Annotated in this window: 56 protein-coding genes, 2 tRNA genes and 1 pseudogene (1 of these 59 only partly in view); 25 read left to right on the plus strand and 34 right to left on the minus strand. The window is 59.9% G+C overall.

From position 1 onward, the window contains the following. Positions 1–22: 22 nt before the first annotated feature. From ACLH1U_RS21665 to ACLH1U_RS21700, 8 genes are all read left to right on the plus strand, one after another. Positions 23–99 (plus strand) — tRNA-Arg (locus ACLH1U_RS21665). A 228-nt stretch (positions 100–327) separates the two neighbouring features. Next, positions 328–404 (plus strand) — tRNA-Arg (locus ACLH1U_RS21670). A gap of 257 nt (positions 405–661) precedes the next feature. Continuing rightward, the gene (locus tag ACLH1U_RS21675) at positions 662–976 is read left to right on the plus strand and encodes a BON domain-containing protein (RefSeq protein ID WP_023290762.1); all 315 of its coding nucleotides are present in this window, start codon (positions 662–664) and stop codon (positions 974–976) included. Positions 977–1,101: 125 nt separating this feature from the next. Then, complete coding sequence (gene yqaB / locus ACLH1U_RS21680) at positions 1,102–1,668, plus strand: fructose-1-phosphate/6-phosphogluconate phosphatase (RefSeq protein ID WP_004205690.1); 567 nt, start codon at positions 1,102–1,104, stop codon at positions 1,666–1,668. Then, on the plus strand, positions 1,665–2,093 hold the full coding sequence (locus ACLH1U_RS21685) for a YqaA family protein (protein WP_023290761.1): 429 nt from the start codon (positions 1,665–1,667) through the stop codon (positions 2,091–2,093). Before yqaB ends, ACLH1U_RS21685 begins: the two co-directional genes overlap by 4 nt. Before the next feature lie 66 nt (positions 2,094–2,159). Continuing rightward, positions 2,160–3,716 carry a glutamate--cysteine ligase gene (gshA, locus tag ACLH1U_RS21690; protein WP_049013824.1) on the plus strand — a complete coding sequence of 519 codons (1,557 nt, stop codon included), beginning with the start codon at positions 2,160–2,162 and terminating at the stop codon, positions 3,714–3,716. 156 nt (positions 3,717–3,872) lie between these two features. Then, positions 3,873–4,388 carry an S-ribosylhomocysteine lyase gene (gene luxS / locus ACLH1U_RS21695; RefSeq protein WP_023290759.1) on the plus strand — a complete coding sequence of 172 codons (516 nt, stop codon included), beginning with the start codon at positions 3,873–3,875 and terminating at the stop codon, positions 4,386–4,388. A gap of 52 nt (positions 4,389–4,440) precedes the next feature. Further along, positions 4,441–5,208, plus strand: coding sequence for an AraC family transcriptional regulator (locus ACLH1U_RS21700; RefSeq protein WP_032456498.1), 768 nt, complete (start codon positions 4,441–4,443; stop codon positions 5,206–5,208). On the opposite strand, the gene leuA is transcribed toward ACLH1U_RS21700, so the two are convergent. The 14 genes from leuA to ACLH1U_RS21770 all read right to left on the minus strand — a co-directional run bounded on the left by leuA (position 5,187) and on the right by ACLH1U_RS21770 (position 19,775). Next, positions 5,187–6,863: a 2-isopropylmalate synthase gene (leuA, locus tag ACLH1U_RS21705; RefSeq protein WP_023290757.1), complete on the minus strand. Its 1,677-nt coding sequence runs from the start codon at positions 6,861–6,863 to the stop codon at positions 5,187–5,189. The genes ACLH1U_RS21700 and leuA overlap by 22 nt on opposite strands. A 136-nt stretch (positions 6,864–6,999) precedes the next feature. Next, positions 7,000–8,538: a multidrug efflux MFS transporter permease subunit EmrB gene (emrB, locus tag ACLH1U_RS21710; protein WP_002914342.1), complete on the minus strand. Its 1,539-nt coding sequence runs from the start codon at positions 8,536–8,538 to the stop codon at positions 7,000–7,002. Positions 8,539–8,553: 15 nt separating this feature from the next. Beyond that, the gene (emrA, locus tag ACLH1U_RS21715) at positions 8,554–9,726 is read right to left on the minus strand and encodes a multidrug efflux MFS transporter periplasmic adaptor subunit EmrA (RefSeq protein ID WP_004205697.1); all 1,173 of its coding nucleotides are present in this window, start codon (positions 9,724–9,726) and stop codon (positions 8,554–8,556) included. 125 nt (positions 9,727–9,851) lie between these two features. Then, the gene (gene mprA, locus ACLH1U_RS21720; RefSeq protein ID WP_002914337.1) at positions 9,852–10,382 is read right to left on the minus strand and encodes a transcriptional repressor MprA; all 531 of its coding nucleotides are present in this window, start codon (positions 10,380–10,382) and stop codon (positions 9,852–9,854) included. A 90-nt stretch (positions 10,383–10,472) separates the two neighbouring features. Then, positions 10,473–10,808 (minus strand): L-valine transporter subunit YgaH, encoded by a 336-nt coding sequence (gene ygaH / locus ACLH1U_RS21725; RefSeq protein WP_004205699.1) that lies wholly within the window; start codon positions 10,806–10,808, stop codon positions 10,473–10,475. Beyond that, a complete protein-coding gene (locus ACLH1U_RS21730; RefSeq protein ID WP_023290756.1) occupies positions 10,798–11,544 on the minus strand; it encodes an AzlC family ABC transporter permease in 747 nt (248 codons plus the stop codon). The genes ygaH and ACLH1U_RS21730 overlap by 11 nt, the downstream gene beginning before the upstream one ends. A gap of 180 nt (positions 11,545–11,724) precedes the next feature. Continuing rightward, positions 11,725–12,723 carry a glycine betaine/L-proline ABC transporter substrate-binding protein ProX gene (gene proX / locus ACLH1U_RS21735; protein WP_023290755.1) on the minus strand — a complete coding sequence of 333 codons (999 nt, stop codon included), beginning with the start codon at positions 12,721–12,723 and terminating at the stop codon, positions 11,725–11,727. 78 nt (positions 12,724–12,801) lie between these two features. Next, a complete protein-coding gene (gene proW, locus ACLH1U_RS21740; protein ID WP_023290754.1) occupies positions 12,802–13,869 on the minus strand; it encodes a glycine betaine/L-proline ABC transporter permease ProW in 1,068 nt (355 codons plus the stop codon). Then, complete coding sequence (proV, locus tag ACLH1U_RS21745; protein ID WP_050533596.1) at positions 13,862–15,064, minus strand: glycine betaine/L-proline ABC transporter ATP-binding protein ProV; 1,203 nt, start codon at positions 15,062–15,064, stop codon at positions 13,862–13,864. Before proV ends, proW begins: the two co-directional genes overlap by 8 nt. Before the next feature lie 356 nt (positions 15,065–15,420). Then, positions 15,421–16,383 (minus strand): class 1b ribonucleoside-diphosphate reductase subunit beta, encoded by a 963-nt coding sequence (nrdF, locus tag ACLH1U_RS21750; protein ID WP_032453806.1) that lies wholly within the window; start codon positions 16,381–16,383, stop codon positions 15,421–15,423. A gap of 10 nt (positions 16,384–16,393) precedes the next feature. Next, entirely contained in the window at positions 16,394–18,535 is a 2,142-nt protein-coding gene (gene nrdE, locus ACLH1U_RS21755; RefSeq protein ID WP_048298087.1) for a class 1b ribonucleoside-diphosphate reductase subunit alpha, read from the minus strand. Further along, the gene (gene nrdI / locus ACLH1U_RS21760; protein WP_411299458.1) at positions 18,508–18,918 is read right to left on the minus strand and encodes a class Ib ribonucleoside-diphosphate reductase assembly flavoprotein NrdI; all 411 of its coding nucleotides are present in this window, start codon (positions 18,916–18,918) and stop codon (positions 18,508–18,510) included. The genes nrdE and nrdI overlap by 28 nt, the downstream gene beginning before the upstream one ends. Further along, positions 18,915–19,160, minus strand: coding sequence for a glutaredoxin-like protein NrdH (gene nrdH / locus ACLH1U_RS21765; RefSeq protein ID WP_048298086.1), 246 nt, complete (start codon positions 19,158–19,160; stop codon positions 18,915–18,917). Before nrdH ends, nrdI begins: the two co-directional genes overlap by 4 nt. 183 nt (positions 19,161–19,343) lie before the next feature. Further along, complete coding sequence (locus ACLH1U_RS21770; RefSeq protein ID WP_023290749.1) at positions 19,344–19,775, minus strand: carboxymuconolactone decarboxylase family protein; 432 nt, start codon at positions 19,773–19,775, stop codon at positions 19,344–19,346. Positions 19,776–19,863: 88 nt separating this feature from the next. On the opposite strand from ACLH1U_RS21770, the gene ACLH1U_RS21775 reads away from it, so the two are divergent. Beyond that, positions 19,864–21,240 carry a PLP-dependent aminotransferase family protein gene (locus ACLH1U_RS21775; protein WP_105491354.1) on the plus strand — a complete coding sequence of 459 codons (1,377 nt, stop codon included), beginning with the start codon at positions 19,864–19,866 and terminating at the stop codon, positions 21,238–21,240. A gap of 119 nt (positions 21,241–21,359) precedes the next feature. Here ACLH1U_RS21775 and ACLH1U_RS21780 read toward each other — a convergent pair whose 3' ends face one another. Beyond that, the gene (locus ACLH1U_RS21780) at positions 21,360–21,707 is read right to left on the minus strand and encodes a DUF883 family protein (RefSeq protein ID WP_032432206.1); all 348 of its coding nucleotides are present in this window, start codon (positions 21,705–21,707) and stop codon (positions 21,360–21,362) included. Positions 21,708–21,856: 149 nt separating this feature from the next. Here ACLH1U_RS21780 and ACLH1U_RS21785 point away from each other — a divergent pair, with 149 nt between their 5' ends. Further along, the gene (locus ACLH1U_RS21785) at positions 21,857–22,219 is read left to right on the plus strand and encodes a DUF2002 family protein (RefSeq protein WP_002914291.1); all 363 of its coding nucleotides are present in this window, start codon (positions 21,857–21,859) and stop codon (positions 22,217–22,219) included. Between the two features lie 78 nt (positions 22,220–22,297). On the opposite strand, the gene alaE is transcribed toward ACLH1U_RS21785, so the two are convergent. Further along, on the minus strand, positions 22,298–22,747 hold the full coding sequence (gene alaE, locus ACLH1U_RS21790) for an L-alanine exporter AlaE (protein WP_004205719.1): 450 nt from the start codon (positions 22,745–22,747) through the stop codon (positions 22,298–22,300). Positions 22,748–23,475: 728 nt separating this feature from the next. On the opposite strand from alaE, the gene stpA reads away from it, so the two are divergent. Continuing rightward, entirely contained in the window at positions 23,476–23,877 is a 402-nt protein-coding gene (gene stpA, locus ACLH1U_RS21795; protein ID WP_023290746.1) for a DNA-binding protein StpA, read from the plus strand. 75 nt (positions 23,878–23,952) lie between these two features. Here the strand turns inward: stpA and ACLH1U_RS21800 are convergent, their stop codons facing one another. Then, the gene (locus tag ACLH1U_RS21800) at positions 23,953–24,132 is read right to left on the minus strand and encodes a hypothetical protein (protein WP_023290745.1); all 180 of its coding nucleotides are present in this window, start codon (positions 24,130–24,132) and stop codon (positions 23,953–23,955) included. Positions 24,133–24,336: 204 nt separating this feature from the next. Here ACLH1U_RS21800 and lpxO point away from each other — a divergent pair, with 204 nt between their 5' ends. After that, complete coding sequence (gene lpxO, locus ACLH1U_RS21805; RefSeq protein ID WP_032453800.1) at positions 24,337–25,239, plus strand: lipid A hydroxylase LpxO; 903 nt, start codon at positions 24,337–24,339, stop codon at positions 25,237–25,239. Here the strand turns inward: lpxO and ACLH1U_RS21810 are convergent. From ACLH1U_RS21810 to ACLH1U_RS21820, 3 genes and pseudogenes are all read right to left on the minus strand, one after another. Then, a pseudogene (locus ACLH1U_RS21810) lies at positions 25,220–25,766 on the minus strand (rhodanese family protein). The gene lpxO and the pseudogene ACLH1U_RS21810 overlap by 20 nt on opposite strands. A 7-nt stretch (positions 25,767–25,773) precedes the next feature. Beyond that, positions 25,774–26,073, minus strand: coding sequence for an ArsR/SmtB family transcription factor (locus tag ACLH1U_RS21815; protein ID WP_002914277.1), 300 nt, complete (start codon positions 26,071–26,073; stop codon positions 25,774–25,776). A gap of 76 nt (positions 26,074–26,149) precedes the next feature. After that, positions 26,150–26,755 (minus strand): FMN-dependent NADH-azoreductase, encoded by a 606-nt coding sequence (locus ACLH1U_RS21820; protein ID WP_044524457.1) that lies wholly within the window; start codon positions 26,753–26,755, stop codon positions 26,150–26,152. Between the two features lie 103 nt (positions 26,756–26,858). On the opposite strand from ACLH1U_RS21820, the gene ACLH1U_RS21825 reads away from it, so the two are divergent. Beyond that, positions 26,859–27,755, plus strand: a complete 897-nt coding sequence (locus ACLH1U_RS21825) for a LysR family transcriptional regulator (RefSeq protein ID WP_048298081.1) — start codon at positions 26,859–26,861, stop codon at positions 27,753–27,755. Positions 27,756–27,787: 32 nt separating this feature from the next. Here the strand turns inward: ACLH1U_RS21825 and ACLH1U_RS21830 are convergent, their stop codons facing one another. Continuing rightward, positions 27,788–29,575: a sigma-54-dependent Fis family transcriptional regulator gene (locus ACLH1U_RS21830; protein WP_023290740.1), complete on the minus strand. Its 1,788-nt coding sequence runs from the start codon at positions 29,573–29,575 to the stop codon at positions 27,788–27,790. A 263-nt stretch (positions 29,576–29,838) separates the two neighbouring features. Between ACLH1U_RS21830 and ACLH1U_RS21835 the strand changes: the two genes are divergently transcribed. The 5 genes from ACLH1U_RS21835 (at position 29,839) to ACLH1U_RS21855 (ending at position 37,191) form a co-directional block, all read left to right on the plus strand. Beyond that, on the plus strand, positions 29,839–31,359 hold the full coding sequence (locus tag ACLH1U_RS21835; RefSeq protein WP_032453792.1) for an aldehyde dehydrogenase family protein: 1,521 nt from the start codon (positions 29,839–29,841) through the stop codon (positions 31,357–31,359). A gap of 699 nt (positions 31,360–32,058) precedes the next feature. After that, positions 32,059–32,640 carry a fimbrial protein gene (locus ACLH1U_RS21840; RefSeq protein ID WP_023290738.1) on the plus strand — a complete coding sequence of 194 codons (582 nt, stop codon included), beginning with the start codon at positions 32,059–32,061 and terminating at the stop codon, positions 32,638–32,640. Positions 32,641–32,834: 194 nt separating this feature from the next. Continuing rightward, positions 32,835–33,497 (plus strand): molecular chaperone, encoded by a 663-nt coding sequence (locus ACLH1U_RS21845; RefSeq protein WP_023290737.1) that lies wholly within the window; start codon positions 32,835–32,837, stop codon positions 33,495–33,497. A 36-nt stretch (positions 33,498–33,533) separates the two neighbouring features. Beyond that, positions 33,534–36,089 (plus strand): fimbria/pilus outer membrane usher protein, encoded by a 2,556-nt coding sequence (locus ACLH1U_RS21850; protein ID WP_101862222.1) that lies wholly within the window; start codon positions 33,534–33,536, stop codon positions 36,087–36,089. 7 nt (positions 36,090–36,096) lie between these two features. Beyond that, positions 36,097–37,191: a fimbrial protein gene (locus ACLH1U_RS21855; RefSeq protein WP_032453789.1), complete on the plus strand. Its 1,095-nt coding sequence runs from the start codon at positions 36,097–36,099 to the stop codon at positions 37,189–37,191. Here the strand turns inward: ACLH1U_RS21855 and ACLH1U_RS21860 are convergent. Then, positions 37,188–37,877 carry a molecular chaperone gene (locus ACLH1U_RS21860; RefSeq protein ID WP_032453788.1) on the minus strand — a complete coding sequence of 230 codons (690 nt, stop codon included), beginning with the start codon at positions 37,875–37,877 and terminating at the stop codon, positions 37,188–37,190. The two genes, ACLH1U_RS21855 and ACLH1U_RS21860, sit on opposite strands and share 4 nt — an antisense overlap. Before the next feature lie 36 nt (positions 37,878–37,913). Continuing rightward, on the minus strand, positions 37,914–38,465 hold the full coding sequence (locus ACLH1U_RS21865) for a fimbrial protein (protein WP_032453793.1): 552 nt from the start codon (positions 38,463–38,465) through the stop codon (positions 37,914–37,916). 492 nt (positions 38,466–38,957) lie between these two features. Here ACLH1U_RS21865 and ACLH1U_RS21870 point away from each other — a divergent pair, with 492 nt between their 5' ends. Further along, a complete protein-coding gene (locus tag ACLH1U_RS21870) occupies positions 38,958–39,782 on the plus strand; it encodes a transporter substrate-binding domain-containing protein (protein WP_247275367.1) in 825 nt (274 codons plus the stop codon). A gap of 55 nt (positions 39,783–39,837) precedes the next feature. On the opposite strand, the gene ACLH1U_RS21875 is transcribed toward ACLH1U_RS21870, so the two are convergent. The 9 genes from ACLH1U_RS21875 to speB all read right to left on the minus strand — a co-directional run bounded on the left by ACLH1U_RS21875 (position 39,838) and on the right by speB (position 48,399). Further along, positions 39,838–40,458, minus strand: coding sequence for a hypothetical protein (locus ACLH1U_RS21875; RefSeq protein ID WP_023290731.1), 621 nt, complete (start codon positions 40,456–40,458; stop codon positions 39,838–39,840). A 156-nt stretch (positions 40,459–40,614) separates the two neighbouring features. Then, positions 40,615–41,409, minus strand: coding sequence for an SDR family NAD(P)-dependent oxidoreductase (locus ACLH1U_RS21880; RefSeq protein ID WP_101862103.1), 795 nt, complete (start codon positions 41,407–41,409; stop codon positions 40,615–40,617). Between the two features lie 60 nt (positions 41,410–41,469). Next, entirely contained in the window at positions 41,470–42,402 is a 933-nt protein-coding gene (locus ACLH1U_RS21885) for a 2-hydroxyacid dehydrogenase (RefSeq protein WP_032453784.1), read from the minus strand. Between the two features lie 5 nt (positions 42,403–42,407). Then, positions 42,408–43,136, minus strand: coding sequence for a class II aldolase/adducin family protein (locus ACLH1U_RS21890; protein ID WP_101862102.1), 729 nt, complete (start codon positions 43,134–43,136; stop codon positions 42,408–42,410). Beyond that, a complete protein-coding gene (locus ACLH1U_RS21895; RefSeq protein WP_411299459.1) occupies positions 43,137–44,657 on the minus strand; it encodes an amino acid ABC transporter permease/ATP-binding protein in 1,521 nt (506 codons plus the stop codon). 30 nt (positions 44,658–44,687) lie between these two features. After that, positions 44,688–45,491, minus strand: a complete 804-nt coding sequence (locus tag ACLH1U_RS21900; protein WP_032453782.1) for an ABC transporter substrate-binding protein — start codon at positions 45,489–45,491, stop codon at positions 44,688–44,690. Positions 45,492–45,510: 19 nt separating this feature from the next. Then, positions 45,511–46,578, minus strand: a complete 1,068-nt coding sequence (locus ACLH1U_RS21905; protein ID WP_023290725.1) for an isopenicillin N synthase family dioxygenase — start codon at positions 46,576–46,578, stop codon at positions 45,511–45,513. Then, positions 46,575–47,438 carry a sugar phosphate isomerase/epimerase family protein gene (locus tag ACLH1U_RS21910; RefSeq protein WP_102003078.1) on the minus strand — a complete coding sequence of 288 codons (864 nt, stop codon included), beginning with the start codon at positions 47,436–47,438 and terminating at the stop codon, positions 46,575–46,577. The genes ACLH1U_RS21905 and ACLH1U_RS21910 overlap by 4 nt, the downstream gene beginning before the upstream one ends. A gap of 10 nt (positions 47,439–47,448) precedes the next feature. Next, a complete protein-coding gene (speB, locus tag ACLH1U_RS21915; RefSeq protein ID WP_004145693.1) occupies positions 47,449–48,399 on the minus strand; it encodes an agmatinase in 951 nt (316 codons plus the stop codon). Between the two features lie 115 nt (positions 48,400–48,514). On the opposite strand from speB, the gene ACLH1U_RS21920 reads away from it, so the two are divergent. Then, entirely contained in the window at positions 48,515–49,426 is a 912-nt protein-coding gene (locus ACLH1U_RS21920; RefSeq protein ID WP_411299460.1) for a LysR family transcriptional regulator, read from the plus strand. A 194-nt stretch (positions 49,427–49,620) separates the two neighbouring features. Here the strand turns inward: ACLH1U_RS21920 and ACLH1U_RS21925 are convergent, their stop codons facing one another. Both ACLH1U_RS21925 and ACLH1U_RS21930 read right to left on the minus strand, forming a co-directional pair. After that, a complete protein-coding gene (locus ACLH1U_RS21925) occupies positions 49,621–50,244 on the minus strand; it encodes a hypothetical protein (RefSeq protein ID WP_032453780.1) in 624 nt (207 codons plus the stop codon). A 204-nt stretch (positions 50,245–50,448) separates the two neighbouring features. Further along, the gene (locus ACLH1U_RS21930) at positions 50,449–51,570 is read right to left on the minus strand and encodes an FAD-dependent oxidoreductase (protein WP_072421401.1); all 1,122 of its coding nucleotides are present in this window, start codon (positions 51,568–51,570) and stop codon (positions 50,449–50,451) included. 185 nt (positions 51,571–51,755) lie between these two features. Between ACLH1U_RS21930 and ACLH1U_RS21935 the strand changes: the two genes are divergently transcribed. The 5 genes from ACLH1U_RS21935 to ACLH1U_RS21955 form a co-directional block, all read left to right on the plus strand. Beyond that, the gene (locus tag ACLH1U_RS21935; RefSeq protein WP_023290720.1) at positions 51,756–52,655 is read left to right on the plus strand and encodes a LysR family transcriptional regulator; all 900 of its coding nucleotides are present in this window, start codon (positions 51,756–51,758) and stop codon (positions 52,653–52,655) included. Positions 52,656–52,775: 120 nt separating this feature from the next. Next, positions 52,776–53,933: an alpha/beta hydrolase family protein gene (locus ACLH1U_RS21940; RefSeq protein ID WP_043521368.1), complete on the plus strand. Its 1,158-nt coding sequence runs from the start codon at positions 52,776–52,778 to the stop codon at positions 53,931–53,933. A gap of 22 nt (positions 53,934–53,955) precedes the next feature. Then, positions 53,956–54,876: a VOC family protein gene (locus tag ACLH1U_RS21945; protein ID WP_411299461.1), complete on the plus strand. Its 921-nt coding sequence runs from the start codon at positions 53,956–53,958 to the stop codon at positions 54,874–54,876. Continuing rightward, positions 54,876–55,235 carry a Rieske (2Fe-2S) protein gene (locus tag ACLH1U_RS21950; protein ID WP_049013840.1) on the plus strand — a complete coding sequence of 120 codons (360 nt, stop codon included), beginning with the start codon at positions 54,876–54,878 and terminating at the stop codon, positions 55,233–55,235. Before ACLH1U_RS21945 ends, ACLH1U_RS21950 begins: the two co-directional genes overlap by 1 nt. Continuing rightward, positions 55,213–55,551, plus strand: partial view of a fumarylacetoacetate hydrolase family protein gene (locus ACLH1U_RS21955; RefSeq protein ID WP_102002186.1) — the 5' end (the start) only. The gene runs 645 nt beyond the window's last position; only the first 339 of its 984 coding nucleotides appear in the window; it begins with the start codon at positions 55,213–55,215; its stop codon lies beyond the right edge, outside the window. The genes ACLH1U_RS21950 and ACLH1U_RS21955 overlap by 23 nt, the downstream gene beginning before the upstream one ends.

Genomic DNA, 55,551 nt, shown 5'->3' on the forward strand with positions numbered 1-55,551 from the left:
GTAGTAAAGCAAGTTTCCCGATGCATCCGTAGCTCAGCTGGATAGAGTACTCGGCTACGAACCGAGCGGTCGGAGGTTCGAATCCTCCCGGATGCACCATATTCTCCTTAGCAACAGCGAAAATGTTGTTTCATGGTCTGCGAAATTTTCGTCAGTACCAGGGAGGATAACGTTGCGTAAGCAACGGCCCGAAGGGCGAGGCGCAGCCGAGTAATCCTCCCGGATGCACCATATTCTCCTTAGTAACAGCGAAAACGTTGTTTCATGGTCTGCGAATTTATCGTCAGCGCCAGGAGAGTAACCCCGCAGTACAATCGCTTTCCCGATGCATCCGTAGCTCAGCTGGATAGAGTACTCGGCTACGAACCGAGCGGTCGGAGGTTCGAATCCTCCCGGATGCACCATATTCTCCTTAGCAACAGCCTTCTCCTTAGCAACAGCGAAAATGTTGTTTCATGGTCTGCGAAATTATCGCCAGCACCAGGGCGGATAACGTTGCGTAAGCAACGGCACCCTCTTCACGCTTCCCTCGCCATCCCGATAACCGCGTTTTCCATCCCAGTTTCATCCGACTTTTTTATTGGCAAGCCGCGCTTTCCACTATAATTTATCCTTGTATATCAGCGTTATCAGGCTGAGATAAATGCAAGGAGAGAAATCCATGAAATGGTTCAAAGCAATACCTGCTTTTTGCGCGACGCTGCTGGTGGCGACGGTCCTCGCTGGCTGCGCCGGTTCGTCCACCAAAGAAAGTACCGGCGGTTACATTGACGATACCGTGGTGACCACTAAGGTGAAAACGGCGCTCTTTAACGATAAAGACATCAAATCCTCTGAAATCAGCGTCCAGACCTTTAAAGGCCGCGTCCAGCTGAGTGGATTTGTCTCCTCCGCGGAAAGCGCTAAACGGGCGGTGGAAGTCACCCGTCGTGTGCAGGGCGTGCGAATGGTCGAAAACGATCTGCGTATTAAATAAGGCCGGCTATCCGGTCTGATGCCTGAAGGCGCCTGTGGGCGCCTTTGTCGTCTGCGCCGCTGGCCGCGACAACGACCGGCTTTTGCGTTACAGTAACCATTCATTAACCGGTTGGTGAGAAGACGATGTACGAAGGTTACGCAGGACTGATCTTTGATATGGATGGCACCATCCTAGATACCGAGCCGACCCACCGTCAGGCATGGAACGAGGTGCTGGGCCGCTACGGTATGCGTTTCGACGAACAGGCGATGGTCGCCCTCAATGGCTCACCGACCTGGCGGATTGCCCAGGCGATTATTGAACTCAACCAGGCGGATCTCGATCCACATCGCCTGGCGCAGGAAAAAACCCTGGCCGTTAAGGCGATGCTGCTGGATAGCGTACGCCCGTTGCCGCTGATCGAGGTGGTCAAAGCGTGGCACGGCCGTCGCCCGATGTCGGTCGGCACCGGTAGTGAAAGCGCCGTCGCCGAAGCGCTGCTGGCGCACCTGGGCCTGCGTCATTACTTCTCCGCGGTGGTGGCGGCCGATCATGTGGTCAACCATAAACCCGCGCCCGATACCTTCCTGCTGTGCGCCGAGCGCATGGGCGTCGCGCCGGAAAAATGCGTGGTCTTCGAAGATGCCGACTTTGGTCTGCAGGCGGCGAAGCGCGCGGGAATGGACGCTGTAGACGTGCGTTTGCTGTGAGCGACGCGCTGTCACTCCTCTCGCTGTTTGCCAGTAGCTTTTTAAGCGCCACGCTGCTTCCCGGCAATTCGGAGGTTGTGCTGGTTGCGATGCTCCTTACGGGGGTTAGTCATCCGTGGTGGTTAGTATTAATAGCAACAATCGGCAATAGCCTTGGAGGGGTAACTAACGTTATTCTGGGGCGCCTGTTTCCGCTGCGTAAAACCTCGCGCTGGCAGGAGCGGGCGGCCGGCTGGCTTAAGCGCTACGGCGCGGTGACGCTGTTGCTAAGCTGGGCGCCGGTTGTCGGCGATTTACTGTGTTTGCTGGCGGGATGGATGCGCATTTCCTGGGGACCGGTACTCTTTTTCTTATGCCTTGGAAAGGCGCTGCGCTATATCGTCATTGCGGCAGCGACGCTTCAGGGCATGACGTGGTGGCACTAATTGGACTGATAGTTCATCCATTACAATTATGCTTATTCAAACGATTTCGACAGGCGGGAGGTCAAATTGATCCCGGACGTATCACAGGCGCTGGCCTGGCTGGAAAAACATCCGCAGGCCCTGCAGGGTATTCAACGTGGTCTGGAGCGGGAGACGCTGCGCGTGAACGCAGACGGTACGCTGGCGACGACCGGTCACCCTCTGGCGTTAGGCTCAGCGCTGACGCATAAATGGATTACCACCGATTTTGCCGAAGCTTTACTCGAGTTTATTACGCCGGTGGACGGCGATATTGAGCATATGCTGACCTTTATGCGCGATGTCCATCGCTATACCGCGCGTCAGCTTGGTGACGAGCGGATGTGGCCGCTGAGCATGCCCTGCTATATCGCCCCCGGTCAGGATATTGAGCTGGCGCAGTACGGCACCTCTAACGTGGGACGCCTGAAAACGCTGTATCGCGAGGGGCTGAAGAACCGCTACGGCGCGCTGATGCAGACTATCTCCGGCGTGCACTATAACTTCTCGCTGCCGATGACGTTCTGGCAGGCGAAGTGCGGTGTGGAAGACGCTGAAAGCGGGAAAGAGGCCATTTCGGCAGGCTATTTCCGCACGATTCGTAACTACTATCGCTTTGGCTGGGTGATCCCGTATCTGTTCGGCGCCTCGCCGGCGATTTGCTCTTCATTCCTGCAAGGAAAGCCGACGACGCTGCCCTTTGAGGAGACGGGCAACGGCATGTACTACCTGCCGTACGCCACCTCGCTGCGCCTCAGCGACCTCGGTTATACCAATAAGTCGCAAAGCAATCTCGGAATTACGTTTAACGATCTGCACGAGTATGTGGCAGGATTGAAGCGCGCGATTAAAACGCCGTCGGAAGAGTACGCCAAAATCGGGCTGGAAAAAGACGGTAAGTATCTGCAGATCAATAGCAATATCCTGCAGATTGAAAACGAACTCTATGCGCCGATCCGCCCGAAACGCGTCACCCGTCGGGGCGAAACCCCGTCCGATGCGCTGCTGCGCGGCGGCATTGAGTACATTGAAGTGCGTTCGCTGGATATCAACCCGTTCTCGCCGATCGGCGTTGACGCCCAGCAGGTGCGTTTCCTCGATCTGTTTATGGTTTGGTGCGCGCTGGCCGACGCGCCGGAGATGAGCAGCGATGAGCTGCTGTGCACTCGCACCAACTGGAATCGGGTGATTCTGGAAGGCCGTAAGCCGGGCTTAACGTTGGGCATCGGCTGCGAAAGCGCGCAGTTCCCGCTGGCGCAGGTAGGTAAAGATCTGTTCCGCGATTTACGCCGCGTGGCGCAGACGCTGGACAGCATTCACGGCGGCGAGGCCTATCAACAGGTCTGCGATGAGCTGCTGGCCTGTTTTGACGATCCGGAATTAACCTTCTCAGCCCGCATTCTGCGTTCTATGATTGAAGAAGGGATTGGCGGAACCGGCCGTGCGCTGGCCGATCGTTACCGGACCCAGCTGCGTGAAGAGCCGCTGGAGATCCTGAGCGAAGAAGATTTCATCGCCGAGCGCGACGCGTCGGTGGCGCGACAGAAGAAAGTAGAAGCGGAAGACAGCGAGCCGTTTGAGGCTCTGTTGGCGCGGCACGCGTAGCGCTGGAAAAGAAAAAGGCCACATCACTGTGGCCAAACTTTCATCTCTGATTCAGGGATGATGATGATAATAAATGCGCGTCTTTCATATACTGAGACTCGCGGCTGAACAAAGAGTTCATTTTATTTTAAAAAAATTCACTCCCGGAGGTGACGAATGCCGTTGTTAGATAGTTTCACAGTCGACCATACCCGAATGGAAGCCCCAGCGGTGCGTGTCGCGAAGAAAATGAACACGCCGCATGGCGATGAAATCACCGTATTCGATCTGCGCTTCTGCGTGCCGAACCAGGAAGTGATGCCGGAGCGCGGTATCCATACCCTGGAGCACCTGTTCGCCGGCTTTATGCGCGATCATCTGAACGGGAATGGCGTGGAAATTATCGACATTTCGCCGATGGGCTGCCGCACCGGGTTCTATATGAGCCTGATTGGTACGCCGGACGAGCAGCGCGTCGCCGACGCCTGGAAAGCGGCGATGGCCGACGTGCTGAAGGTGCAAGATCAGAACCAGATCCCGGAGCTGAACGTCTACCAGTGCGGGACCTATACCATGCACTCGCTGGAAGAGGCGCAGGAGATCGCTCGTCATATCATTGAGCGCGATGTGCGCATCAACAGCAACGACGAACTGGCGTTGCCGAAAGAAAAACTGCAGGAACTGCACATCTAGTGCTTCCGCCGCGGCCCGACGCCTGTCGCCGGGCCGCTCTCCCGACGCCGCCATGACGACCACCACCACCTTCTCCTTTCAGCACCGCCCGCTGGTGCCCTTTGCCCATGATTACGCTCACGGTGACCAGGAAGACTGGCATCAGCATGACTGCGCCCAGCTGCTGCATATTTTAAGCGGCGTGGTGCGGGTGGCGACGCCGGCAGGCTACTGGGTGGTGCCGCCCGGGCGCGGCGTCTGGCTGCCGGCGGGAACGCCCCACGCGCTGCGCATGACCGGCAACGTCGCGGCGCGCACGTTGTTTATCGATCCGCTGGCGCGCGCCGATCTTCCGGCGGGCTGCCAGATCGTACAGATCACGCCGCTGCTGCGGGAACTGATCGTCTCTTCCCTGGCGCTGGCCGAGCGCTATGCCCCCGCCAGCCGCGACGAACGGATTTATGAGCTGATCCTCGATGAGATCCGCGGGATGGCGATCCTGCCGTTTGGCCTGCCGGAGCCGCAAAGCGAAACGCTGCGCCGGCTGTGCCAGCAGGTGCGCGAGGCGCCGGGCGACGTCTGGAGCAGCAGTCAGGCGGCGAAGGCGTGCAGCATGAGCGAGCGAACCCTGAACCGCCATTTTCAGCAGCAGACTAGCCTGACGTGGCGCGAGTGGGTGCGCCGGGCGAAGCTAATGGAAGCGTTGATTCGCCTGGCGCAGGGCCACTCCGTCCTGCGGGTGGCGCTGGAGCTGGGCTACGGCAGCCACAGCGCCTTCAGCGCCATGTTTCGTCGGGTGATGGGCGTCGCCCCCAGCGACTATTTTCGTCCACCGGCCTGATCGGCGGCGCTGAGCGCATTGCACAGCGCCTGCAGCGAGGCGCGCGCCACGTCATTATCGATACCCACGCCCCAGTAGCTTTCTCCTTGCGGAAAAACGCAGCGGATATAGGCCACCGACCGGCTGTCGCTGCGCGCGCCGAGGGTATGCTCATGATAGTCCTTGATCATAAACGGCTGCCGAAACAGCGCGCTGAGGCCGCTGGCGGCGGCAGAGAGCAGGCCGTTGCCCTGGCCCTGCAGGCGTCGGGTTTCGCCGTGGTGACGCAGCGTCGCCTGCAGGGACAGCTGGCCATCCTGCTGGCTGGCGCTCTGATAATCGACCAGCGTCAGCGCAGGCTGCGCCTGCAGCCCGTAGCGCGTGCGGAACAGCTGCCACAGCGCATGGTGGGTCATCTCTTTGCCGTCGCTATCGGTGGCCTGCTGAACGTGCTGGCTGAAGTCCTGCTGCAGCCCGCGGGGCAGCTTCAGACCATGATTTTGTTCGATAAGCCAGGCGCTGCCGCTTTTCCCCGACTGGCTGTTGACGCGGATCACCGCCTCATAGCTGCAGCCAATATCCTGCGGGTCAATGGGCAGGTAGGGCATCCGCCATGGGTCGCCAGGCTGACGGGCATCAAACCCTTTTTTGATCGCATCCTGATGGGAACCGGAGAAGGCAGTGTAGGCCAGACTTCCCGCCCACGGGTGGCGCGGGTGCACGGGGATCTGATTGCAGTTTTCCACCACTTCCACCACCCGGTTCATCTGCTCGAAGCGAAGCTCAGGGTCGACGCCCTGGCTGTAGAGGTTCATCGCCAGCGTCACCAGGCAGACGTTGCCGGTGCGTTCGCCGTTGCCGAACAGGCAGCCTTCCACCCGGTCGGCGCCGGCCATCACCGCCAGCTCGGCGCTGGCGACGCCGGTACCGCGGTCATTGTGAGGATGCACGCTGATGCAGACCTCGCCGCGGCGGGAGAAATGGCGGCAAAAGTACTCGATCTGATCGGCATAGACGTTGGGGGTGTTGACCTCCACCGTCGCCGGCAGATTGACGATCATCGGTCGCTCGGCGCAGGGCTGCCAGACGTCCGCCACCGCTTCGCAAATCTCAAGCGCAAACTCCGGTTCGGTGAAGCAGAACGTTTCAGGCGAATATTCATATTGCCAGCGGGTCTCCGGCTGTTGTTCGCACTGCTGGCGGATAAGCCGGGTGGCGCGGGTCGCGAGGGCGATCACCTCGGCCTTGTCCATGCCGAAAACCAGTTCGCGGAACAGCGGCGCGGTGGCGTTGTAGAGGTGGACGGTGGCCCGGCGGGCGCCGCGCAGCGCTTCAAAGGTGCGCAGGATCAGCGGGTCCCGCGCCTGGGTCAGCACCTGGATGGTGACCTCCTCCGGGATGCGCTGTTCGTCAATCAGCTGGCGGACAAAGTTGAAATCGGTTTGCGAGGCGGAAGGGAAGGCGACCTCAATCTCTTTAAAGCCGCACTCCAGCAGCAGATCCCAGAACTGCAGTTTGCGGGCGCTGTCCATGGGCTCCGCCAGCGCCTGGTTGCCGTCGCGCAGGTCGGTCGACAGCCAGCGCGGGGCGTGGCTGATTTGCCGGTCCGGCCAGCGGCGGTCGGGCAGGGTAATCGGCGGATAGGGACGGTACTTTTCAGCAGGATGGCTCAGCATAGTGTTCTCCTTAATAGTCAGCCTCTATCCTGCCCGAGCGCCGGCTGGCGGGCTTTCGCAAACGAGACAGAAACTAGCGAGAACTGGACAACCTGACGCCGTAAAAAAGGGACCCGCAGGTCCCTTAATGTGAGGCTTAGTGCGCGCCGCCGCCGCCGCCGCCGGCGCTGAACGGGGGTCTGGCGAACCACACCAGTCCCAACAGCAGGATGAAAATGGCCGCTGAGATCCAGAAGATTTCGTTGGCGGAGATAATCAGCCCCTGGTTGGTTATCTGCTGCGCTATCCAGCCGGACGCCTGCTGCTGCGTCATTCCCATCCCCTGCAGCTGATCGTAGATCTGCTGCGCGTTGGGGTTGAACGGCGTCACCGATTCGGTGAGCTGCGCATGGTGCAGCGCCTCGCGGTTGGTCCACAGGGTGGTGGTGATCGAGGTCCCGATGGAGCCGGCAAGAGTACGGGTGAAGTTCGACAAGCTCGACGCCGCCGCCAGCCGTTCCGGCGGCAGGCCGGAGAGGGTGATGGTGGTCAACGGCATGAAGAAGCAGGCTACCGCGAAGCCCTGGATAAACTGCGGCCACGCCGAGGCGCCAAAATCCATCCCCGGTTCGAAGGTCCAGGCGCGCCAGTAGAAGCAGACGGCGTACATGATAAAGCTGAAGGTGACCAGCCGTCTCATATCGAGCTTATGCGCAAAGCGGCCGATAATCGGCGACAGAATGACCGGGATCACCCCCACCGGCGCTGACGCCAGGCCGGCCCAGGTCGCGGTGTAGCCGTAGACCTCCTGCAACAGCTGCGGCAGCAGCACGATGGCCCCGAAGTAGAGCATGTAGGCCAGGCTGATACAGAGGCAGCCGATGGTGAAGTTGCGCGACTTAAACAGCGACAGATCGACAATCGGGTTATCGTCGGTCAGCTCCCAGACGATCAGGAAGCTTATCGCCACCACCGCCACGATGGTCAGAATGATAATTTCATTGGAGGAGAACCAGTCCAGCTCTTTACCCCGGTCCAGCATCACCTGCAGGCTACCGATACCGATGATCAGCAGCGCCAGGCCGACGCCGTCGATACGCCGCTGTTCGGTTTTGGTTTCCCGGTTGCGCAGGGTCTGCAGGGTCATCAGCACCACCGCCACGCCAATGGGCACGTTGATAAAGAAGATCCATCCCCAGTGGTAGTTATCGCTGATATAGCCGCCGAGGATCGGGCCGCAGATGGGGGCGACGATCACCGTCATCGACCACAGCGCCAGGGCGATAGAGCGTTTCGCCGGCGGATAGTTGCTGAGCAACAGACTTTGCGACAACGGGATCAGCGGCCCGGCAACAATCCCCTGAATGACGCGGAAGAAGATCAGCATCGTCAGGCTGTTGGAGACGCCGCAGGCCCAGGAGGCGATGGCGAAAGCGGTGGTGGACCACAGGAACAGCTTCACCTCGCCCACGCGCTTGGCCAGCCACCCGGTGATCGGAATGGAGATGGCGTTAGCGACCCCGAACGAGGTGATGACCCAGGTCCCCTGGCTCAGCGATGAGCCAAGGTTACCGGCGATGGTCGGGATCGCCACGTTGGCGATAGTGGAATCCAGCACCTGCATGAACGTCGCGAGCGACAGCGCAATGGTCATGATGACCAGTTGCGCGCCTTCCAGCGGTTTTTGCTGTTGCATTACACTCACCCCGAATTATCCGGCGTTGGCCTGAATGATCTCGTCTATCAGTTTATTGACCGGATCGAGAGCGATTTCACGGGCATTGCTCTCGTAGACCGGGGAGCTCCGCACCTGGCTTGCCAGCATTTCGCCATCGCGATCGGTGGTGTTAACTTCCACCAGCGTCGAGAGGCCGATGCGCAGCGGGTGTTCCGCCAGCTGTTTTTCATCCAGTTCGATGCGGACCGGCAAGCGCTGTACCACTTTGATCCAGTTGCCGGTGGCGTTCTGCGCCGGCAGCAGGGAGAAGGCGCTCCCGGTACCCATATCCAGACCAACCACCTTGCCGGTGTATTTCACGTCATCGCCATAGATGTCGCTGATTACGGTGGCCGGCTGGCCGATGCGCATATGCGCCAGCTGGGTCTCTTTAAAGTTAGCGTCGATCCACAGGTTGGTCGCCGGAACCACCGCCATCAGCGGCGTGGTGGTGCCGATCTGCGCCCCAGGCTGTACCGAGCGGCGGGAAACGTAGCCGCTAATCGGGCTGACGATCTGCGTACGCTGCAGGGCCAGCCAGGCGTTACGCACTTCGGTCGCCGCCTGCAGCACCGCCGGCTGCTGTTCCAGTTTGGTTCCCAGCACGATCGCCTGGTTGGCGTTGTACTGCTGGATTGCCACGTCAAGCTCGGCCTGCGCGCTGGCGACGGTGTCGCGGGCGTGCTGCAGCTCTTCGCGGCCGATGAGGTTCGCGGCGCCCAGCGGGATGCGGCGGTTCAGGTCAGCCTGCGCCTGGGCGAGGGCGGTCTTTTTGACGTCAATATTCGCCTGCAGCTGCTTGCTGTTGATCATCTGCTGACGGGTTTGACGCACGCTGGCGGCCAGCTGCGTTTTGGCTTTCTCAAACGCCTGTTGGGCATCGGTCTGATCGAGAGTGACCAGCGGATCGCCTTTCTGCACATAGTCCGTGTTGTCTGCCCAGACTTTGGTCACGCTGCCCGAGACCTGGGCCATAATTTGCACCTGGTTCCCTGCCACGTAGGCATCGTCGGTCTCTTCGTAGTGACGCAGTACCAGAAACCAGTAAATCCCATATGCCACGGCAATAATAATGAAGAGCAATGTCAGCAACAGAAGGGCGCCTTTACGCTTCCCTTTTTTGCTGCCTGGTTGCTGCGGGGTTTGGCTCTCCGCATTTGCGCTCATGTTATTCTCCACGATCTTATTATTTCACATCGGCTGAGCCGACCTGTTTATCAGAAAGGCCAGCAGAGATCTGCTGGCCTGGCTGTTTTCCTTGCAACGTAAAAATGGGCTGAGCGACGCCGCCCTTAGCGTAGAGAGTCCGCCAGCACGCCTTCTTCTTCCATTTGGTCAAGGCGGCTCAGGAGTTTGCGGGTAATGTGTTCGAGCTGATCTTTTTCGCTGGTGCTGAGTGAAGACCACAGCTGGTGCAGGCAGTTATGCTGCGGCGGCAGGACTTCACGCAAAAACTGATGGCCCTTTTCGGTCAGCTGCAGATGCAGACAGCGTCGATCGTTATCGCTCTCGCGGCGTTCAATCCAGCCGCGTTTTTCCAGTTCATCAGCGATACGGGTGGCGTTGGTACGCGACGAGCCCAGCGCACAGCTCAGCTCGGACGGCTGAATGCTGTGGTTTTCCTGCGACTCCAGCGTAATCAGCGCCATAAATAATGTCTCGTTAATTCCCTGCGCTTTGAGCATTTTATTGCGATTTTCCAGCAGCTTACCTTGCATATGCATGCAAAGACGAGTTAACAGAATCTCCTGGAACGGGAAATCTTCATGGCGGCTGGCGCGGAACTTGAGCATTTGCTCAATGGGAGTAAACGAACTATCCATTTGGGTATGACCTCATTAATTACAGCCGATATAATAACTATTGTGACAAATAAATCAAATGAATTATTGACCAAAATTGATACGCAAAGCTTAGAGCCCGCTGGCGATTTTCCAGGCCAGACCGTAGGCCAACGCCGACAGCAGGGTCGGGATAATAATGCTGCGGGTTTTCCAGAAGGCGCCCCCCAGCACCAGGAAGCCGATCAGCGTCGGCGCCAGGCGATGGGCATCGGCGAGGATCTCCGGCACGCTGGAGACCACCAGCAGCGCGCAAATCGAGGCGATGCCGATGGTATCCAGCAGCACGCTGACCGGGCCACGACGGGCAGGCCGGGCATGACCCGCGCGCAGACGCAGGGGAAGATAACGAAACAGATAGTTCACGCCGCCGACAATCACTCCGAGCAGAAGGACCTCACTGTTCATCCGGCATCCCCTTCAGCATGGCCTGGACCAGCGCCGTCAGACACCCGCAGACAATTCCGGCGAGGATCGCCGCCGGAATGGAAAATAACAGAATGCCGCCCAGCGCGCCCGCCAGCGCCGCCGTGACGCACAGCGATTGCTGGCGCTGGAAAGAGGCCAGCAGGAAGCTCATAAACAGCGCCGGCAGCATAAAGCCGAGCGCGGCTTCCACCGCCGGATAATCCACCAGCAGGCCGTTGCCGGACCAGGCGCCGGCCAGCGTGCCGCACACCCACGATGCCCACGAGGTAAATGCGAGACCGAGCATCCAGTTTTCGCTCCAGCGTCGGTTGTCGCGAACCAGCCTGGCGGTGGCGGCGGCGAAAACCTCATCGGTCAGGCCGAAGGCCCAGAGGGCGGTCTTCTTTTTGTCCAGCGCGGTATGAATGCGGCTGCGCAGCGAGGGGCCATACAGCACGTGGCGGACGTCCATCGCCATCACCGTCAGGGCGGCGACCCACAGCGAACTGCCGGCGGCCAGCATGGCGGTGATCACAAACTGGCTGGCGCCGGCGTAAATAATGCAGGAGAAAAACAGGCTTTCCAGCGGGGTGAAACCCAGCCGGGTGGCGTTCAGTCCGAAGGCGAATGCCACCGGAAGGTAGCTAATGACGATGGGGAGACTGTCTTTAATGCCTTCGCCGACGGTAGCGACACGTTCAGATAAGGCACAGGTTAAGGGCGCGGGGTTTTCCATATGAATAACTTATCGCTGGATCCATGTGAAGGTGGCAAATTGACCGATGTCCCCACCTTAACAGAGCGCGACGCGCCTTAACACTATGAAAATGCCCGCAATCCGCTTTTCCATGACCCTGACGGGATGAAAGGCGGGGAAGGGGCCCGGATAAGGCGCCGGGCCTTATCCGGGGGCGGGTTACTGCTGCGCGGCGAGCGCGGCTTTCACCCAGCTGTCGAACAGCGGCTGGTGGGCTTTGATCCAACCATCAACATGACCGTTAATGTCGGCTTCGGAAGCATGGCCTTCGTGCATCATCGCATTCTCGGCGTTGATGTCGGCGATCGGCAGCTTCATGACGCTAAACAGAGTGGCGGCGGCCGGATTTTTCTCCGCCCAGGCTTTGTTGGCGACAATGTGCATGGTGTTGACCGGGAAGCCATAGTTGGCGCCGTTGGCCAGTTTGGTATCGATGTTTTTCTGCTCGCCCGGCAGGGAGGAGAACGGCACCTGCAGCCAGACGACGTCTTTGCCAGGCTTCAGCACGTCGCTAACCCAGTACGGCGTCCAGGTGTAGTAGAGCACCGGTTTACCCTCTTTATAGCGGGCGATGGTGTCGGCCATCATCGCCGCGTAGTTGCCCTGGTTATGGGTAACGGTTTTGCTCAGGCCATAGGCGTCAATCTGGTGGTTAATCACCGCTTCGCAGCCCCAGCCCGGGGTGCAGCCGGTGAGGTCCGCTTTACCGTCGTTGTTAGTATCAAACAGTTTGGCGATCTGCGGATCTTTGAGCTGATCGATAGAGGTGATGTGGTACTGCTCGGCGGTTTTTTTATCGATCAGATAGCCCTGGGCGGCGCCTGAGACGTACACCCCCTTGCGGTAAAATTTGTTATCACCGCCCGCCGCGGCGTACATGTCATCGTGCAGCGGCTGCCAGTTGGTGGCGATAAAGGTAGTATCCCCGGCGGCAATCGAGGTATAGGCAACGTTATAGTCCACTTCGCTCGGTTTTTCGACGGTGTAGCCAAGCTTCTCCAGCGCGCGGCTGACCAGCAGGGTCTGGAAGCTCTCTTCGGAGATAGTGCTCTGCGCCGGCTTGACGGTAATTCCTTTGCCCGGCAGGTCGGCGGCGAAGGCGCTGGTGGCGATCAGGGTGGCAAAGGCGGCGGTGGCCATCATCGTGCTATGTCGCATGGTGGTTCCTCTTATTGTTTAACGGGAAGGGCGGCCCCCCGGCATCGGCTGGTGCCGGGGAGCGGCGCTGTTATCGATCTATCGACAGAAAGGGCGAGTGAGAAGCCCCAGCGGGCCGGTGGTGTACCAGCGGCGGTTGCCGCGACTGCGGGCGTCGCGGCCGACGGCCTGGGTGAGGCGGTCAAGAATAATCGCCAGGATCACGATCCCCACGCCGCCGACGGTGGCCAGGCCCATATCCAGGCGGCCAATGCCGCGCAGCACCATCTGGCCAAGACCGCCGACGGCGATCATTGAGGCGATCACCACCATCGACAGGGCCAGCATCAGGGTCTGGTTAACCCCGGCCATAATGGTGGGCATCGCCAGCGGCAGCTGAACTTTAAACAACAGCTGGCGCGGGCTGGCGCCAAACGAGCGCGACGCTTCGATCAGATCCGCAGGCACCTGGTTTATCCCGAGGATGGTCAGACGGACGATCGGCGGCAGGGCGAAGATAATCGTCACCACCACGCCGGGCACGTTGCCGATGCCGAACAGCATCACGATCGGCACCAGGTAGACGAAGGCCGGCGTGGTCTGCATGGCATCCAGCAGCGGGCGGATAATTTTCGCCGCTCGCGGACTGCGCGCCAGCCAGATCCCCAACGGCAGGCCGATGATCATGCAGAACAGCAGGGCGGTGAGGACCAGCGCCAGGGTGACCATCGCCTGCGACCACGCGCCGATGGCGCCGATGGCAATCAGCGAGACCAGGGTGGCGACCCCCATGCCGAGGCTGGAGATCTGCCAGGCGATCAGCGCGAAGACGATAATCGCCACCGGCGCCGGCATCCCCAACAGCAGCTGCTGGAAGGCGCTGAGGATGTAGTCGATCGGCACGCGGATCCCCTGGAACAGCGGGCGGAAGTGCAGCACGATCCAGTCGATGGCGTGGGTCACCCAGCTGTCGAGCGGGATCAGGGTCTTATGGAACGGATCCATGATATTGAACTGTTCCGGCTGCGGCGCCGGGGCGCTGTGCAGCCAGTCGGCGCCGCCGCCATTAGTCGGCGCGGCAGTTGAGGCGCCACCCCAGGCGTCTGCAGCCTGAGCGGCGCTGTCGGTTGCCGGGGCGCTGTCCCACGGATTGGTTTGATCAGCCATGATTCACCCCCTCGCGATCTAAAGCCTGGAGCAACATTCGTTTGGAAATGATGCCAATATATTGTTGTTCTTCATCCACCACCGGGACGGCGCACGGGGCGTGGCCGACGTGGGAGAGCAGATCGCTGAGCGGCGTTTGCGCCTCCACCGCCAGCGGGGCGTCAATCAGCGCCGCCTCGATCCCCTGGCCGGCGCTGAGCGCGGTTTTCAGAGAATCGATCGAGACAATCCCGACAAAGCGATTACCGCGCTCAATGACATAACCATATTCGCGGTCTTCATCCTGTAATAATTTCAGCGCAGAGCGGGGGCCAAAACCTGGCGTTTTACGAATCAGGCCGACCGGGCTACGACGGGCAATATCTTTCGCGCTGAAGACCTGGCTAATATCGACGCCGCGGAAGAAGGTGCGGACATAATCATTGGCCGGATTATTCAATATTTCATCCGGAGTGCCGACCTGAACCACTTCGCCATTTTGCATAATGGCGATACGGTCGCCAATTCGCATGGCTTCATCAAGGTCATGGGAAATAAAGACAATGGTACGCTGATGCTTAGCCTGTAATTTGATCAGCTCATCCTGCATTTCGGTGCGAATGAGCGGATCGAGCGCGGAGAAGGCTTCATCCATTAACAGAATATCGGGATTAATCGCCAGGGCGCGGGCTAAACCGACGCGCTGACGCATCCCGCCGGAGAGTTCATCCGGCCAGGCGTGGGCATAATTCTCCAGCCCCACCTGACGCAGCGCTTCCCGCGCTTTTTGCTCTCGCTCAGCGGTCGGGACGCCGGCAAGCGCCATGCCAAACGCCGTATTGTCGAGCACGCTCATGTGCGGCATCAGCGCAAACGACTGAAAAACCATCGCAATTTTTTTACGACGCACCTCGCGCAGCTCGGCGTCCGACATTTTGGCGATATCGACCCCGTCAATCAGCACCTGGCCGCGGGTGGGTTCAATCAGGCGATTGAGAAGGCGAACCATGGTGGATTTCCCCGAGCCGGAGAGCCCCATGATGACGAATATCTCGCCTTCTTCAATGGCCAGACTGGCGTCTTTGACGCCAAGCGACAGCCCCGTTTTTTCCAGTATTTGCGCTTTGTTGAGTCCTTTCTCAATATATTTGAAAGCACGGTGAGGGTGCTCGCCAAATATCTTATAAAGATTTTTAATTTCTAATTTAATTGCCATGCAATAGAGAAGTTCCTGTTATTTGTTTATTGCGATATGGTACCCAATGGTGATAATGATCTTTTTACACCCTAACATACTCAGATTCTGTGACAACCCTCAATGGCGAACTCTCGGCAAAATGGAGTGAGGGACATGGCGGCACAGCCCCCGTGATATAAGGGCTGAGCGGTAATTTGTTGTGGGTAATATTTTTTGATTATCTTTGGATAATTAGACTGAAATGGACCGGTTTTCTGCTAAATATGACGAAGTGATGACGGTTAGACCATGGAGAGAATATTTGGTGGATTAATCGCGATTCTGTGAAATTGATCACCAGGAATATGCGGGCGATATTCCTGGTGAAAGTACGGTTAAAAGTCCCAGTCGTCGTCGGCGGTCTCTTCCATTTTTCCTATCACGTAGGAGGAGCCGGAGCCGGAGAAAAAGTCGTGGTTTTCATCGGCGTTGGGTGACAGCGCCGCGAGGATCGCCGGGTTAACCGCCGCCATCTCCGCCGGGAACAGCGCCTCGTAGCCGAGGTTCATTAGCGCTTTGTTGGCGTTGTAGCACAGGAAGGCGCTGACGTCGTCGAACCAGCCGCTCTCGCCGTAAAGTTCCCGGCTGTAGGCCAGCTCGTTGTCGTACAGATCCATCAGCAGATCGAGGGCGAAGTTTTTTAATTCTTCGCGCTTACCGGGGCTGACGATCTCCAGCCCTTTCTGATACTTGTAGCCGATGTAATAGCCATGCACCGCTTCATCGCGAATGATCAGGCGGATCAGATCCGCGGTATTGGTCAGCTTTCCCCTACTGGAGAAGTGCATCGGCAGCCAGAAGCCGGAATAGAAGAGAAAGGATTCGAGGAACACGCTGGCGATTTTTTTCTTCAGCGGCTCGTCGGCCTGATAGTAGCCCAGCATCAGCTGCGCTTTGCGCTGCAGGGGTTCGCAGCTTTCGCTCCAGGCGAAGGCGGCATCCACCTCTTTGCTGTGGCACAGCGTGGAAAAGATGGAGCTGTAAGAGCGGGCATGAACCGCTTCCATAAAGCTGATGTTCGACAGCACCGCCTCCTCATGCGGGGTCAGAGCGTCCGCCATCAGCGCCGGCGCGCCGATGGTGTTCTGAATGGTGTCGAGCAGGGTCAGCCCGGTAAAAACGCGAATGGTCAACTGCTGCTCCGCCGCGCTGAGGGTTTGCCAGGCGGGAATGTCGTTCGACAGCGGCACTTTCTCCGGCAGCCAGAAGTTGCTGGTGAGACGATTCCACACCTCCAGATCTTTATCGTCATCGATGCGGTTCCAGTTGATCGCGCTGACGCGCGTTAAATGGGTCATCCTGTTCTCCTTACAGCGCGCAGGATACGCAGCCTTCAATTTCAGTGCCTTCCAGCGCCAGCTGGCGCAGTCGGATGTAGTACAGCGTCTTAATGCCTTTCTTCCATGCGTAGATTTGCGCCTTGTTGATATCGCGGGTGGTGGCGGTATCCGGGAAGAACAGGGTCAGCGACAGCCCCTGATCGACGTGGCGCGTCGCCTCGGCGTAGGTGTCGATGATCTTCCGGGGGCCTATCTCGTACGCATCCTGGTAGAGGGCCAGATTATCGTTATTCATAAACGGCGCGGGGTAGTACACCCGTCCGGTTTTCCCCTCTTTGCGGATCTCAATCTTCGAGACGATCGGGTGAATGCTGGAGGTAGCATGGTTGATGTACGAGATCGAGCCGGTGGGCGGCACCGCCTGCAGATAGCGGTTGTAAATGCCATAGCGCATGACGTCGTCGCGCAGCTGGCGCCAGCTTTCCCGGTCGGGCAGGGAGATGCCGGCGCGGGCGAACAGCGCACGGACCCGTTCGGTTTTCGGCTGCCACGACTCCTGCAGATATTTGTCGAAGTATTCCCCGCTGGCGTAGCGCGACTGCCCGAAGCCGGCGAAGCGCTGGCCGCGCTCGCGGGCCAACAGCATCGAGGTATGCAGCGCGTGCCAGGTCACGGTGTAGAAGTAGATATTGGTGAAGTCCAGCCCCTCCGGGCTGCCGTAGGCAATGCCTTCCCGCGCCAGATAGCCGTGAAGATTCATCTGCCCCAGGCCGATGGCGTGGGAGGCGGCGTTGCCGGCCGCCACGGAGGGGACCGACTGAATGTGGCTCATGTCGGACACGGCGGTCAGGGCGCGCACCGCGGTGGCGATAGTGAGGCCGAAATCCGGCGAGTCCATGGTGTGGGCGATGTTCAGCGAGCCGAGGTTGCAGGAGATATCTTCCCCGATATGGGCATAGCTGAGATCTTCATTATAGGCGGACGGCGTACTGACCTGCAGGATCTCGGAACACAGATTGCTCATGGTGACCCGCCCGGCCACCGGACTGGCGCGGTTCACCGTGTCTTCAAACATGATGTACGGGTAGCCGGATTCAAACTGGATCTCCGCCAGGCGCTGGAACAGGTCGCGGGCGCGGATCCAGCGTTTGCGAACCCGATCGTCGGCTACCAGCTGTGGATAGAGGTCGCCGATGGCGCAGTCGGCGAAGGGCTTGCCGTACAGCCGTTCGACATCATACGGCGAGAAGAGCGCCATCTGCGCGTCTTCTTTCGCCAGCTGGAAGGTGATGTCAGGGATCACCACCCCCAGCGACAGGGTTTTGATGCGGATTTTCTCATCGGCATTTTCACGCCGGGTATCAAGGAAGCGCAAAATATCGGGATGGTGAGCGTGCAGCCAGACCGCCCCCGCCCCCTGGCGGGCGCCGAGCTGGTTGGCATAGGAGAAGGCGTCCTCCAGCATCTTCATCACCGGCACCACGCCGGAGGACTGATTTTCGATGCGCTTGATCGGCGCCCCGGCCTCGCGCAGATTGGAGAGTAAAAAGGCCACGCCGCCGCCGCGCTTCGACAACTGCAGCGCCGAGTTCACCGCCCGGCCGATGGACTCCATATTATCTTCAATGCGCAGCAGGAAGCAGGAGATCAGCTCCCCGCGCTGCTGTTTGCCGGCGTTAAGGAAGGTGGGCGTAGCCGGCTGGAAGCGGCCGCTGAGTATCTCCTCCGTCAGCTGCCGCGCCTGCTGTTCATCGCCCCGGGCCAGCGTCAGGGCCACCATAACGCTGCGTTCCGCGAAATCCTCGAGGTAGTGCTTGCCGTCAAAGCTCTTCAGCGCGTAGCTGGTATAGAACTTCCAGGCGCCGAGGAAGGTCTGGAAGCGAAACGCGGCGCGCCGGGCATGGGCGAACAGCGCCAGCACAAACCCGCGATCATAGCCGGCCAGCAGCTGGGGATCGTAATAGCCCTCGCGGACGAGCCAGCTGAGTTTATCCTCCTGGCTGGCAAAGGCGAGGGTGTTGGGCTGAACCTGGGTCGCCATAAAAGCCTCAACCGCCTGGCGATCTTTCTCAAACGGGATGCGGCCCTCGCTGTCGTACAAATTCAGCATCGCATTGAGGGCGTGAAAATCCACGGCGGCGGTTATACGTTCTGCGGTTGTCGTTGCCAAAATTCGCTGACTCCTTTACGCACGTTATCGATATCGTCGGGGGTTCCCATCAGCTCGAAGCGGTAGAGATAGGGCACGGCGCATTTCTGCGCGATGACATCCCCGGCGCGCCCCCAGGCGTCGCCAAAGTTGCGATTGCCGGCGGCAATCACCCCGCGGATCAGCCGACGGTTATGTACGTCGTTTAAAAAGCGGATCGCCTGACGCGGCACGGCGCCGGCGGTACCGCCGCCGCCATAGCTGGGAACGATGAGAATATAGGGCTCGTCTACCTGCAGAGGTTCACGCTCGTTCAGCGGGATGCGCACCGCCGGCAGCCCCAGGCGCTGCACAAAGCGATGGGTGTTCTCCGAACGGCTGGAGAAGTAGACGATGAAGCTCATGCGCTGGCCGCCGCGACGGAGGGGCGCAGGCGATTGATCATATCCGGGCGGAAGCCGCTCCAGCGCAGGTCGCCGGCGATCACCACCGGCAGCTGGCGAAACCCCTGCTCGCGCAGGGTGTCGGCGGCATCCGGTTGCTGGTCGACGTTGACCATTTCAAAGGCCAGCCCCCGGCTCTCCATGGCTCGTCGGGTGGCATGGCACTGCACGCAGTCATTTCGAGTGTAAATAGTAATGCGCATGATTCGTATTTCCATTTAAGATAACAGCACGGCGCTAAACGTAGCGTCGAACGTTGTGGGCCATTCGATAAGGAAATACTAGATGTAGTTATTTAAAACTTCAACCACTCAATATATAGCGTTTTTAGCAAAGAATTCCCCCGCCGGGGTGGCCAGGCGGAGGAGGGGGAAGGCTACGCGAAACTACAGACGCATGGCGACGGCGAGGCGGTTAAAGGCGTTCATCAGGCTGATGGCGAAGGTGAGATCGCTTATCTGACGTGGGGTAAAATGTTCGCGCAGCGGCAGGTAAACCTCATCTTCCGCATGGCTGGCGGCGATGTCGGTGACCGACTCGGCCCAGGCAAGCGCCGCGCGTTCGCCAGGGGTAAAATGGTCGCTCACCCGCCAGCCGGCCAGGGCATCCAGCTTGCTCTGCGCCATGCCGCCTTTGCGCAGCGCCTGGCTGTGCTTCTCAAGGCAGAAGGCGCAGCCGTTGATCTGCGACACGCGTAAATAGACCAGCTCCACCAGGGCGCTGCCCAGCTCGCTTTTCTCCAGCGCGAGGCTGGCCTGCACCAGCCCTTTATAGACTTCCGGGCTCAGTTCACTGAATGGCTGACGTAATTGGCTCATGGTGTTCTCCTCTCTAAGACGGCAGCCAAAATAGCACTATAATGGACTGCAAAAGATAGCCATATTGTGATGAAAAAAGCAGACCATAATGGAAGCCAGCCACCTCCCTCTCTATCAACGCATCGCCCGCCAGCTGAAATCCGCCATTGAACGTGGCGAACTGGCTCCGGGCAGCCGTCTGCCCGCCAGCCGGGTGTTTGCCCAGGAGCAGGGCGTCTCCCGGGCGACCATCGAAAACGCCTGGGGCGAACTGGTCGCCCAGGGCTGGCTCGAGCGGCGCGGGCAGGCGGGAACCTTTGTCAGCGAGCGGCTCAGTCCGCGCCAGCTGGCGCCTGTGCCGCCAGCGCAACCTGCCGCGCCGGCGGAGCCGTTGCCGTTTCAGATGGGGCTCCCGGCGCTGGATCTCTTTCCGCGCGGGCTGTGGGCGCGGGTGATGGGGCGCCGGCTGCGGACGCAGTCGCGGTTCGATCTGGCGCCCGGCGATCCCGGCGGCGACCCGCTTCTGCGTCAGGCGATCGTCGACTATCTGCGCTTGTCGCGCAGTATCGACTGCCAGCCGGAGCAGGTCCTGATCGCCGGCAACTATGCCACCGCCATGAACCTGATCCTGCGTACCCTGGCGCAGCCGGGGCAGCATATGTGGATGGAGGATCCGGGATATCCCTTTATCCGCCCGGTGGTTGAGGCCGGGCAACTGGTGGTGGATGCGATCCCGGTGGACGACGAAGGGATGGATATCGCCTGGGGCCAACGCCATCACCCGCAGGCGCGGTTTGCCCTGCTCACCCCGGCGCATCAGAGTCCGCTGGGAGTGGCGCTCTCGCTGCCCCGGCGTCGCCAGCTGTTGGCATGGGCCGCGGAGCGTGACGCCTGGATCATTGAGGATGATTACGATAGCGAGTTTCGCTATCGCGGCAAACCGCTGCCGCCGCTGAAAAGCCTTGATGCGCCACAGCGGGTCATCTACGCGGGCACCTTCAGTAAGTCGATGTTTCCGGCGCTGCGCACCGCCTGGCTGGTGGTGCCGACCGCGCTGGCGGCGCGTTTTCACCAGACCGTGGAGCGCCTGCCCTGCACCGTTCCCACCCTGTGGCAGCAGACGCTGGCGGATTTTATCCAGCAGGGCCATTTCTGGCGTCATCTGAAAAAAATGCGCGCCAGCTACAGCCAGCGCAGGGAGTGGCTGGAGTCGGCTCTGCAGGCGCAGGGCTTTCAGGTCACGCCGCAGCAAGGGGGGATTCAGCTGGTCATGCCGGTCAACGGCGACGATCGCCTGCTGGCCCAACGGGCGGTGGCGGACGGGCTGGCGGTACAGGCGTTGAGCGACTGGCGGATGCGCCATACCGGCGAGGGGGGATTACTGATGAGTTTTACCAATATTCGCTCGCCGGCAATGGCTGGCGCGCTGGCCCGGCGGCTGAGGGAGGCGATCGGCGTCGGCGGCGTCACGCCCGCTGGCGTATAAAAAACCCCTGCGGCCAGAGGCGCGCAGGGGCTGACGCGTATTTGTTATCTTCATTGCTTTCCGTGAAGCAGGCGGGCTTCCGCGCGCTTATCGCGCGGCGGCAGCAAACGCTATAACTATTATCGACGTAAATTGAGCAATACGCCAATAAATACCCCGACGGCGGCGGCGGCGCCCACGCTGTGCCACGGTTTATTGCGCACGTAGGTGTCGGCGCAGCCCAGCGCATCGCACGCTGCCTGGCGCGCATCCAGCGCCGCCTGCTGCACCCGGTTGTGGCCATTAAGGCGGGCGCGGGTCTCTTTTAACAGCGACTGCGCTTTGGCACGCGCCGCTTCCGCTTCCTCTTTCGCGTCACTGCCCCACGATTTCAGCACCTCTTCCAGCGTGTCCGCTAATTGGCTGACATCGTTATGAATATCTTCGGCGTTCTCGTCAAAATTGTTGCGGTTCACATGGTTAGCCATCGTTATCTCCCTTAATTCCATCGAGTGAGTAAGTGTAGGACAAGATTTTGAATTATGCTTACTGCTGTGGTTTCTGGAATATTCCGAAAGCACTGCCCTTAATGAATAAGGTAAGGTCAATGTGCGGTAAAAGATAACGAGGAATCAGTATGTATTTAAGACCCGATGAGGTGGCGCGTGTTCTTGAAAAAGCCGGCTTCACCATGGATGTTGTGACGCAAAAAGCGTACGGCTATCGCCGCGGCGATAATTATGTTTATGTGAACCGCGAAGCGCGCATGGGGCGAACAGCGTTAGTTATTCATCCAGCGTTAAAAGAGCGCAGCAATATGCTGGCTGAACCGGCTTCAGATATCAAAACCTGCGACCATTATGAACAGTTTCCGCTGTATTTAGCCGGGGATGCGCAGCAGCATTATGGTATTCCGCACGGCTTTAGCTCACGCATGGCGCTTGAGCGTTTTCTTAATGGACTGTTTGGCGAAGCCCAGCCGGCCATGTCGACGAATTAATTCGCTGGATAAAGACCCGGGAGAAGTTGGCTGGCGGGAGGAAGCGACTGGCAGAGCCAGTCGCTGTTAACGTGTCGGTCAGGCTTTTGCCTGCTGGTAGGGCGCCACGCGGAACAGGCGGCGGCAATAGTCGAGGAAGTAGCCGTAAGCGGCGCCCATCATCATTGAAACCGCCAGGTTCGAGCTCACCGCAGCGACAATCTGGTGCCAGTCCGCACCCACGCTCCACAGAATGGCGACATAAACCGGCGACTGAAAGGTCACGTAGGCCAGCACGTCGGCCATATTTTTCATCCAGCCGGCCGGAGTGATGCGCCGGGCCTGACGCATCGCGAAGTCGCGATATATCCCGTAAGGGACAGCAATAATAATGTTGACCGGGATCGCCACCAGGCGCGACGATAACGACTGCTCAAACGTCATACCAGAGAGAAAAATTTCGATCATCATGTTGACGACGGTGCAGTAAACCACCATCGCAAAGGTGTCTGCAACCGCATGCCGCAAGCGGGAGTGCGCAGAGAACATCGGAGTGCTCCTCGAAAATGAAGTCAATAACGCCGAAAAATGCGCGTTGGTATAGCGTTTTTGGGCTGCCTGTTTTGATGTGCGTAGAGTATATCTCTGTATTAAAAGTGGCAACTAGCTATAAATTTTTATTTATTGCCTTTTTGTCGATAAAATACTCTGCGAGGGTCTGTTTTTTGCCCGTTACGCTACTTTTAGTGCTGGTTTTATTAAATTCTTTTAATTTCAAATGGTTGTGTTGTTTTACGCCATGATATCTGACCAGGGGGTCGGTATCTGACCGCCCGCTGTGGCGCAAAATCGCGTTAGCCTGTGATGAGGGTCATGTTTAGATGTTTTTATGCCATTATGCCGGTTTTTGTGGTGAAAAATTCTAAAAAGATATGTGGCGTTTTATTCTGAATGACTGAGTAACTATTCATTTGGCCGCGCGGAGAGGGCCTGCGCATTCACCGACGATAAGAGGATAACCCGCTGACCATAAAGGTAATATCGCCTTCTTGATATATTTCCCTATCTCACCATTCGCCGTTTTTATTTATTCAGGGTCTTATTGGCCTGCGCTGGCGAAAAAGAACCGGGGATTTCCTGATATAAAGTAGGTGGAAAAGGTTTACTCTCTGCATAATATATTTATCTGGATAACCGAAGGCTGGAAATAAATAAACGTTTCTATTACACTTGCCGCGTTGTGTCTTTTAATTTGCTATTTGGAATTTTTTAATTTTATGTCTTCAATGTTACACAAACTGAATAATATCCGTTCACTGCGCGCGCTGTCCCGTGAATTCTCCATTGACGTGCTTGAAGAGATGCTGGAAAAGCTCAGGATCGTCACTGAAGAAATACGTACGCAACAGCAGCTGGCGGCGCAGCAGCAGGCGGAATATCAGGAAAAAGTGAATACCTGGCTTGAGCTGATGCGCGCCGACGGTATTTCTCCTGACGAGCTGGTGGCCGATATTCAGCCGCCGATGGCGGGCGGTAAAAAGCGCAAACCGCGCCCGGCGAAATATCGTTATACCGATCATACCGGCGCCGAGAAAACCTGGACCGGCCAGGGAAGAATGCCGAAGCCGATTGCCCAGGCGGTCGCCGAGGGGAAATCGCTGGACAGCTTTTTAATTTAAAACCGATGCGGCCAGCGCCGCGACGGCGGAGAGACCCACCGTCCGGCCTGGCCTTATGACCTGCAGCGAGGGGCTTCAGCAGACGCCGAAGTCCCCCTCTTCCTGATAGGACGTCACCTCGTCTGACTTCAGCGTATAGCGTTCTCCCTGCTCCTGCGCGGCCTGAACCACCACCAGATCCTCGCCCTGCACTTCGACCACTTTCAGTTTTGGCCCGCCCGCACGCGGTTGTACCAGATCGCCGACAGAAAACATCATTCACTCCTCACTGTTAATACCACGGATGAACCTAAACCATAGCTCAACGCCCGCGCACTGAACACCGGGTGTGCTCTTTTTTGTTAAAACAATTTGGAGGTATATGTATTAATGTTGTTAATGTTTTGCTGGCGCCATACCGCTGCTGACAAGGGGGACGGCGAGGGTAGGGTTACCATCAATCAGGTCAGGAAAGACACCATGAAGTATATCATTCTGTTGATCATTGTTATTGCTGTGCTGTATGTCCATTACCGCGGACGGGTGCGCTATCGTTTCTGGCGACAGCTCTCCGACCATTCCACATTTACCGCGCCGTTGAATGGATTTATGTATTTATTTTCCCGCGTGCCGAATACGCCTTATCTGCGCCCGGAGATGTTTCCCGAGCTGGCGATATTGCAACAAAACTGGCTGGTTATTCGCGAGGAAGGCATCCGCCTCCAGCAGCTGGAGCAGATTAAAGCGGCCGATAAATATAACGATGCCGGATTTAACTCATTTTTTAAAACCGGCTGGAAACGCTTTTATCTGAAATGGTATGAGGATGCCCATCCCTCCGCCAGCCAGCTTTGCCCACAAACTACCGCGCTGCTGCGGGATATTCCGTCGGTGAAAGCGGCCATGTTCGCCACCCTGCCGGACGGCAGCCGTCTACCGCGCCATCGCGACCCCTACGCCGGTTCCCTGCGCTTTCATCTTGGCCTCGCGACGCCGAACGATGACCGCTGCTTTATCGAGGTGGATGGTCAGCGCTACAGCTGGCGCGACGGGGAAGGTGTGCTGTTTGACGAGACCTATATCCACTATGCGGAAAATACCAGCGGTGAGAATCGGCTGATTCTGTTCTGTGATATTGAACGGCCGATGCGCTACCGCTGGGCGCAGAAGGTCAACCACTGGCTGGGGCGCAATCTGATGAGCGCCGCCTCGGCGCCCAACGACGCCAGCGATCGCACTGGCGGAATTAACCGGGCGTTTCGCTATATCTACCAGATCCGCATTGTCGGCAAGCGGCTGAAAAAATGGAATAAGACGGTCTATTACGTCGTCAAATGGCTGCTTTTCGGCGGCATTGCCTGGCTTATCTGGAGTGCGTTTTAACTCCCCTGGCGCCGGTTCCACGGCATGATCGCCAGCAGGCGCGCCATGCCGCAAAAGCCGGTTATCCCGGCGAAAGTGAGCCCGGCGCCGACCGCGCCGCTGAGCAGGAAAAAGCCGCCGTTCACGGTATAGCCCAGCAGCACCCCCAGTAAGATCAGAGCGCCAGCGGCGATTTGCACCTGGCGCATCAGCGGCAGCGGTTGCGATTTATCTTCCTCAACCGGGAGCCCCGCGGCTTTCCATGCCTGAATCCCCCCCGCCAGCAGGCTGACCTGCGCCGGCGCGGCGGCGGCGGCCAGACGAATAGCGTTGTTCTGCGTCCGGGAGCCGGCCTGGCAGTGGAAGATCACGCGCTCGCCGGCCCGGGCGTTTAGGGTCGCGCCGCCGTTCAGGGTGGCGAGCGGCACCAGCTCGGCATCGGGAATATGTTCGCGCGCGTATTCATCCGCATCGCGGATATCTATCAGTCTGGCGCCCTGGGCAATCTGCACCCGGGCTTCGGCAGGGGTTAAGGTGGCGATGGTCATAGGATCCTCACGGGCAATAGAGCGTTTTCAGCGTGTTGATCACCTGCTGTACCGCAGGATGGGTGATGAAATAGTGGATGCGCTGAGCGTCGCGTTCGCTGTCGATCAGCCCCTCGTCACGCATCCGCGCGAGGTGCTGCGAGGTGGCGGAAGGGCTCAGGCCGGTAGCGCGGGCCAGTTCACCGGCGCTGGCCCGCGGCGCGTCGCATAGCATGCACAGGATCAGCAAGCGGTGAGGATTGCTCATCGCTTTCATCAGCGCGGCGGCTTCGCCGGCGCGGGCCTGCAGGTCTTCGGGTGTGGTCATGTATTTTAGCTTTTTCTAAATTTAGATAACTCTAAAATAAAAAAGCCGCCAGCGCCAGCCCCTTTTTCCCCGCGACTCAGGCCGGAACGGCGAGATCGGCTATCTGCGCCCGGGCGCTGGCGATCCCGGCGTCGCGACCGTGCGGGCGGTTATCCAGCCCTTCGGCATAGATAAATTCCACCTCATGGATCCCCATCAGCCCCAGCACCGCGCGCAGATAGGGGGTGACGGCGTCGGTGGTTTCTCCCTGGTGAACACCGCCGCGGCTGCTGACGACCACCGCCCGGACGCCCTCGACCAGCCCCTGCGGCCAGCTGTCGGTGTAGCGAAAGGTTTCCCGCGCCCGCGCCACGAGGTCGAACCATTTCTTCAGATCGGTCGGGACGTTGAGGTTATACATCGGGGCACCGATCACCAGCAGGTCGCTGGCTTTTAACTCGGCGATAAACTGGTCGGAGAGCGCTACCGCCGCGCGGATGGCCGGCCGCGGATCCGCCGCCCCGCGCAGGGCGGCAAACAGCGCGCCATCCAGCGTCGGCAGCGCCATAGCGCTGAGATCGTGTTCGCGGATCCGATCGTGGCGGCCCGCCGCCTGGCGCGCTGCGATAAATTCGTTAATCAGCTGATTGGTCAGGGAAGTTTCGCCATTAATACTGGACTTTAATACCAGAACGTTAGCCATGATGAGTGCCTCAAGTGAAGGATAGAAGCAGAGACTAACACTGTCTTTTTTCTCTCTGGAGTGACATTATTTTCCTCTATTGTATCCCGTAAGGAACCAATCTGTGCGCGACGATCTGAACGCGATCCCCGTGTTTGTCACTGTGGTCGAGAGCGGTAACTTTGCCAGCGCGGCGACGATCCTCCACGTGACGCGTTCGGCGGTGGGAAAAACCATTGCCCGGCTGGAAGCGCGTCTCGGCGTGGCGTTATTCCAGCGCACCACCCGCAGGCAACTGCTGACGGAAGAGGGAGAGCAATTTTATCACCAGTGTCGGGAGGCGCTGGGACGCATTCGCGAGGCCGAAGAAGCGCTGCAGCGCGGCAAAGGCGAGGTGCAGGGACGGCTGCGGATTTCGCTGCCGGTGCTGTTTGGCCAGCGCTGCGTGGCGCCGCTGCTGTTCCGCCTGAGCCAGCGCTATCCATTGCTGAAGCTCGAGCTCCACTACAGCGACCGGCAGGTCAATCTGCTGGAAGAGGGGTTTGATCTCGCGGTGCGTATCGGGAGCCTGGCCGATACCGGGTCGCTACGGGCGCGGGCGCTGGGGGAGCATGGCATGGTGCTGTGTGCGGCGGCGGAGTACCTGCGTCGCCAGCCGGCGCCGCAGACCATCGCCGGGCTGAGCGAGCACCGCACCCTCGGCTATCTGCATAACGGTCAGCTGCAAAAATGGCAACTTTACGACCCGCAGCAGGGCGAAGTGCGCTTCACCCCGGAGGCGTGGCTGGTGCAGGATGACTTTGCAGCCATCGCCGCGGCGGCGCAGCAGGGAATGGGCATCGCCTGGCTGCCGGACTGGCTGGTGGCGCAGGCGCTCGCCGACGGGACGCTGCAGCAGGTTCTGGCGCCCAGCGACCGTGTGCGTTTCGCCATCCACGCGGTGTGGCCGGAAGGGCCGTGGCTGCCGCAAAAAACGCGGGTGACGATCGATGCCCTGCGGGCGGGGCTGGGTCTGGCGTAGCGTCCGCGGCCGGCGCGCTTTAGGCCATCGCCTCAGCGGCGTGGCCGTCCGGCACGGGCGGCGCGGCGGTATAGCGTGCTGCGGGCGATGCCCAGCATCTGCGCCGCCCGGCTGACGTTGCCGTTGACCCTGGCGAGGGTATCGACAATCAACTGCTCGTCATGGGCCTGTAACCCCCCGCGCGGCAGCGGCGCAGGCGCAGCGCGGTATGCGTCCGGCAGCGCATCGGGCGTCAGCGTGTCGCCCTCATCGGCCAGAGCCAGCATCACCTTCAGGACGCTCTGCAGCTGGCGCACGTTTCCCGGCCACGGCAGCTGGCTGAGGTGGGTCAGCAGCGCGGTGGACAGCGTCACCCGGCGCGAAGCGCCGCCCAGGTCGCGCCACAGGGTGGCGATAAAGGTTTCCAGCGCCGGCCACTCGCGTAGCGGAGGCAGCGCCAGGGCGTACTCCCGCAGGCGCCACAGCAGATCTTCGCGAAATTCGCCGGCGCTGACCCGCTGGGTCAGGTTGCGGTGCGTGGCGCAGATCAGGGCGAAGTTCACCGGCACGCTGCGGCTGGCGCCGAGCGGGGCGACCTCTTTCTCCTGCAGTACTCGCAGAAGGCGGGTCTGCAGCGCCAGCGGCATATCGCCGATCTCATCAAGAAACAGCACCCCGCCCTCGGCCTCGCGGATTTTGCCGATATAGCCGTTTTTGCTGGCGCCGGTAAACGCCCCTGGCTGGTAGCCGAAAAGCTCGGACTCGATCAGCGATTCCGGAATGGCGGCGCAGTTAATGGCGACGAATTTACCGCTGCGCCAGCGGCTGTGCTGGTGCAGCGTGCGGCTGACATACTCTTTGCCGCTGCCGGTTTCCCCCTCAATACAGAGCGCGATGCCGGCGTTAAGCAGCCGGAGCAGCTTTTCGCCTTCCCGCGGGCTGGTGAAGGGGAGCTGCATGGCCGGCGGGGCGCTCACCGCCACCCGGCGGCGGGTGGGCTCGCGCAGGCGATAGTGATAGCGACCCTGCGGGGTGGTCAGGGGCAGGGGAACGCTGACCGCCGTTTGCGTCAGCGTCGGAAAAAGCGACGCAAAGGTGAGCTGGCCAAACTGTGCCGCGCTCAGGCCGAACTCGCGCATCGCCAGCCGGTTGCCGGCGGTAAGGACGTTGTCGGAAAAGACCAGCAGCAGTTCCTCCACACTGTCGAGCTTGTCCACCTGCCGGTGGAGGCTCATCAGCCACTGCTCAGGATGCAGGCTCTGCTTCACCCACAGATACTCAATCTGCTTTGCCGCCGCTTTCACCCAGCCAAAGGTGTGCTGGTGGGGAAAATCCGCCGGGCCGGAGATATCCAGCACGCCGGCGATGCTTCCGTCCGGCCGCTGGAGCGGCATCGCCGCGCAGTACAAATTCTGGTTGCGGGTGAGAAAGTGCTGACGCCCATCGATTTCGCAGCCGTCGTCAATCGCCAGCGCGGTGCCGATGGCGTTGGTCCCGCGTCCGCTTTCGCTCCACAGATTGCCCGGCGCCAGCGCGACGCGCTGAGCCTTCTGCATCGCCTGGGTATCGCCGACGGTATGGAGCACCAGACCGCCGGGGTCGGAGAGGATCACCACCGACTGCAGGTCCGCCACCTGGCGCGACAGGGCTTCCACCACCGGCTGCGCCAGCTGCTGCAGGCTGCGGTGGCTGGCGAGCCGGTCCGCCAGCTCGCCGGCGTCGAGGCGGGGAAAATCCTCGGTGGCGGGATCCAGACCGTAGCGCTGGCAGCGAGACCATGAATCGCTCAGCAGGGGATTGGCGTTAACCTCTGGGGCGAGAAGAAAGGGATTGCCTGGCACAGGGCACCTCTGGGTCGATGTTGCTGTGTTGCAATATTGTAGCCATTTGGTTTATTTGGTGTTGCGATTTGCAACACATAAGTGGAAACCCGTGCGACAGTGGCTGACCATCTGCCCAGTCAGTGAATGCAACCTGTTAATAAATGAAGATATTTAGAGAAAATGAAAAACTGGCATAACCCCTGCAAAGTGAGAAGCGTTCGGCGGCAAGTTTAAAAAATCAATATGCCGCTGCGTCTCAACCCTACAGAAGGAGATTTGCGATGCGTTATGCACACCCTGGCCAGCCCGGCGCCCTGGTTTCATTGAAATCCGCTTACGGCAACTTTATTGACGGTAAATTTGTCGAGCCGCTGAGCGGTGAATTCTTTATGAATACCTCCCCGGTAGACGGCAGCAACATTGCGCAGTTTCCCCGGTCGGACGCCAGAGATATTGACTTCGCCCTCGACGCCGCCCACCGTGCGGCGCCGGCGTGGGGCAAAACCTCAGTGCAACAGCGCTCCAGGCTGCTGCTGCAGGTCGCCGACCGTATTGAACAGCATCTGGAATATCTGGCGGTGGCGGAGAGCTGGGACAACGGCAAACCGATCCGCGAAACGCTGAATGCCGACCTGCCGCTGGCGGTGGATCACTTTCGCTACTTCGCCGGCTGCCTGCGCGCCCAGGAGGGAAGCACTGCCGAAATTGACGAAACAACGGTGGCTTACCATTTCCATGAACCGCTGGGGGTGGTCGGTCAGATTATCCCGTGGAACTTCCCGCTGCTGATGGCCGCGTGGAAGCTGGCCCCGGCCCTGGCGGCGGGGAACTGCGTGGTGCTCAAGCCGGCGGAACAGACGCCGCTGAGTATTACCCTGCTGCTGGAGCTGATCGGCGATCTGTTCCCGGCGGGGGTGCTGAACGTGGTGCAGGGCTTCGGCAAAGAGGCGGGCGAGGCGCTGGCCACCAGCAAGCGTATCGCCAAGCTGGCGTTTACCGGCTCCACGCCGGTCGGGCGACATATTCTCGCCTGCGCGGCGGAGAATATTATCCCCTGCACCGTCGAGCTGGGGGGCAAATCGCCCAATATTTACTTCGCCGACGTGATGGAGGGTGAAGAGGAGTTTATTGAGAAGGCGGTGGAGGGGCTGGTGCTCGGTTTCTTCAACCAGGGTGAGGTCTGTACTTGCCCGTCGCGGGCGCTGATCCATGAATCCATCTATGAGCCCTTTATGGCGCGGGTCATGGAGAAGGTGGCGCAGATCCGTCGCGGCGATCCGTTAGATACCGACACCATGATCGGCGCCCAGGCTTCCCGCCAGCAGTTCGACAAGATCCTCTCTTATATTCAGATTGCCCGGGAAGAGGGCGGACAAATCCTCACCGGCGGCGAGCGGGCGGCGATCGCGCCGGCGCTGGATAATGGTTTTTATATTCAGCCCACGCTGATTAAAGGTCGCAACGATATGCGCTCCTTCCAGGAGGAGATCTTTGGGCCGGTGATCGGGGTGACCACCTTTAAGGACGAAGCGGAAGCGCTGGCTATCGCCAATGAGACCCAGTTTGGCCTCGGCGCTGGGGTGTGGACGCGCGATACCAATCTCGCCTATCGCATGGGGCGCGGTATTCAGGCCGGTCGCGTATGGACCAACTGTTATCATGTCTACCCGGCACATGCGGCGTTCGGCGGCTATAAACAGTCCGGCGTCGGGCGGGAAACGCATAAGATGGCGCTGGATGCCTATCAGCAAACCAAAAACCTGCTGGTGAGCTACGGCACCGCGCCGCTGGGCCTGTTCTGAAGCCCATCTCATTACTGATTGATCCTCAGTCCGCAATCCGTTCGGGTTGCGGATTTTTTTTGCGTCAAAATAACCCTGTGAAAGGGAGTGGTTACGGTGGCGGATAACGGCAATACATTTGGGTTAATGAAGTAATGGCTTTCATTTGAAAATAAAAATACTTCCAGAACAAGAAATTACAGCGCAGCTCAGGAGCGCTTTGCCTTAATTTGTGTAGAAATGATGAAGATTAATACCAGGAAAATTCCTAATTTTTTAGTGGCACCGGGTTTGAGCACAATAAAACAAGACGCTTTTTTGAGCAATTATCTTTAAATTTGTTAATAAAATGGACGTGTTGTTGTTGAGAGGTATTTAATTTTCTTTTGTATAGATATGTAAATTAACATTGAAATGCCATTTCAAAAAATAACTTTATGCCGAGTATAGTCATTAACCTGTATGTAACATTTCATCAGGTTGCCTTTTTTTACATCGGGTAATATATTTATTTCGCACATCAAAATAACTCTTTTTCTTCTGCTTGTTATTCATGGCCACCTTTCGGCGAAATAAAGCGGAGTTAAAGGACGTGTGCCGATTATCCTGCGGAAGGAACGCAATGATCATTTACAGGGAGGAACGGACGAGCCGTTTCGCGATAGCCATGGGGCTATTGCCGATGACGGGAAAATATATTCGTTAACGATGAGATAAATAATGAAAACGCAACTTCGTATTATGGCAATTCTCATGGGAGCGCTGGTTTCTGGCGCTGCAATTTCTGTTACTACGCCAACCATTAACGTTAACCCTGGCTCCAACGCGGGTACCCAGGGTACCGGCGGACAGGTTATCTTCAATGGATCAATCACCGACAGCTCCTGCAATATCGACAGCGCATCCACCAGCCAGACGGTGGATCTGGGCAAATGGGCCAGCACCTATTTTACCAGCACAGGTTTTGAAACCACCAAAACGCCTTTCCATATCAAAGTAAAAGATTGCCCTGCCAGCGTGACAAATGTTGCGGTGCTGTTTGACGGCGCGCGCGATCAGTCTGATAACACGCTGTTGGCGACCACCGGCGGCGCCGCTGGCGTGGCGATCAAGCTGTATGAAGATGACAAGTCTACGGCGGTCAGCCTCGGCAAAGTGTCGAAAGCCAAAAATGTCGTTGCGGGCGCGACTGCCGGCACCGGCACTGCCGACCTCGAGTTTTTCGCCGACTATATCTCCACCGGTGCGGTGACGGCTGGCGATGCCAACGGTACGGCTAATTTCAATATGATTTATAACTAATCATATTGCGCGCTATTCAGAGTCAGTCCACTGCGTCCTGATTAATTGCAGATAGCTAAAGTGATAATTGTCATAAAGTCACGAAATATATTCGTGACGGTATAGTTGTTTTTGCTAATTATCCCGACGGGTACTGGCTCTGATATTCCCTGCTTTATTTTACTGTTTGTTCAACCTTTACCTGATGGTAAGTCATGATGAAGAAAATAATTGCCGTTGCGGCCTTTCTGCTGTGCTCCACGGCAGCACAGGCCGGTATTGTCATGGGTGGAACCCGTGTGATTTATCAGGAAGGGAAGCGTGAAGCCGCTATTTCAGTCACTAATGCCGATACCCATACGCCCTATCTGGTGCAGTCGTGGGTGGAAAATTACGCGGAAAACGATAAGGCCAAGGTGCCCTTTATTGTTACGCCGCCCTTATTCCGTCTCGATCCGGAGCAAAATAACGTCCTGCGCATTAACTTTATTGGCGCCTCGCTGCCCAGCGACCGTGAATCGGTCTACTGGCTGAACGTCAAAAGTATCGCCCCGACGCCCAAGGGCGAGGTGAACAAGCTGCAGGTCAATATTAAGTCGAAATTCAAAATCTTTTATCGCCCCAACGGCCTGGCGGGCGACCCGGCTAAAGCCTGGCAGCAGCTGAAGTTTAGCCAGTCCGGCGGTCATCTGACGGTGGCAAACCCCACTCCCTATTTTGTCTCTTTTTACGCCGTCGAGGTGGGCGGGCAGGCAATCGACGAGCCTGGCATGGTGGCCCCCTTTGGCGAGAAAACGTGGCCGGTGAGCGGGCACGGCACCGTCAAATGGCGGGCGATTAACGACTACGGCGGCGTCAGCGATTACGCCCAGCAGTAATTCCCCTTTGTGATGAGCTTACCGGACGGCGCCAGCATGAAAAGAATAACAACAGCCAGGGTGCGGGAGTATGCCGCGTTGCCCGTCACCGCCGGACGGGCGCTGGCGCTGGCGACGCTGCCGACGATGATGTGCTGTCTCAGCCCGCTGAGCCGGGCGCTGGCCGACGACTATTTTGATCCGGCGGCGCTGGAGTTTGCCGACCCGCAGCAGCAAACCTCCGATCTGCACTACTTCGCCAAACCCGGCGGGCAGCAGCCGGGGACTTATCCTGTCACCGTGGTGGTTAACGACCAGGAGCTGGGCCAGGCCAATATCACCTTTGTTGACGATGGCGGGCAGCTGCAGCCGGTGCTGACGCCCGGGCAGCTGGCGGATTATGGGGTCAACGTCAGCGCGTTTCCGGCTTTTCAAACGCTGCATGAAGGTGAGACCTTCACCCGGATCGAGAAGTTTATTCCCGACGCCAGCAGCCGCTTCACCTTCGCTAACCAGCGCCTGACGCTGAGCATTCCCCAGGCGGCGATGAACGTGCAAAGCCGCGGCTATGTCGATCCCTCGCGCTGGGACGATGGCGTGCCGGCCGCGTTTGTCGATTACTATTTTTCCGGCGCGCAGATAAAGAATGCCGATGAAGGGGAGAGCAGCCGCTCAAACTATCTCAATTTACGCAGCGGCGTGAACCTGGGCGCCTGGCGGCTGCGCAATATCTCCTCAATGCAGTACGACCAGCAGCGCCGGCACTGGGATTCACAGAGCACCTGGCTGCAGCGCGACGTCCGCTCGCTGAAGAGTCTGCTGCGGATCGGCGATACTTACACCACCGGCGATGTGTTTGACAGCATCCCGTTTCGCGGCGTCCAGCTGATGTCTGACGATGAGATGCTCCCGGACAGCCAGCGCGGCTTTGCCCCTACCATCCGCGGCGTGGCGCACAGCAATGCCAAAGTGACCGTCTCCCAGCACGGGTATGTGATCTACGAAACCTTCGTGTCGCCGGGGGCGTTCGCCATCAGCGATCTTTATCCCACCTCGCAGAGCGGCGATCTGGAGGTGAAGGTGACCGAGAGCAATGGTTCGGTGCGCACCTTTACCCAGCCCTATTCCGCCGTGCCCTATATGCTGCGCGAAGGGCGCGGCAAATTCAGCCTCAGCGCTGGTCGCTACCACTCCGGGGCGGATTCGGTGCGCTCGCCGGAATTCCTGCAGGGCACCCTGTTCTATGGTCTGTCGGCGGGATTTACCCTCTACGGCGGCACGCAGCTGGCCCAGGACTATCAGTCGTGGGCGCTGGGCCTGGGCCGCGGCTTTGGCGAGTTCGGTTCGCTGGGAGGCGACGTCACCCAGGCCGTCACCCGTACGCCGTCGGGCAAGCGCTATGCGGGCCATTCGCTGCGCGCTCAGTATCAGAAAGATTTCGTCAGCTCGGGCACCACGTTCAGCCTCGCCAGCTATCGCTACTCCTCCAGCGGCTATTACGATTTTGCCGAAGCCAGCGCCCTCGAAAGCGCGCAGGGGCAGGTGGACAACCGGCGCCGCCGGGAGGAAGTGTCGGTGTCACAAAGCCTCGGCGGTCTGGGCAGTCTGGCGGTTTCCGCCTGGTCGCAGGAATACTGGCACCGGCAGAGTCGGGATGAGACGGTGCATCTCGGATTCTACAGCGCCTGGAAAGGGATCTCCTGGGGCGTGGGCTATTACTACACTCGCGCCAGCGGCCAGCAAAAAAATGACCGCTCCTGGTCATTCAATATCAATATTCCGCTGGGCGGTCCGCTGTCCGACAGCGCGGTGAGCTACAACACCACCTCGGACAGCAATGGCTATACCTCGCAGCAGGTGTCGCTGTATGGCGCGATGCCGACGCGGCCGAATCTGTTCTACTCGGTTCAGCAGGGCTACGGCAACCAGGGGCGGGGCACCAACAGCAGCGTCGCCCTGGACTACCACGGCGGCTTCGGCAACGCGCAGCTCGGCTATCGCCATGACGCCGCCAGTAATCAGCTGACCTGGGGAGGCGCCGGCTCGGTGGTCGCGCATCCGCACGGCGTGACCTTCGGTCAGACGGTGGGCGAGAGCTTCGCCATCGTCCGCGCGCCGGGGGCTGCCGGCGTGGCGGTGCAAAACGGCAACAATGTGCACACCGACTGGCGCGGTTATGCTGTGGTGCCGTCTCTGACCACCTACCGGAAAAATGTCATTACCCTCGACACGGAGTCGATGGCGGATGATACCGACGTCGACCAGCAGGGTCAGACGGTGATCCCCGGCGGCGGCGCGGTGGTGATGGCCAACTACCGGACCCGCATAGGCAACCGGGTGCTATTTACCCTGCGCAACGCGCAGGGGCCGTTACCCTTTGGCGCCAGCGCACGGTTGGTCGGGACGGAGGAGAGCGGCAATGCGCCGGGCGGCATGGTAGCCGACGGCGGTCAGGTGTACCTCAGCGGCGTGCCGCAGGAGGGAACCCTTGCGGTGAGCTGGGTCGTCAATAACCAGTCGCAGAGTTGCACGATGCATTTTCATCTTGCGGATAACCCACAGCAGAGTCTGAATACGGTGAAAACCGTCTCCGGGCTGTGCCAGTCACGCTGAGGCGGCTATGAAATCTGTTTTTCGTCTACTTCCTTTTCTCTTTTTGCTGGCGCTGAGCGGCTATCTTCCCGGCGCGCGGGCTGAAAACTGCCGCGCGAATATCGGCCAGACCACCGTCAATATTCCCAATATCAAGTATTTGCCCACGCTGCCGGTCAATACCCAGATGACCAGCGCGATGGCGGATAACGGCAGCGGGATCCCCTTTTCCTGCGACCTGCAGCTGCCGACGGCGAGCGCCAAACGCATTGTCTACAAACAGCTGAAAACCGGCGGCTCGCCGGTGGTGATTAACGGACAGCACGTCTACCCCAGCGCCATCGACGGCATCGGCTACGCGCTTAGCTTCCAGTGCGCCGGCGGCCCGATGCGCGCTATCGACGGCAGCCACTCCGCTGGCGGCGAGTCGGTGGTGGTCTGCGACAGCACGATGCTCCCGGCGCTCATGACGCAGCAGCAGACGACGGTCAGGATCGCGGTAACCTTCTATAAGACCGGTACGGTACAGCTGGCGGACGGGACGCATACCAACTCGTCGCCGCTGCCGCAGGTGGGGGAGGTGACCATTGAACAGCAGGCCAACGGAAACGCCGGCTTTGTCGCCAGTGCGCCGGTCAGCATTGATATCGCCGCCCTGAACGTGGACATTGGCAGCAGCGGCAGCTGCCAGGTGGCGACCTCAACGATCCAGGTCAGTCTGGGCACGGTAAACCGGGCGGAGTTTCACGGTAAAGGGAGCACCGGAGGCCAGGCGAAGCGCTTTTCGATCCCGGTGTTCTGTCCGACGCCGACCGATGTGCGCATCGGCTTTTTCGGCGTCAGCGTGGAGAGTGATACCCTGGCGCTAAGCAAGGCCAGCAACAGCGCCAGCGGCGTCGGCGTGAAGCTGACCTACGGCAATAACCCCGGCGCGGCAGTGTCTGATGGCACCAGCGTTAAAATCAATGAGGCCAGCAACTTGCCGATCCTGAAAAGGGTAACCGGCAGTAACGCTGGCACGGCTGAGGCCATCAATTTTAACGCCCAGTATGTGCAAACTGACGCCACGGTGACGGCGGGCACAGCCGACAGCATGGTGACCTTCGCCCTCGAGTATAACTAGCGTGGGGCCGGAGCATAGGCCGCCTGAAGGGGGATCGCCACCACCGCGCCGTCATCGTCGATATAGTTTAGCTTGTACAGGCGAGCGCTGTCGGTCGTTGACACGGTATAGCTGCTGTACGGCCGGAGCATCACGTTTCTCATCGGCGAAATGTGGCCTTTATTATCGATCAGCGCCCCGTTGACCAGGGTGATATGCAGTGGGCCTGAGTTAGTCAAGCGCAGGTTATTGCCGCTCTGCTGCCACTGCAGCTTTTGCACCTCTCTGGCGAGGGTGGTGGCGATGGCAGGAGGACGATAAAAGAGCTTCAGGCGGGTGCGGACGATAAACTGCAGCGTATGGTTACCGTCTGACGGCGGCGGATTCTCCTGAATATTGACCCAGTACAGGCTTTCCCGATCGGCGGGGAGCCCGCCGCCGTGATAGATAAAGCGCAGCTGGGCGCTTTGCTGGGGGGATAAATAGACCAGCGGCGGGGTCGCCACCATCGGCAGGTCGACGCGCGACTTGTTGAGCCCGGCGTCCAGCCAGATCTGCACTTTATAAGGTGTGCGGCTGCGGTTATGAATGTTCAGGGTGGCGGCTTTGTCTTTTCCTGAGTAGACCACCCGCGTGGCATCGATGGAGATCCCGGCGCAGGCCTGAAAGGTCATGGCGCTAAACAGAACAGCCAGCTGTATTTTCATCTTCGCTCCCTTTACGTCTCATCCCTGACCGGGAAGCTATTCCTGCATAATGGTGAACCGGGCCGTTGCGTTGCCGTCGCCGGGGAGTACGTGGGCTTTATCCCAGGTGTAATAGAAGGCTTTCAGCCTGAAGGTGCCGGAGCCGCCGTCCACCGGGATCTCGATGCGGGGATCGTGCTGCGGATCGAGGTGTGCATCAAGGCCCAGCGGCGTCCCCGTACGGTCGGTGAGCAGAATACCCACGCTACCGGCCGGCTTACCGCTATCGTTGAGGGCCAGCACATGATTTTCAGGCGTGGCGGTGGGAGAGGGGCCATCCACCACAATGTAGTAGGTGCCTTTCTCGCAATCTTTGACGCGAATATCGACGCCGACCGCTGGCCCGGTACCCGACTGGCTGTTTTTCAGTCTCGACAGCGGAATATCGCCCATGCTGATGTCGATGACCCCGTTATTGCCCGCCCCTTCGAGTTTGCAGGCGCCGTTCACGACCCTGCCGATGAAATTTAGCGTGCCGTCTGCCGCGCAAACCGGGCCGGCGGCCAGTCCGACGAAGAGCATCGCCAGACCCAGGGTGGTTATCTTCATTTTCATTCCTCCTGTCGTGCCGGTAAACCTGGCGCCAGGGTCATTATTTTGCGGGTCAGATACGGCACAAAATGACTTTAATCGGGCATGTTTTTTATTAATTCATTTATTTGGCAAATATATTGTCGCCTGGAATTAATATATGCTTGTTATTTATTACCTGCGTTTTCCGGGATAGTACTGTGGAGGAATTCCGGAGTAAATAAGACGGTAGTTGTCGATGTCTGAACGCGAAATATCGTGCATTTAAATAAATTATTAATTTATTCAATTGGTTACTTCTCTCTTGCTGCTGTTTTTTGTGCTTAATTCGGCACGGCGTCAGTCTGGAAAATACGATCGCTGGCGTAAAGCTACGCCCGGCGGATGAGAAATCATTCATCGGGCGATAGCCCTGTTTCGTTGTCAGATTTGCGATCGGCAACCCGATCGTCGGGTTGTATGTCCCGATGTTTAAAAATAGGATGAATTCCCTGTTACGCGCTGCGGATGATGTTGACTGAGAAGCGGCCGGCCACCCCGGCGCGAAAACCCGATAACAATAAGGATGGCGAGATGAAACTGACGGTGGGGCTGGCGCTGACGCTGGCGATAATGACCTGTGGCGCCCAGGCGCGCGATATGCAAACCATCGAGCGCAGCGGTGAACTGAAGGTCGGCGTGCCGGGCGACTACGCCCCGCTGGCGTTTCGCAATGCCGCCGGCGAGCTGCAGGGCTATGACGTGGACATGGCCCGCGATCTCGGGCGCACGCTGGGGCTGAAGGTGAGCTTCGTCTACACCAGCTGGCCGGCGCTCGCCGCCGATCTGCAGGCGGACAAGTTTGATATTGCGATGGGCGGTGTGACGCAGACCCCGGCGCGGGCGAAGGAGTTCGCCCTCAGCCACCCGGTGGTGGCGAACGGTAAAATCGCCTTAGCCAACTGTCAGGCCGCCCCCCGGCTTGGATCGCTGGCGAAGATAGACCGTCCGGAGGTGAAGGTGGTCGTCAACCCTGGCGGCACCAACCAGAGCTTTGTCGATGAGCATATTAAGCAGGCGCAGATCATTCGCGTGAAGAACAACGTCGATAACCTGGAGGCGCTGCGGCAGAAAACGGCCGATATGATGGTGACCGATCTGATCGAAGGCGACTATTACCAGAGCAAAGAGCCCGGCGTGTTCTGCGTCGCCAACGAGACGCCGTTCGCCGGCACCGCCAGCGACAAGGTGTATATGATGAGTAAAGATAATCCGGCGCTGCTGGAGAAAGTGAACCAGTGGCTGGATAGCCAGGATAAAGAGGTTCTCAAGCGGAAGTGGAAAATTCGTGGTTAAGCGCTGAGGCGCCCCACCGCCGACGGGCGCGTCCGGCGGTGGTTGTCGGCCGCGGTCAGCGCTGCGGCGACAGCGTCTGTCGCGCCAGGTCGCGGAAGTAGCAGGCGTAGCCGAGGGTGGCGGTCAGGCACAGCATATAGCCAAACGACTCGCTGCCTTCCTCCACCGTATTTTTCACCACCCGTGCGTAGTTCTCATCCAGCACGGCGTACCACAGGCCGTGCATACCGAACAGCCGCGAGAAGACCAGAATCGCCAGCAGGCCGCTGATCATCATCCCGTAATACGGGGTGCGGGTATAATCCGCCAGCTGCGACAGGGTCTGGCGCAAATGGCGCAGCGGCATCAGCAGGGACCCTGCGGTAGCCAGCAGGGCAAACCACACCCAGCTGCCATGGGAGAGTAAATCAAACAGGCCATCCAGTTCGCGGATCAGCATGGCGAGGAAGAAGCCGCCGATGAGGATATTGCTATAGCGCAGGTGGGCATATTTGCGCGCCAGCAGAAGATGAACCAGCACGATGACGGCCAGCACGCTCTCCTGAACCACTTCGGTGAGCGACACCTCCGGGATGTCGTTGCCAAATACCCGAATATCCACCCACAGGCAGAGTACCGCGATGGCGGCCGCGACCGCCGCGCCGAGAAAGAAAAGCAAGCTTCGTAACAGAGACATTAACACCACAACTTATATTTAAAACAAATATCATAAGTTTTGGGAATACATGTTCCTGTTCACTTTGTGCGACTTTGCGGCGGTTTTTTAACGTTTTGCGCTTTTTAGCGCCGGGAAAAACGACAGGGGAGGGGGACTCCCCTGAATGAGAGGACGTCAGAGAATATCATCCACCACGCCGCCGTCAACGCGCAGCGCGGCGCCGGAGGTGGCCGACGCCTGCGGCGAGCAGACGTAAACCACCATATTGGCGACCTCTTCCACCGAGGCCGCCCGCTGGATCACCGAACTCGGACGATGGGTCATGACAAACGCTTTCGCCAGTTCCTCCAGCGACTGGCCGGTTTTCGCCACTTCGTCTTTCAGCATTTCGGCAAAGCCGTCGGAAATCGTCGGCCCCGGCAGAACGCTGTTAACGGTCACTCCGCTGCCGGCGACATATTTCGCCAGGCCGCGGGCCAGCGACAGCTGGGCGGTCTTGGTGACGCCATAGTGGATCATGTCCGCCGGGATATTGCGCGCCGATTCCGAGGAGATAAACACCACCCGCCCCCAGCCTTTACTGACCATCGCCGGCAGCAGCCCTCGCGACAGGCGCACGCCGGACATGACGTTGGTCTGCCAGTAGTTTTCCCAGGTCGCGTCATCGGTGGCGTAAAAATCCTGCGGGCCGTAGATCCCGGCGTTATTGACCAGAATATCGACGCCGGTCACGGCATGCAGCAGCTGTGCCGCGCCGTCGGCGCCGCTGAGGTCGGCGACGGCGGGGCGCGCTTTCGCCCCCGGCACCTCATTTTGCAAGCGGGCGATCGCGGCGTTCACACTCTGCTCGCTGCGCCCGTTAAGGATGATCTCTGCGCCGCTCTCCGCCAGGCCTTTGGCGATAGCAAAGCCAATACCCGCCGTGGAGGCGGTGACCAGCGCGACTTTCCCCGATAAATCAATCTTCATGTTCCTGCCTTCTGGTTGTGGATCTCCCATTAAGCGTAGCAGCGGCGGTATCGGTGGGGATCAGTAACCGGCGTGCTTATTGACCAGGTTTTTGAGCGGCAGCCCGCGACGCTGGCGCTGAATGTTCTCCAGCAGCTGGCGGGCGATCACCTCGGCGGGGGCCGCAGAGGCCATATGCGGGGTGATCACCACCTGCGGATGGCGCCATAGCGGATCGTCCGCCGGCAATGGCTCCTGCGGGAAGACGTCGAGCACCGCTCCGGCGAGCTGGCCGCTCTCCAGCGCCGCCAGCACATCCTCATTGACCATATGCTCTCCACGCCCGCAGTTGATTAACACCGCCCCGGCGGGAAGCCGGCTGAAGAGCGGCGCGGCGAGAATACCCCGGGTCTGCGCGGTGAGCGGCAGGAGGTTAATCAGCCCGTCAAGCGACCCGAGGAAGCTGTCGAGCGCCTCCTCGCCGCGGTAGCAGGTGACGCCAGCCAGCTGCTTCTCACTGCGCGACCAGCCGGAGACCCGATAGCCAAGGCGGGCCAGCTGGTCGGCGATATAGCCGCCAATTTCGCCGAGGCCCATAATGCCGATATGGAAGTCGGCGGCGGCGCGCTGGGGATAGAGCTTCCAGGTTTGGGTCCGCTGGTGGGCCAGCGCCCGGTCAAAATAACGCTGGAACCACAGCACGCCCCACAGGGCATATTCGAACATGCCGTGACGAAAGTCCTCATCGATCACCCGGCACAGCGGGATATCGCTGGCGAACAGCGCGGGCGGCAGATGATCGACCCCGGCGGACGCGGCCTGGATCAGCTTCAGCCCCGGCGAGCGGGTCAACAGCTGCGGGTTAGGGAACCAGCAGCTGGCGTACTGCGCGTCGCGCGCCGCCTGGTGATGGGGCAGGAGCGCGGTGACGTCGGGAAACTGCTGCAGGGCGGCGCAGATATCGCGGGCGAAATCCGCGTCGTTACAATCCACCACGATAGTGATATCGGACATAGGCGTTAGTCTTTGTAAGAAGTATCGAGACGGTCAAGACGGCGCAACCACGCCTGCCAGACCTGTTGACGTTCATGCTCCACGCCCATCAGCTGCTCGCAGGCGTGCTGGCTGAGGTGCGGGGCGATGGTGTGGATCGGGCTGAGGGCCGCCAGCTGGGCGGCGGCCATCTGGATCTCGCAGGCACGATTGAGGTAGAACATGATGTAAAAGGCGTCAGCCACGGTACGGCCCACCGACAGCAGGCCGTGGCTCTGCAGGATCATGGCGATATTATTCCCCAGCGAGCGCTGAATGCGCGCCCGTTCGTCGAGGTCAAAGGCCACCCCTTCATAGGGGTGGTAGCCGACGCGCTGGTAAAACTCGGTGCTGATCTGGTTGAGCTGCAGCAGGCCGTCCTCGCAGGCGGCCACCGCCATCCCCGGCAGGGTATGGGTGTGGATCACGCAGTGGGCGTCTTTCCGGGCCATATGCACCGCGCTGTGGATGGTGAAGCCCGCCGAGTTAGCCGGCGCCTCGCCCTCTACGACCTTGCCCTGCATATCCACCACGATCAGATTGCTGGCGGTGACCTCATCAAACATCATGCCGAAGGGATTAATTAAAAAGCGCGGCTCGCCGTCGCCGGGCAGGCGCACGGAGAAGTGGGTGTAGAGGGTATCCTCCCACCCGAACAGCGCCGCCAGACGGTAGGCGGCGGCCAGCTGCTGGCGCAGGTGTTGCTCAGTTGCCATTTAGTGCACTCCCATAAATTCACGGATTCGTTGCAGAGAAGGGGCCTCCAGCGGGCTGCGGATCACCTGCGGGGCGATGTCGGCCTGCACCACGCCGTTCTCCATCAGCACCACGCGGTCGGAAATCGACAGGGCGAAGTCCATCTCGTGGGTGACAATCAGCATGGTCATACCTTCGCGGGCCAGCGACTGAATAACCTTCAGCACCTCGCCCACCAGCTCGGGATCCAACGCCGAGGTCGGTTCGTCAAACAGCATGATGTCTGGCTTCAGCGCCAGCGCCCGGGCGATCGCCACGCGCTGCTGCTGGCCGCCGGAGAGCTGTCCGGGGTACTTGTGGGCATGGGCCAGCAGACCGACGCGGTCGAGCAGCGCCAGGGCCTGCTCGCGGGCGACCGGCTGATCCAGCAGCTGGTGGTAGCGCGGGGCCAGCATCACGTTGTCGAGCACCGTGCGGTGGGGGAACAGGTTGAAGCTCTGGAAGACCATGCCGATGCGCCGCACCCCGGCGCGCATCTGGCGCTTATCGACGATGGCTCCGCCTTTCAGATAGTCCTCGCCGTAGAGAATGATCTCCCCGCCATCAATGCTTTCGAGGGCGTTGATGGTGCGGATCAGGGTTGTTTTGCCGGAGCCGGACGGGCCGATGATGCTGATCACCTCCCCGTTATCTACCTGCAGGTCGATGCCTTTCAGCACCTCATGCTGGCCCCAGGATTTGCGGATGCCCCGCAGATCCAGCGCCGGCGGCGCGCCGTTGACGGCCGCGATGTTGATCGCTTCCGTCATCGCCGGCAGGCTCTGGCGCAGCGCCTGGCATTCCGCCTCGCTGAGCGTTTGCGGACGCTTGCGCTGAATATCGAGGCTATTCTCCAGCGCCCGGAACAGCCAGGTGAAGACGGTAACCACCATGACGTAGTACACCGCCACCGCCAGCAGCGTCTCCATCACGAGGAAATTTTGCGCATACAAGCGCTGGCCGGTGAGCAGCAGCTCGGGTAAGGAGACCACCGATAAAATCGAGCTCAGCTTAATGATGGTGATGTATTCATTGATCAGCGTCGGCAACGAGATGCGAAACGCCTGAGGAATAATAATCAGCCGCTGGATGCCGATAAAGCTGAAGCTCAGCGCATGGCCCGCCTCGCTTTGCCCTTTGGCCACCGACAACAGCCCGCCGCGGTGGATCTCCGCCATATAGGCCGCTTCGGTGACGGTCATCGACACCAGCCCGGCGATAAACGGCACCCCGAGCAGCGGCTGGGTCAGCGGAAACAGCTGCGGCAGGTTGTAGACAAACACCAGCAGCACCATCAGCGGCACGCTGCGGAAAAACCAGATATAGAGTTCGACGGGGATCTTGATCCAGCGCGGCGCCGAGAGCTTCGCGCAGGCTAGCAGAAAACCGACCACCAGGCCGATCCCCCAGGACAAGGTGCTGATCACGATAACCGTCACGCACGCCTGCCAGAATGCCCCAATGCTAAATAATGAAAAAAAGTATCCCCAATCGAACGCCATACTGACTCCTGTTGCGCAGTGCTTATTGTCTTAATCGATGCTTTCTAAGTTGTATTTTTTGATCAGCGCGGCATATTTGCCGTTGGCTTTGAGCGTGGCGAGGGTGGCCTTGATCGCCTCCGCCAGCTCGGTGTTGCCTTTGGCGACATAGATCCCCAACGGCAGCGGGTAGACGAGGCGCGTCGAGCTTATCCCCAGGCGGCCGCGACTCTTATCGACGATAATCTGCGCCGCCGGGGCTATCTCAAGCTGGGCGTCGATGTTCTTCGACAGCAGCGCCTGGGAGGCTTCCGGCGCCGTCGGGAACTCCTGAATAGTGATGGCCGGTTTGCCGTTTTTCAGGCACCACTCATCGGAGTGTTTTTTCAGGCTGGTCACCCAGGTGGTGCCTGCCTGCAGGCCGACCTTCACGCCGCACAGCTCATCTTCGGTTTTCGGCTGCACCGCGCCGCCCTTGAGGGCAATGATCGACGCGCCGGAAAGGGCGTAAGGGATGGCGTCGGCCTGTTTCTGGCGCTCCGGCGTCACGTACATCCCGGAGATCACCGCATCATATTTCTTGCCGATGCCGAGGATCAGGCTGGTGAACTTGGTGTCGATCAGCTGCGGTTTGGCCTGCAGATGCTCGGCAATCAGCGTCGCGAACTCCGGGTCGAGACCGACGATATTGTTATTGCTGTCATAGGACTCAAACGGCGGGTAGGTGACCTCCATCCCCACCTTAAAGACGCCCTCGGTCAGCAGTTCCGCCGCCTGGGTGACAGAGGAGAAACAGGCGCTGACGGCGAGGGTAAGCGCGACGCGGCGCGAGATTTTTTTCAGGGTGCTAGTCATCATGGATCCTCACGGGTGGTTAGGGTTTTTTTTGCTGTGCCTGTTTTTTCAGATGGCCAAAGGTATGGGTGCCGCGCGCGCGCGCCGGCAGCTGGAGCTCGCCGCGATTGACCTTCTCGCGCAGATAGCGATAGGTTTGCAGCGCCTGGCTCCACATATGCTCGCCGATGCTCAGCTCCTGATATTCGCTGGCTTCGCCGGCGGCGAGAAAGGTCGGCAGCGGGCGGATCAGCGTGTGGTAATCGCAGGCGAAAAACAGCGGGAAGGAGTACCGCTCCTGCGGCACTTTGCGCACCCGGTGGGCTGTAGCAACAAATGTGCCAGCGCTGAGCACTTCCAGCATGTCGCCGATATTGATCACGAACGCCTCTTCTCCGGCGGCGTTCGTGACGGGAGGCGCGTCGATCCACACGCTTTCTTCATTGAGGACTTCAAGCCCGGGCTGGTCGGCGAGCAGCAGGGTGAAGCACTCATAGTCGGTGTGTGCACCAATTCCGGGAACATCTTCGACGCTGGCGTCGAACGGGTAATGGATGAGCCGCAGCTTGGCCGGCGGGCAGGTCACCATCGGTTTGAAATACCCTTCCGGCAGACCGAGCGCGAGGGCGAAAGCGTCGAACAGGCGGTGGCCGAGGGCGAAAACCGCGTCGTAGTAGGCCAGCACCCGCGCGCGGAAATCCGGCAGGTCGGGCCACTCGTTGGCGCCGATCAGCGGCGTACCGGCGAGCACCAGCGGATGGTCGTCCGCCGCCTGGAAGCCAATATCGAAGGCCTCTTTATGGTCCGGCTTGCCGGCGCCGTAGATCTCTTCTCCTTCCGGGACGTAGCCCTTATGGCTTTTGGAGCGGCCGATGTAATAGTTCATCTTCTCCGCCATCGGCAGAGCGAAGATCTGCTTCGCCGCCTCGCGGACGCCGGCGATCAGCGCCGGGTCGATGCCGTGGCCGGTGATGTAGAAAAAGCCCACCTCACGCGCCGCGCGGCCGATGGCGTCGGCCACCGCCTGGCGCCTGGCGAGATCGTCGCCGGCCAGATCGCGGATATCGATGGTCGGGAGTTCAGTAAAAGCGTGCTTCACGGCGGTCATGGCTGCGGTTCCTGTTCAGTGAGCGTTAAAAACTGCTGAAAGTGGGCCTGCTGGCGCGCGGCCATCCAGGCGTTGAGCGACCAGAGGTCGGCCACCGGAACGTTGGTGAACGGCAGATGGTGCAGATAGCCGTCGGCGCCAAACTCCGGCGTCAGGGTGGTCTGCGGGTAGCCGCGCCGGCGCTGCGAATGCCAGATTTGCTCCCACAAGCGCTCGGCAAAGGCCAGCGCCGGCTGATACTCCGGCGCCGCCGGGTGCGGCACCTGGGGCCCCTGGTCGTAGCCCACCCGGGCCTGCACGTGATGCACGCGGTCGATAAAGGCGCTGAAGTCATCGCAGGGGTCATCCAGCAGGCGCTCGCTGACCACCACCCAGTGGCTGATGTCGGCGGTAAAGCGCAGCTGGGGGAGCTGCTGAATGATCTCCAGGGTGAGCCACGGGCTGTACAGCGAGGTGGCGCGATGGGTTTCAAAGCTGCAGGTCAACCCAAACCCGGCGGCCAGCTCGTGCGCCTTGCCGAGAAAATCGACCTGCTGCGCCAGCGGCCAGCGATCGTTGCCCGCCAGCAGATTGACAAAGCGCGGGTTGAGGCCGCTGGCCTCGGCGAAGCGGATCCGCAGGCGCGCCAGATGCTGCTCCGGCGTTTCATGCTGAGCGGGGAGCACCCCGCCGCCGCTGAAGAGAATGGCGATATACTCCAGCTCCGACGCCTGCAGGCGGTCGGCGAGCTGCCGCCGCTCCTCCGCCGTTAACGGGACGCGGGCTTCGATACCGCAGCAGCCGACGCGCTGCAGTTCATCCAGCGTTTGCGGCCAGGGGGTCGTCACTCCCCAGAGGGTGCGAAAGCATTTCAGCTCCATGGCGGCTTCCTCAGGCGTACTTCACGCCGGGCAGGACGCAGAGCATCTCGTACAGCAGGTTGGCCGCCAGCTGGGAGGTATTACCGCTCACGTCATAGGGGGGCGAGACTTCAACCAGATCGGCGCCAATCAGGTTCAGGCCGCGGCAGCCGCGGACGATCTCCAGTGCCTGAATGGAGGTCAGGCCGCCGACCTCCGGCGTCCCGGTTCCCGGGGCCCAGATAGGATCGAGGCTGTCGATATCAAAGCTGAGATACACCGGCCCGTCGCCCATCTGCTGGCGGACTTCGGCCATCAGCGGCGCCAGCGAGGTATGCCAGCACTGCTCCGCCTGCACCAGGCGAAAGCCCTGGTCGACGCCCCACTGGAAGTCCCCGGCGGCATAGCCCTGGGCGCGCTGGCCAATCTGCACCACCCGCTTGAGGTCGAGTAGTCCCTCCTCAACGGCGCGGCGGAAGGTGGTGCCGTGGGCGATTTTCTCACCGAACATCTCATCATTGGTGTCGGTATGGGCGTCGACGTGGATGAGCCCCACCGGCCCATGTTTTTTGGTCAGCGCCCGCAGGATGGGCAGGGTAATGGTGTGGTCCCCGCCGAGGGTGAGGGGGATCAGCGGATAACTATTCAAACCGGTGTAGTAATCTTCAATAATTTGCACCGATTTGAGCAAACTGTAGGTATTGATCGGCACATCGCCGATGTCGGCTACCGACAGCGAGTCGAACGGCGCGGCGCCGGTCGCCATATTGTACGGACGGATCATCACCGATTCGGCGCGAATATAGCGCGGTCCGTAGCGCGTGCCTGAGCGCTGCGAGGTGCCGATATCCAGCGGAATGCCGACAAATGCCGCATCAAGTCCCTGTAAATCTTCGATAAACGGCAGGCGCATCATCGTGGCGCGGCCGGCGAAGCGTGGCATCTCATTGCCACCCTGCGGTTGGTGAAAGAGGTTATCCATGTCTGCTCCTGAATCTGACGGATGAAACGTAACAGGAGAGATAGTGCGCAAGCCGCGCTGGACTTTACATCGTCTGGCGTAAATACTCAGTTCATTTATTGGTGAACTAAATACGATGCATCACGACGCCAGCCTCAATATTCGCCAGCTGCAGGTTTTCGAGGCGGTGGCCCGCCTGGAGAGCTACAGCCGGGCCCAGCAGGAGCTGGGCATTTCGGTCTCCGCCATCAGCAATGCGATGTTGCAACTGGAGGGGCAGCTCGGCTTCACCCTCTGTCAGCGCGGGCGCGGCGGCTTTTCCTTAACGGAAAAAGGACAGCAGTTTTTACAGCAGGCGATCCGCGTGCTGAGCGAACTCAATGAGCTGGAGCGGCAGTCGGCCCTGCTCAAAGGGGAGCACAGCGGCACCCTGTGCATTTCGACGCTCGACTCCATCGAGACCGAAACGGCGCTCTCGCTGCCGGTGGTCTTGCGCAGCTTCAGCGACAAATTTCCCCATGTGCATATCAAACTGATTATTCGCACCCCGGCGGAGCAACTGAACGGGGTGCTGAACAACCATATCGACCTGGCCATCGGCAGCTACAACTCGCAGGTGCATAACATCATCAGCGAGCCGCTGTACCGCGAGCAGCACTGGCTCTATTGCAGCGATCTGCACCCGATGTTCTTCAGCCGCCAGCTCGATAAAGAGCAGATCAGCCAGTGTCCGCTGGTGACCCGCAGCTACTGGAACACCAGCGATCTCCGCCGCCGGGGCTTCAGCAAAGGCAGCGCCACCGTTGAGACCGTCGACGCCCAGCTGCTGCTGATTCTTTCGGGGAAATATATTGGCTATCTGCCGGAGCATTACGCCTGGCCGTGGATCAAAGAGAACCGCCTGCGGGTGCTGTTGCCCAACGAGTTTGGCTTTCAGTCGCCGTTCTCGGCCATCTGTAAGCGCGGGCGCAGTAATGAACCCTATCTGAAAGCGTTCCGCGATCTGCTGAAGAAAAACACGGTGGCGCGGCCGAAGTGGAATTATTAAGCGGGGCGGACGCTTCCCTCCGCCGTGGTGGCGGGGTTCGCGCTCAGCGCGCGGTCCGGCGGGGGTGTTTTCCTGTTCAAAAAACGAACGGCGGCCGGTAGCCCGCTTGTGCTGGGGCTGCCGGGCAACTGCCTCCAGGTTATCCACAGGGTTAGGGGCCGCTGATGTGGACAGGTCGCCGGGCGGTGGGCGGGTTAGCGATTCGCTTTGATGGTTTTTTCCGCGATCGAGAGGGTGGAGAGTTTATGCAGGCAGATCAGCGCCAGACAAACCCCACAGGCGAACAGATAACTTGCCATACAGAATTTTTGCAGACGGGATAAATGATTAATCCGCTCAATCACCGCCGGGCTGGCGAGGCCTTCATAGAGGAAAGGCAGAGCCGTTAAGAAGCCGCCAATAAAATAGAGCGCCAGACTGATGACTTCGACGCATTTGCGATAGAGCCAGAAGCGATAGCCCGGCTTTTTCCATTTGAATATCCGCTTTTCATTATTGACGGAAATTAAATGCTGGCATTTGCTGTAATTATCAATATCGCTGACCGGATTTTTGCATTTCAACAGTATTTTTCTTTGTTCCATGGTCAGGTTTTTATCTTTGGTCAGCGCGGCGATACCATATTCGTACGCGATCCGTTGCAGATCGGGATCGTCGCTGTTTTTATGCAGCGCAGCGGCGAACTCACTGATGTTTTTGCGCGAGGTGAATATTTTATCTTTAGGGAATACCCAGCCAGAACGCACGGCAAAAATTTGAATAATCAGCGGGATAATAGCGATAGCATATTTTAAGATCTCAGTCGGAATAATATTCATCTCCGTATTTTCCTTTCCATGATAACGGGGCGGGCTTAAATATACCTTAGCCATCATGATTGAGGGGTGTCAAATATCACGAGGCACGCCGGTATATTTTCCATGGCGAAAGGTGAGCGTCTGGTGAAAGAGGGGAGAGGGCGGTCGTGTCGACGAATGAACAAGAGAATACTCCGCCGGCCTGGCCGGCGGAGGGGGCGGCGTTTATATCGGTCTCGCCGTCAGGGTCATCATATCGCCGATCGCCCGCTGGCGGTCAAAATGGCGATCGCGGTGGATCTCGCTCTCGCCCACCTGCAGCGAGGCGGCCCAGATCTGCTGACAGCGCGGCCGGCGGCGGGCGTCAAAATGCGCCAGCGCGGCTGCGACGCTGTCGGTCTGCTGCAGCGCTTCGCGCAGCACGATGGCATCCTCAATCGCCATGCCCGCCCCCTGACCGAGATGCGGGGTGGTAGCGTGAACCGCGTCGCCCACCAGTACGACACGTCCCTGATACCAGGGATCGTCGACGAACAGCTCCTCCAGCGGCTTATAGACGACCTCGTCGTTGTTAACGATATGCTCGCGCAGGCTCCCCGGTAACCCCGCGCCGGGCGGCAGACGGCGGCGCATCTCCGCCGCCAGCTGGTCGCGGGCATAGCGGGGGTTATCCGCTTCGTGGGAGGTGATAAACAGATACATCAGATCTTCCCCCAGCGGCACCAGCCCGCAGTTGCAGCTCTCCCCCATAAAGCACATCAGATGGTCCACCTCCGGCGGACGCGGAAAGTTGTAGCGCCAAACGCCCTGACCGGTAAAGCGGGGACGATAGCGCTCGCCATACAGCATGCCGCGCACCCGGGAGTAGATCCCGTCGGCGCCTACCAGCAGATCGTAGCGCCCCTGGCCGCCGTGGCTGAAGCTCACCTCCACGGCATCGTCAACCTGACGGAAGGCGTCAATGCTCTCGCCAGTGGTCAGTCGGACCCCCAGCTCCCGGGCGGTGGAACAGAGGACGTTGTGCAGAGCCAGGCGGGAGATGCCGACGTTGGCCGGGAACTGTTCACCCGCCAGCCGCTGGCCGGGAAAGCTGGCCAGCTGGTGGCCGCTCAGGGTGTGCACTGAGACGCTGTCAAACGGCCAGGCGGCGTCCAGATAGCGTTCCAGCACCCCAAGCCGCTGCATTTCCCGCACGACATTGTTCTGCTGAATGATACCGACGCCGTAGACCCGCCACTGCGGCTGGATCTCCACCACGTCGACGGCGACGCCGGCCTGGCGGAGGGCGATGGCGGTGCACAGACCGCCGATGCCGCCGCCAACGATTAATACGTTATTGATGTTCATCGTAGCTGTTTTCTCCAGGGTACAGAGTAGAGGACGTTAACCAGGCCAGCGGCGCGCTGACTAATCGCGATAAAGAATGATCGCTATCGCAAAAAACGATATCGCCGTGGAAATTGAAAACAAAAAGTTGCAGAAAAGTTAAATTAAGCCACAGGATAAGCACGCCATTTCTCGCCGGGGGACCCATGCGTTACCAACATCTTGATCTGAACTTACTGGTGGCACTGGATGTGTTACTCGATGAACAGAACATCACCCGCGCCGCGGGCCGGTTGCATATGACCCAGTCTGCCACCAGCGGGGTGCTCAACCGGCTACGCACCTACTTTGAGGACGATCTGCTCACCCAGGTGGGCAGAAAGATGCGGCCCACGCCGCTGGCGGAAGAGCTGCGGGAGCCGGTCCGCGACGTGCTGATGAAAATTCAGACCTCCATTGCCCGCCGGCCGGTGGATGAGCCGGCAACCAGTAAGCGCCATTTCCGCATTATGGCCTCGGATTACGTTATCAACGTGATGCTGAAGGATGCGCTGCAGGCGGTACACCTGCAGGCGCCGAATATGACCTTTGAGTTTTTCTCGCCGGACGCCCAGTCCACCGGCATGCTCAACCGTGGTGAGCTGGATATCATCGTGGCGCCGGAGCGTTTTATGGCCGCCGACCATCCCGCCGAAGCGCTGTTTGACGAAGAGTTTGTCTGCCTGGCCTGGGCGGACAATCCCCACACCGGCGAGGCGCTGACCCTTGAAGCCTGGCAACAGCTGGGGCACGTGTCGGTGGTCTTTGGCCGCGAGCGGCAGCCGGGGCTGGAGGGCAATCTGTTTGCCGAGTCGGGGCTGAGCCGCCGTATCGAGGTGGTGACCCACAGCTACCACTGCGTTCCGCAGCTGCTGATCGGCACCTCGCGGATCGCCACGCTGCACCGGCGGCTGGCGGAGCAGTACGCGGCGATGCTGCCGCTGCGTCTTTTCCCGGTCCCGGTGACGCTGCCGGTCATGCGCGAATTTATCGGCTGGCACCGCTCGCTGGATAATGATCCTATCTTCGGCTGGCTGAAAGCGAAAATCGTCGCCAGCGCACGCTAACCCACTGGTATTGCTCCCGTCGATACCTGACATCCTGAGACATGATTGGTCGCCCGCAGGTGCTTTATGTGACAGTGCCTGCGCTACAGCGATTGCGACTGAATGTTGAAGGATGACCCTATGTTTCGCTATTTCCCTAAAAACTATGTCTGGAACCTGTCGGTGGATCTCTCCATCGAGATGGGCGCCCGCATCGGTGAGATCGAAGAGATGTGCGCGCCGCTATTGGCCGCGTCCGAGCATCCCGACGCCGAAGGCACCCGCGCGTTCCGGGAAACCTGGTCCCGCATGGCCGATAAATTATGCGCGCTGGCCGGCGAAGATGAGGCGCGTGGACGGCGGCTGTCGGCAGGAGAGAAATATCTTCGGGCGGCCAACTATTACCTGACCTGCGAGCGCCTGCAGGCGCATGGCGCGCCGGACCGCGATGCGCTGTACTGCCGCTTTCTCGATGTCTTTGCCGCCGGGCTGCACCATACCCATGCCAACTGTCAGCGGGTGACTATTCCCTACGAGGGCAAAACCCTGTCGGCGCTTTACGTCCGCGCCGAAGGGGCGACCGGCCGCGCGCCGCTGCTGGTGCAGGTCAATGGTCTCGACTCCACCAAAGAGATGAAATATCTGGTGGGGCTGCCGCAGTGGCTGGCGCGGCGCGGGGTCTCCTCGCTGGTGGTCGACCAGCCGGGAACCGGCGAAGCGCTGCGTCTTCACGGCATGCAGGCCCGCTATGACAGCGAGCACTGGGCCAGCCGGATCGTTGACTGGCTGGAACAGCACCCGGAGGTGGATGCCGGGCGCATCGGCATGGAAGGGGTCTCGCTGGGCGGCTATTACTGCCCGCGGGCGGTGGCGTTTGAGCCGCGCTTCGCCTGCGGCGTGGTGTGGGGCGCCAATCACGACTGGCGGGAGGTACAGCAGCGCCGCCGCGAACGCGAAGGCGATTTTCCGGTACCGCACTACTGGCAGCATGTGCGCTGGGTGTGGGGGGGCGAGGATATCGACGCTTTTATGCGCATCGCGGAGAACGTCCATCTCGACGGCATTCTCGACCGCATACGGGTGCCTTTCCTCGTCACCCATGGTGAAAAGGACTCGCAGATCCCGGTGAAATGGGCGCAGCGCACCTACGACCAGCTGGTGAACAGCCCGCGCCGCGAGCTGAAAATTTTTACTGACCGCGAGGGCGGTGTGCAGCACTCCAGCTTCGACAACTCGATTAACGCCGGGCACTACATCGCTGACTGGGTGGCGGAAGCCCTCGGCGGCCGGGTGGCCTGAACACGCATAAGGAACAACCGCGATGAATATTCTTGGTCCGGATTATCTGGTATTTGGCGTCGATGACCTGGCGGGCTGCCGACTGTTTCTTCTCGACTACGGTTTACGCGAGCAGGAGAACGGTTTCTTTAGCGCACTGGATGGCACCGGGGTGCTGCTGCGGGAGCGTGACGATCCGTCGCTGCCCGCGGCGCTGCCCAGCGGCAGCCAGCTGCGGGAAACCGTCTATGGCGTGGCGGATAGCGCCACCCTTGAGGCGATCGCCGAGACGCTGCGCCGCGATCGCGAGGTGAAGCTCGGCGCCGACGGCGTGCTGCGCTGCGTCGATGATGCCGGCTTTGCCCTCGGGTTTCGCGTCAGCCAGCGCCAGCCGCTGCAGCGGGAAGGGGAGAAAATCAACGCCCCGGGGGATCGCGCCGGGCGGCCGGTCAACCAGACCGGGGCCAGCGCTGACATGGCGGCAGAGCCGCGCTCGCTCTCCCATGTGGTCTATTTTGTGCCGGACGCCGCGCGCGCGGAAGCCTTCTATCAACGGCTGGGCTTTGTCTGTACCGATCGCTTCACCCACGTCGGCCCTTTCCTGCGGCCCGCCGGCACCCAGGATCACCATACCCTGTTTCTGATCCAGGCCCCGCCGTTTATGACCGGTATTGAACACTTTACCTTTCATCTCGGCGGCCCCACCGAGCTGATGATGGCCGGCAGCCGCTTTCAGCAGAAGGGATATCAGACCTTCTGGGGGCCGGGGCGCCATCAGCTGGGATCGAACTGGTTCTGGTACTTCAACAGCCCGCTCGGGTGTCACATCGAATACGACGCCGATATGGATCAGCACGATGACCACTGGCAGCCGCGCGAAGCGCTGCCGGGAGCCGATAACTCGCAATATTTCCTGCTGGGGTATCGCGAGAAGTGGGCCCCCGGTCCGGATAACGCCCGCTGATGGTTCGCCTGTGCCGTGCCGACAGCCTGGCCGAGGGCCAGGCGCGGGGATTTGACCCTACGGGCAGCGGGCAGGCGACGGTGATTGCCTGCCGCTATCAGGGAATGCTCTATCTGTGGCGTAACCGCTGTCCGCATCTGGATACCCCGATGAACTGGCGGCAGGACGCTTTTTTCAACGCCCGGGGCGACCGGCTGGTCTGCTTCGCCCACGGGGCGATTTTTATGCCGGACAGCGGCCTCTGCGTGCAGGGCGCCTGCGTAGGCCAACGTCTGAGTCCGCTGGCTGGCGAGGTGGACGCCGACGGCTGGCTCTGTCTGCTGGAGGAGGCAGGTTATGAAACTGGCAACACGAGATAACGGTGAACGCGACGGCTGCCTGGTGGTGGTCTCGGGGGATTTGACGCTGATGGCCGATGCGGCGGATATCGCACCGACGCTTCAGCAGGCGCTGGAGCAGGCCGCGCGGGTCTGGCCTGCGCTGCAGGCGCGCTATCAGGCGCTCAATGCGCGCCGCTACCCGGCGGCGCAGCCCTATGATCCCCGGCGCCTGCTGGCGCCGCTGCCCCGCGCCTGGCAGTGGCTGGACGGTTCGGCCTTCCTCAGCCATGGCGAGCGCATGCAGCGGGCCTTTCATCTGCCGCCGATTGCCGGCGCCGACCAGACACCGCTGATG

It is taken from the genome of Klebsiella sp. 1SOBk5mer (assembly GCF_046603115.1).
Taxonomy (GTDB): Bacteria; Pseudomonadota; Gammaproteobacteria; order Enterobacterales; family Enterobacteriaceae; genus Klebsiella; species Klebsiella quasipneumoniae.

Excerpts from the sequence above, each read along its gene's own strand:
- proX (WP_023290755.1), bottom strand. The coding sequence starts at position 12,723 with ATGCGACATAGCACGATGATGGCCACCGCCGCCTTTGCCACCCTGATC.
- ACLH1U_RS21895 (WP_411299459.1), bottom strand. The coding sequence starts at position 44,657 with ATGGCGTTCGATTGGGGATACTTTTTTTCATTATTTAGCATTGGGGCA.
- ACLH1U_RS21730 (WP_023290756.1), bottom strand. The coding sequence starts at position 11,544 with ATGGAAAACCCCGCGCCCTTAACCTGTGCCTTATCTGAACGTGTCGCT.
- ACLH1U_RS21910 (WP_102003078.1), bottom strand. The coding sequence starts at position 47,438 with ATGGAGCTGAAATGCTTTCGCACCCTCTGGGGAGTGACGACCCCCTGG.
- yqaB (WP_004205690.1), top strand. The coding sequence starts at position 1,102 with ATGTACGAAGGTTACGCAGGACTGATCTTTGATATGGATGGCACCATC.
- proW (WP_023290754.1), bottom strand. The coding sequence starts at position 13,869 with ATGGCTGATCAAACCAATCCGTGGGACAGCGCCCCGGCAACCGACAGC.
- ACLH1U_RS21885 (WP_032453784.1), bottom strand. The coding sequence starts at position 42,402 with ATGTCCGATATCACTATCGTGGTGGATTGTAACGACGCGGATTTCGCC.
- lpxO (WP_032453800.1), top strand. The coding sequence starts at position 24,337 with ATGAAGTATATCATTCTGTTGATCATTGTTATTGCTGTGCTGTATGTC.
- stpA (WP_023290746.1), top strand. The coding sequence starts at position 23,476 with ATGTCTTCAATGTTACACAAACTGAATAATATCCGTTCACTGCGCGCG.
- ACLH1U_RS21875 (WP_023290731.1), bottom strand. The coding sequence starts at position 40,458 with ATGTCTCTGTTACGAAGCTTGCTTTTCTTTCTCGGCGCGGCGGTCGCG.
- ACLH1U_RS21920 (WP_411299460.1), top strand. The coding sequence starts at position 48,515 with ATGCATCACGACGCCAGCCTCAATATTCGCCAGCTGCAGGTTTTCGAG.
- ACLH1U_RS21905 (WP_023290725.1), bottom strand. The coding sequence starts at position 46,578 with ATGACCGCCGTGAAGCACGCTTTTACTGAACTCCCGACCATCGATATC.
- ACLH1U_RS21850 (WP_101862222.1), top strand. The coding sequence starts at position 33,534 with ATGAAAAGAATAACAACAGCCAGGGTGCGGGAGTATGCCGCGTTGCCC.
- ACLH1U_RS21930 (WP_072421401.1), bottom strand. The coding sequence starts at position 51,570 with ATGAACATCAATAACGTATTAATCGTTGGCGGCGGCATCGGCGGTCTG.
- ACLH1U_RS21865 (WP_032453793.1), bottom strand. The coding sequence starts at position 38,465 with ATGAAGATAACCACCCTGGGTCTGGCGATGCTCTTCGTCGGACTGGCC.
- mprA (WP_002914337.1), bottom strand. The coding sequence starts at position 10,382 with ATGGATAGTTCGTTTACTCCCATTGAGCAAATGCTCAAGTTCCGCGCC.
- ACLH1U_RS21835 (WP_032453792.1), top strand. The coding sequence starts at position 29,839 with ATGCGTTATGCACACCCTGGCCAGCCCGGCGCCCTGGTTTCATTGAAA.
- ACLH1U_RS21860 (WP_032453788.1), bottom strand. The coding sequence starts at position 37,877 with ATGAAAATACAGCTGGCTGTTCTGTTTAGCGCCATGACCTTTCAGGCC.
- nrdH (WP_048298086.1), bottom strand. The coding sequence starts at position 19,160 with ATGCGCATTACTATTTACACTCGAAATGACTGCGTGCAGTGCCATGCC.
- ACLH1U_RS21870 (WP_247275367.1), top strand. The coding sequence starts at position 38,958 with ATGTTGACTGAGAAGCGGCCGGCCACCCCGGCGCGAAAACCCGATAAC.
- ACLH1U_RS21950 (WP_049013840.1), top strand. The coding sequence starts at position 54,876 with ATGGTTCGCCTGTGCCGTGCCGACAGCCTGGCCGAGGGCCAGGCGCGG.
- ACLH1U_RS21845 (WP_023290737.1), top strand. The coding sequence starts at position 32,835 with ATGATGAAGAAAATAATTGCCGTTGCGGCCTTTCTGCTGTGCTCCACG.
- emrB (WP_002914342.1), bottom strand. The coding sequence starts at position 8,538 with ATGCAACAGCAAAAACCGCTGGAAGGCGCGCAACTGGTCATCATGACC.
- alaE (WP_004205719.1), bottom strand. The coding sequence starts at position 22,747 with ATGTTCTCTGCGCACTCCCGCTTGCGGCATGCGGTTGCAGACACCTTT.
- ACLH1U_RS21800 (WP_023290745.1), bottom strand. The coding sequence starts at position 24,132 with ATGTTTTCTGTCGGCGATCTGGTACAACCGCGTGCGGGCGGGCCAAAA.
- proV (WP_050533596.1), bottom strand. The coding sequence starts at position 15,064 with ATGGCAATTAAATTAGAAATTAAAAATCTTTATAAGATATTTGGCGAG.
- ACLH1U_RS21855 (WP_032453789.1), top strand. The coding sequence starts at position 36,097 with ATGAAATCTGTTTTTCGTCTACTTCCTTTTCTCTTTTTGCTGGCGCTG.
- ACLH1U_RS21880 (WP_101862103.1), bottom strand. The coding sequence starts at position 41,409 with ATGAAGATTGATTTATCGGGGAAAGTCGCGCTGGTCACCGCCTCCACG.
- speB (WP_004145693.1), bottom strand. The coding sequence starts at position 48,399 with ATGGATAACCTCTTTCACCAACCGCAGGGTGGCAATGAGATGCCACGC.
- emrA (WP_004205697.1), bottom strand. The coding sequence starts at position 9,726 with ATGAGCGCAAATGCGGAGAGCCAAACCCCGCAGCAACCAGGCAGCAAA.
- nrdI (WP_411299458.1), bottom strand. The coding sequence starts at position 18,918 with ATGAGCTTCATCGTCTACTTCTCCAGCCGTTCGGAGAACACCCATCGC.
- ygaH (WP_004205699.1), bottom strand. The coding sequence starts at position 10,808 with ATGAACAGTGAGGTCCTTCTGCTCGGAGTGATTGTCGGCGGCGTGAAC.
- luxS (WP_023290759.1), top strand. The coding sequence starts at position 3,873 with ATGCCGTTGTTAGATAGTTTCACAGTCGACCATACCCGAATGGAAGCC.
- ACLH1U_RS21785 (WP_002914291.1), top strand. The coding sequence starts at position 21,857 with ATGTATTTAAGACCCGATGAGGTGGCGCGTGTTCTTGAAAAAGCCGGC.
- ACLH1U_RS21840 (WP_023290738.1), top strand. The coding sequence starts at position 32,059 with ATGAAAACGCAACTTCGTATTATGGCAATTCTCATGGGAGCGCTGGTT.
- ACLH1U_RS21890 (WP_101862102.1), bottom strand. The coding sequence starts at position 43,136 with ATGGCAACTGAGCAACACCTGCGCCAGCAGCTGGCCGCCGCCTACCGT.
- ACLH1U_RS21775 (WP_105491354.1), top strand. The coding sequence starts at position 19,864 with ATGGAAGCCAGCCACCTCCCTCTCTATCAACGCATCGCCCGCCAGCTG.
- ACLH1U_RS21815 (WP_002914277.1), bottom strand. The coding sequence starts at position 26,073 with ATGACCACACCCGAAGACCTGCAGGCCCGCGCCGGCGAAGCCGCCGCG.
- ACLH1U_RS21675 (WP_023290762.1), top strand. The coding sequence starts at position 662 with ATGAAATGGTTCAAAGCAATACCTGCTTTTTGCGCGACGCTGCTGGTG.
- ACLH1U_RS21925 (WP_032453780.1), bottom strand. The coding sequence starts at position 50,244 with ATGAATATTATTCCGACTGAGATCTTAAAATATGCTATCGCTATTATC.
- nrdF (WP_032453806.1), bottom strand. The coding sequence starts at position 16,383 with ATGACCCATTTAACGCGCGTCAGCGCGATCAACTGGAACCGCATCGAT.
- ACLH1U_RS21940 (WP_043521368.1), top strand. The coding sequence starts at position 52,776 with ATGTTTCGCTATTTCCCTAAAAACTATGTCTGGAACCTGTCGGTGGAT.
- ACLH1U_RS21700 (WP_032456498.1), top strand. The coding sequence starts at position 4,441 with ATGACGACCACCACCACCTTCTCCTTTCAGCACCGCCCGCTGGTGCCC.
- ACLH1U_RS21945 (WP_411299461.1), top strand. The coding sequence starts at position 53,956 with ATGAATATTCTTGGTCCGGATTATCTGGTATTTGGCGTCGATGACCTG.
- ACLH1U_RS21820 (WP_044524457.1), bottom strand. The coding sequence starts at position 26,755 with ATGGCTAACGTTCTGGTATTAAAGTCCAGTATTAATGGCGAAACTTCC.
- ACLH1U_RS21780 (WP_032432206.1), bottom strand. The coding sequence starts at position 21,707 with ATGGCTAACCATGTGAACCGCAACAATTTTGACGAGAACGCCGAAGAT.
- ACLH1U_RS21770 (WP_023290749.1), bottom strand. The coding sequence starts at position 19,775 with ATGAGCCAATTACGTCAGCCATTCAGTGAACTGAGCCCGGAAGTCTAT.
- ACLH1U_RS21900 (WP_032453782.1), bottom strand. The coding sequence starts at position 45,491 with ATGACTAGCACCCTGAAAAAAATCTCGCGCCGCGTCGCGCTTACCCTC.
- ACLH1U_RS21935 (WP_023290720.1), top strand. The coding sequence starts at position 51,756 with ATGCGTTACCAACATCTTGATCTGAACTTACTGGTGGCACTGGATGTG.
- leuA (WP_023290757.1), bottom strand. The coding sequence starts at position 6,863 with ATGCTGAGCCATCCTGCTGAAAAGTACCGTCCCTATCCGCCGATTACC.